59 protein-coding genes and 1 other RNA gene (2 of these 60 only partly in view) are annotated in these 54,653 nt (G+C 60.4%); 22 read left to right on the forward strand and 38 right to left on the reverse strand.

Annotated elements, in window-relative coordinates:
• The 6 genes from Tal182_RS00595 to Tal182_RS00620 all read right to left on the reverse strand — a co-directional run.
• Nucleotides 1–372 carry the 5' portion of a thermonuclease family protein gene (locus tag Tal182_RS00595; RefSeq protein WP_125461451.1) on the reverse strand. 6 nt of this gene lie to the left of the window's left edge, so the window shows 372 of its 378 coding nt (coding positions 1–372); the start codon lies at nucleotides 370–372; its stop codon lies off the left edge, out of view.
• Between the two features lie 572 nt (nucleotides 373–944).
• A complete protein-coding gene (locus Tal182_RS32600) occupies nucleotides 945–1,148 on the reverse strand; it encodes a hypothetical protein (protein WP_085857743.1) in 204 nt (67 codons plus the stop codon).
• Nucleotides 1,145–1,903: an SOS response-associated peptidase family protein gene (locus tag Tal182_RS00605; protein ID WP_085857744.1), complete on the reverse strand. Its 759-nt coding sequence runs from the start codon at nucleotides 1,901–1,903 to the stop codon at nucleotides 1,145–1,147. Before Tal182_RS00605 ends, Tal182_RS32600 begins: the two co-directional genes overlap by 4 nt.
• 321 nt (nucleotides 1,904–2,224) lie before the next feature.
• Nucleotides 2,225–2,545: a hypothetical protein gene (locus Tal182_RS00610; RefSeq protein ID WP_085857745.1), complete on the reverse strand. Its 321-nt coding sequence runs from the start codon at nucleotides 2,543–2,545 to the stop codon at nucleotides 2,225–2,227.
• 1 nt (nucleotide 2,546) lies between these two features.
• Nucleotides 2,547–2,744, reverse strand: a complete 198-nt coding sequence (locus Tal182_RS32605) for a hypothetical protein (RefSeq protein WP_085857746.1) — start codon at nucleotides 2,742–2,744, stop codon at nucleotides 2,547–2,549.
• Nucleotides 2,745–2,752: 8 nt separating this feature from the next.
• Nucleotides 2,753–3,154: a hypothetical protein gene (locus Tal182_RS00620; protein WP_085857747.1), complete on the reverse strand. Its 402-nt coding sequence runs from the start codon at nucleotides 3,152–3,154 to the stop codon at nucleotides 2,753–2,755.
• A 700-nt stretch (nucleotides 3,155–3,854) separates the two neighbouring features.
• On the opposite strand from Tal182_RS00620, the gene Tal182_RS00630 reads away from it, so the two are divergent.
• The gene (locus tag Tal182_RS00630) at nucleotides 3,855–5,891 is read left to right on the forward strand and encodes a hypothetical protein (RefSeq protein WP_085857749.1); all 2,037 of its coding nucleotides are present in this window, start codon (nucleotides 3,855–3,857) and stop codon (nucleotides 5,889–5,891) included.
• Between the two features lie 489 nt (nucleotides 5,892–6,380).
• On the forward strand, nucleotides 6,381–6,695 hold the full coding sequence (locus Tal182_RS00635) for a hypothetical protein (protein ID WP_085857750.1): 315 nt from the start codon (nucleotides 6,381–6,383) through the stop codon (nucleotides 6,693–6,695).
• 11 nt (nucleotides 6,696–6,706) lie between these two features.
• On the opposite strand, the gene Tal182_RS00640 is transcribed toward Tal182_RS00635, so the two are convergent.
• The 3 genes from Tal182_RS00640 to Tal182_RS00650 form a co-directional block, all read right to left on the reverse strand.
• On the reverse strand, nucleotides 6,707–7,531 hold the full coding sequence (locus Tal182_RS00640; RefSeq protein WP_085857751.1) for a hypothetical protein: 825 nt from the start codon (nucleotides 7,529–7,531) through the stop codon (nucleotides 6,707–6,709).
• A 60-nt stretch (nucleotides 7,532–7,591) separates the two neighbouring features.
• Nucleotides 7,592–7,942 (reverse strand): hypothetical protein, encoded by a 351-nt coding sequence (locus Tal182_RS00645; RefSeq protein WP_085857752.1) that lies wholly within the window; start codon nucleotides 7,940–7,942, stop codon nucleotides 7,592–7,594.
• A 582-nt stretch (nucleotides 7,943–8,524) separates the two neighbouring features.
• Nucleotides 8,525–9,931 carry a tyrosine-type recombinase/integrase gene (locus Tal182_RS00650; RefSeq protein ID WP_206426542.1) on the reverse strand — a complete coding sequence of 469 codons (1,407 nt, stop codon included), beginning with the start codon at nucleotides 9,929–9,931 and terminating at the stop codon, nucleotides 8,525–8,527.
• Between the two features lie 204 nt (nucleotides 9,932–10,135).
• On the opposite strand from Tal182_RS00650, the gene Tal182_RS00655 reads away from it, so the two are divergent.
• Nucleotides 10,136–10,411: a GIY-YIG nuclease family protein gene (locus tag Tal182_RS00655; protein WP_085857753.1), complete on the forward strand. Its 276-nt coding sequence runs from the start codon at nucleotides 10,136–10,138 to the stop codon at nucleotides 10,409–10,411.
• Nucleotides 10,412–10,500: 89 nt separating this feature from the next.
• Here Tal182_RS00655 and Tal182_RS00660 read toward each other — a convergent pair whose 3' ends face one another.
• On the reverse strand, nucleotides 10,501–10,737 hold the full coding sequence (locus tag Tal182_RS00660) for a DUF2798 domain-containing protein (protein WP_085857754.1): 237 nt from the start codon (nucleotides 10,735–10,737) through the stop codon (nucleotides 10,501–10,503).
• A gap of 235 nt (nucleotides 10,738–10,972) precedes the next feature.
• Here Tal182_RS00660 and Tal182_RS00665 point away from each other — a divergent pair, with 235 nt between their 5' ends.
• Both Tal182_RS00665 and Tal182_RS00670 read left to right on the forward strand, forming a co-directional pair.
• Nucleotides 10,973–11,695, forward strand: coding sequence for a YoaK family protein (locus Tal182_RS00665; RefSeq protein WP_064800207.1), 723 nt, complete (start codon nucleotides 10,973–10,975; stop codon nucleotides 11,693–11,695).
• A gap of 67 nt (nucleotides 11,696–11,762) precedes the next feature.
• The gene (locus tag Tal182_RS00670) at nucleotides 11,763–12,551 is read left to right on the forward strand and encodes a YdcF family protein (RefSeq protein ID WP_085857755.1); all 789 of its coding nucleotides are present in this window, start codon (nucleotides 11,763–11,765) and stop codon (nucleotides 12,549–12,551) included.
• A gap of 2 nt (nucleotides 12,552–12,553) precedes the next feature.
• On the opposite strand, the gene Tal182_RS00675 is transcribed toward Tal182_RS00670, so the two are convergent.
• Complete coding sequence (locus tag Tal182_RS00675) at nucleotides 12,554–13,027, reverse strand: hypothetical protein (protein WP_064800209.1); 474 nt, start codon at nucleotides 13,025–13,027, stop codon at nucleotides 12,554–12,556.
• Nucleotides 13,028–13,204: 177 nt separating this feature from the next.
• Here Tal182_RS00675 and Tal182_RS00680 point away from each other — a divergent pair, with 177 nt between their 5' ends.
• Nucleotides 13,205–13,840: a trimeric intracellular cation channel family protein gene (locus tag Tal182_RS00680; protein WP_064805816.1), complete on the forward strand. Its 636-nt coding sequence runs from the start codon at nucleotides 13,205–13,207 to the stop codon at nucleotides 13,838–13,840.
• A gap of 15 nt (nucleotides 13,841–13,855) precedes the next feature.
• Here the strand turns inward: Tal182_RS00680 and irrA are convergent, their stop codons facing one another.
• Nucleotides 13,856–14,275: an iron response transcriptional regulator IrrA gene (irrA, locus tag Tal182_RS00685; protein WP_064800210.1), complete on the reverse strand. Its 420-nt coding sequence runs from the start codon at nucleotides 14,273–14,275 to the stop codon at nucleotides 13,856–13,858.
• Between the two features lie 302 nt (nucleotides 14,276–14,577).
• Between irrA and fabA the strand changes: the two genes are divergently transcribed.
• The 4 genes from fabA to Tal182_RS00705 all read left to right on the forward strand — a co-directional run bounded on the left by fabA (nucleotide 14,578) and on the right by Tal182_RS00705 (nucleotide 18,381).
• A complete protein-coding gene (gene fabA, locus Tal182_RS00690) occupies nucleotides 14,578–15,093 on the forward strand; it encodes a 3-hydroxyacyl-[acyl-carrier-protein] dehydratase FabA (RefSeq protein ID WP_020920068.1) in 516 nt (171 codons plus the stop codon).
• A gap of 45 nt (nucleotides 15,094–15,138) precedes the next feature.
• Nucleotides 15,139–16,371 carry a beta-ketoacyl-ACP synthase I gene (gene fabB / locus Tal182_RS00695; RefSeq protein ID WP_085857756.1) on the forward strand — a complete coding sequence of 411 codons (1,233 nt, stop codon included), beginning with the start codon at nucleotides 15,139–15,141 and terminating at the stop codon, nucleotides 16,369–16,371.
• Nucleotides 16,372–16,375: 4 nt separating this feature from the next.
• The gene (gene fabI, locus Tal182_RS00700) at nucleotides 16,376–17,182 is read left to right on the forward strand and encodes an enoyl-ACP reductase FabI (protein WP_085857757.1); all 807 of its coding nucleotides are present in this window, start codon (nucleotides 16,376–16,378) and stop codon (nucleotides 17,180–17,182) included.
• A 250-nt stretch (nucleotides 17,183–17,432) separates the two neighbouring features.
• A protein-coding gene (locus Tal182_RS00705; protein ID WP_094299087.1) for an IS630 family transposase occupies nucleotides 17,433–18,381 on the forward strand; the annotation gives its coding sequence in 2 pieces (ribosomal slippage) (nucleotides 17,433–17,768 and nucleotides 17,770–18,381; 948 coding nt in all).
• A gap of 6 nt (nucleotides 18,382–18,387) precedes the next feature.
• On the opposite strand, the gene Tal182_RS00710 is transcribed toward Tal182_RS00705, so the two are convergent.
• From Tal182_RS00710 to rimP, 11 genes are all read right to left on the reverse strand, one after another.
• Complete coding sequence (locus Tal182_RS00710) at nucleotides 18,388–18,795, reverse strand: ester cyclase (protein WP_085857758.1); 408 nt, start codon at nucleotides 18,793–18,795, stop codon at nucleotides 18,388–18,390.
• A 70-nt stretch (nucleotides 18,796–18,865) separates the two neighbouring features.
• On the reverse strand, nucleotides 18,866–19,882 hold the full coding sequence (locus Tal182_RS00715; RefSeq protein ID WP_085857759.1) for a class I SAM-dependent methyltransferase: 1,017 nt from the start codon (nucleotides 19,880–19,882) through the stop codon (nucleotides 18,866–18,868).
• Nucleotides 19,883–19,957: 75 nt separating this feature from the next.
• A complete protein-coding gene (gene pnp, locus Tal182_RS00720) occupies nucleotides 19,958–22,096 on the reverse strand; it encodes a polyribonucleotide nucleotidyltransferase (protein ID WP_085857760.1) in 2,139 nt (712 codons plus the stop codon).
• A 366-nt stretch (nucleotides 22,097–22,462) separates the two neighbouring features.
• Entirely contained in the window at nucleotides 22,463–22,732 is a 270-nt protein-coding gene (rpsO, locus tag Tal182_RS00725) for a 30S ribosomal protein S15 (RefSeq protein ID WP_009997779.1), read from the reverse strand.
• Between the two features lie 149 nt (nucleotides 22,733–22,881).
• Nucleotides 22,882–23,730: an alpha/beta hydrolase gene (locus Tal182_RS00730; RefSeq protein WP_085857761.1), complete on the reverse strand. Its 849-nt coding sequence runs from the start codon at nucleotides 23,728–23,730 to the stop codon at nucleotides 22,882–22,884.
• A 79-nt stretch (nucleotides 23,731–23,809) separates the two neighbouring features.
• The gene (gene truB, locus Tal182_RS00735; RefSeq protein WP_085857762.1) at nucleotides 23,810–24,742 is read right to left on the reverse strand and encodes a tRNA pseudouridine(55) synthase TruB; all 933 of its coding nucleotides are present in this window, start codon (nucleotides 24,740–24,742) and stop codon (nucleotides 23,810–23,812) included.
• A 12-nt stretch (nucleotides 24,743–24,754) separates the two neighbouring features.
• A complete protein-coding gene (gene rbfA, locus Tal182_RS00740; RefSeq protein WP_009993666.1) occupies nucleotides 24,755–25,159 on the reverse strand; it encodes a 30S ribosome-binding factor RbfA in 405 nt (134 codons plus the stop codon).
• Between the two features lie 150 nt (nucleotides 25,160–25,309).
• Nucleotides 25,310–28,009: a translation initiation factor IF-2 gene (gene infB / locus Tal182_RS00745; RefSeq protein ID WP_085857763.1), complete on the reverse strand. Its 2,700-nt coding sequence runs from the start codon at nucleotides 28,007–28,009 to the stop codon at nucleotides 25,310–25,312.
• 102 nt (nucleotides 28,010–28,111) lie between these two features.
• On the reverse strand, nucleotides 28,112–28,804 hold the full coding sequence (locus Tal182_RS00750) for an RNA-binding protein (RefSeq protein ID WP_170965915.1): 693 nt from the start codon (nucleotides 28,802–28,804) through the stop codon (nucleotides 28,112–28,114).
• Complete coding sequence (gene nusA / locus Tal182_RS00755; RefSeq protein ID WP_064800221.1) at nucleotides 28,801–30,402, reverse strand: transcription termination factor NusA; 1,602 nt, start codon at nucleotides 30,400–30,402, stop codon at nucleotides 28,801–28,803. The genes Tal182_RS00750 and nusA overlap by 4 nt, the downstream gene beginning before the upstream one ends.
• A gap of 60 nt (nucleotides 30,403–30,462) precedes the next feature.
• Nucleotides 30,463–31,068 (reverse strand): ribosome maturation factor RimP, encoded by a 606-nt coding sequence (rimP, locus tag Tal182_RS00760; RefSeq protein WP_064800222.1) that lies wholly within the window; start codon nucleotides 31,066–31,068, stop codon nucleotides 30,463–30,465.
• A gap of 244 nt (nucleotides 31,069–31,312) precedes the next feature.
• Here rimP and Tal182_RS00765 point away from each other — a divergent pair, with 244 nt between their 5' ends.
• On the forward strand, nucleotides 31,313–32,944 hold the full coding sequence (locus tag Tal182_RS00765) for an MFS transporter (RefSeq protein ID WP_085857764.1): 1,632 nt from the start codon (nucleotides 31,313–31,315) through the stop codon (nucleotides 32,942–32,944).
• An 8-nt stretch (nucleotides 32,945–32,952) separates the two neighbouring features.
• Entirely contained in the window at nucleotides 32,953–33,408 is a 456-nt protein-coding gene (locus tag Tal182_RS00770; RefSeq protein WP_085857765.1) for a GNAT family N-acetyltransferase, read from the forward strand.
• A gap of 6 nt (nucleotides 33,409–33,414) precedes the next feature.
• On the opposite strand, the gene Tal182_RS00775 is transcribed toward Tal182_RS00770, so the two are convergent.
• The gene (locus Tal182_RS00775) at nucleotides 33,415–34,653 is read right to left on the reverse strand and encodes a lytic murein transglycosylase (RefSeq protein ID WP_085857766.1); all 1,239 of its coding nucleotides are present in this window, start codon (nucleotides 34,651–34,653) and stop codon (nucleotides 33,415–33,417) included.
• Nucleotides 34,654–34,664: 11 nt separating this feature from the next.
• Complete coding sequence (gene recR, locus Tal182_RS00780) at nucleotides 34,665–35,270, reverse strand: recombination mediator RecR (protein ID WP_085857767.1); 606 nt, start codon at nucleotides 35,268–35,270, stop codon at nucleotides 34,665–34,667.
• A 57-nt stretch (nucleotides 35,271–35,327) separates the two neighbouring features.
• On the opposite strand from recR, the gene Tal182_RS00785 reads away from it, so the two are divergent.
• On the forward strand, nucleotides 35,328–35,945 hold the full coding sequence (locus Tal182_RS00785) for an MOSC domain-containing protein (RefSeq protein WP_170965914.1): 618 nt from the start codon (nucleotides 35,328–35,330) through the stop codon (nucleotides 35,943–35,945).
• Nucleotides 35,946–35,989: 44 nt separating this feature from the next.
• Here Tal182_RS00785 and Tal182_RS00790 read toward each other — a convergent pair whose 3' ends face one another.
• The 3 genes from Tal182_RS00790 to ffs all read right to left on the reverse strand — a co-directional run bounded on the left by Tal182_RS00790 (nucleotide 35,990) and on the right by ffs (nucleotide 38,343).
• Nucleotides 35,990–36,313: a YbaB/EbfC family nucleoid-associated protein gene (locus Tal182_RS00790; protein ID WP_039617209.1), complete on the reverse strand. Its 324-nt coding sequence runs from the start codon at nucleotides 36,311–36,313 to the stop codon at nucleotides 35,990–35,992.
• Between the two features lie 22 nt (nucleotides 36,314–36,335).
• On the reverse strand, nucleotides 36,336–38,201 hold the full coding sequence (locus Tal182_RS00795) for a DNA polymerase III subunit gamma/tau (RefSeq protein WP_085857769.1): 1,866 nt from the start codon (nucleotides 38,199–38,201) through the stop codon (nucleotides 36,336–36,338).
• Between the two features lie 45 nt (nucleotides 38,202–38,246).
• An RNA gene (gene ffs, locus Tal182_RS00800) (signal recognition particle sRNA small type) lies at nucleotides 38,247–38,343 on the reverse strand.
• A gap of 89 nt (nucleotides 38,344–38,432) precedes the next feature.
• Here ffs and Tal182_RS00805 point away from each other — a divergent pair.
• The 5 genes from Tal182_RS00805 (at nucleotide 38,433) to Tal182_RS00825 (ending at nucleotide 41,398) form a co-directional block, all read left to right on the forward strand.
• Nucleotides 38,433–38,843 (forward strand): HIT family protein, encoded by a 411-nt coding sequence (locus tag Tal182_RS00805; RefSeq protein WP_064800229.1) that lies wholly within the window; start codon nucleotides 38,433–38,435, stop codon nucleotides 38,841–38,843.
• Complete coding sequence (nudC, locus tag Tal182_RS00810; protein ID WP_085857770.1) at nucleotides 38,840–39,799, forward strand: NAD(+) diphosphatase; 960 nt, start codon at nucleotides 38,840–38,842, stop codon at nucleotides 39,797–39,799. The genes Tal182_RS00805 and nudC overlap by 4 nt, the downstream gene beginning before the upstream one ends.
• A 4-nt stretch (nucleotides 39,800–39,803) precedes the next feature.
• The gene (locus Tal182_RS00815; RefSeq protein ID WP_085857771.1) at nucleotides 39,804–40,499 is read left to right on the forward strand and encodes a YafY family protein; all 696 of its coding nucleotides are present in this window, start codon (nucleotides 39,804–39,806) and stop codon (nucleotides 40,497–40,499) included.
• Nucleotides 40,500–40,642: 143 nt separating this feature from the next.
• Entirely contained in the window at nucleotides 40,643–40,903 is a 261-nt protein-coding gene (locus Tal182_RS00820) for a hypothetical protein (protein ID WP_085857772.1), read from the forward strand.
• Nucleotides 40,904–41,029: 126 nt separating this feature from the next.
• Nucleotides 41,030–41,398, forward strand: coding sequence for a VOC family protein (locus Tal182_RS00825; protein WP_064800233.1), 369 nt, complete (start codon nucleotides 41,030–41,032; stop codon nucleotides 41,396–41,398).
• 19 nt (nucleotides 41,399–41,417) lie between these two features.
• On the opposite strand, the gene Tal182_RS00830 is transcribed toward Tal182_RS00825, so the two are convergent.
• The gene (locus tag Tal182_RS00830; protein WP_064800234.1) at nucleotides 41,418–42,272 is read right to left on the reverse strand and encodes a prephenate dehydratase; all 855 of its coding nucleotides are present in this window, start codon (nucleotides 42,270–42,272) and stop codon (nucleotides 41,418–41,420) included.
• 10 nt (nucleotides 42,273–42,282) lie between these two features.
• A complete protein-coding gene (locus Tal182_RS00835) occupies nucleotides 42,283–43,038 on the reverse strand; it encodes a 3-deoxy-manno-octulosonate cytidylyltransferase (protein WP_085857773.1) in 756 nt (251 codons plus the stop codon).
• A 153-nt stretch (nucleotides 43,039–43,191) separates the two neighbouring features.
• Here Tal182_RS00835 and Tal182_RS00840 point away from each other — a divergent pair, with 153 nt between their 5' ends.
• The gene (locus tag Tal182_RS00840) at nucleotides 43,192–43,758 is read left to right on the forward strand and encodes a cytochrome c family protein (RefSeq protein ID WP_064800236.1); all 567 of its coding nucleotides are present in this window, start codon (nucleotides 43,192–43,194) and stop codon (nucleotides 43,756–43,758) included.
• Nucleotides 43,759–43,830: 72 nt separating this feature from the next.
• Here the strand turns inward: Tal182_RS00840 and Tal182_RS00845 are convergent, their stop codons facing one another.
• The gene (locus tag Tal182_RS00845) at nucleotides 43,831–44,778 is read right to left on the reverse strand and encodes an AEC family transporter (protein ID WP_064800237.1); all 948 of its coding nucleotides are present in this window, start codon (nucleotides 44,776–44,778) and stop codon (nucleotides 43,831–43,833) included.
• Between the two features lie 507 nt (nucleotides 44,779–45,285).
• On the opposite strand from Tal182_RS00845, the gene Tal182_RS00850 reads away from it, so the two are divergent.
• Entirely contained in the window at nucleotides 45,286–46,278 is a 993-nt protein-coding gene (locus Tal182_RS00850) for an adenosine kinase (protein ID WP_064800238.1), read from the forward strand.
• Here Tal182_RS00850 and Tal182_RS00855 read toward each other — a convergent pair.
• Nucleotides 46,271–46,810: an SH3 domain-containing protein gene (locus Tal182_RS00855; protein ID WP_011423530.1), complete on the reverse strand. Its 540-nt coding sequence runs from the start codon at nucleotides 46,808–46,810 to the stop codon at nucleotides 46,271–46,273. The genes Tal182_RS00850 and Tal182_RS00855 overlap by 8 nt on opposite strands.
• 185 nt (nucleotides 46,811–46,995) lie before the next feature.
• On the opposite strand from Tal182_RS00855, the gene Tal182_RS00860 reads away from it, so the two are divergent.
• Nucleotides 46,996–47,997, forward strand: coding sequence for a D-glycerate dehydrogenase (locus Tal182_RS00860; protein ID WP_064809239.1), 1,002 nt, complete (start codon nucleotides 46,996–46,998; stop codon nucleotides 47,995–47,997).
• Nucleotides 47,998–48,003: 6 nt separating this feature from the next.
• Here Tal182_RS00860 and Tal182_RS00865 read toward each other — a convergent pair whose 3' ends face one another.
• The 3 genes from Tal182_RS00865 to recF are packed head-to-tail and all read right to left on the reverse strand — an operon-like array spanning nucleotide 48,004 to nucleotide 50,413.
• Nucleotides 48,004–48,477, reverse strand: a complete 474-nt coding sequence (locus Tal182_RS00865; RefSeq protein WP_064800240.1) for a GNAT family N-acetyltransferase — start codon at nucleotides 48,475–48,477, stop codon at nucleotides 48,004–48,006.
• Nucleotides 48,474–49,292, reverse strand: a complete 819-nt coding sequence (locus Tal182_RS00870; protein ID WP_085857774.1) for a molybdopterin-synthase adenylyltransferase MoeB — start codon at nucleotides 49,290–49,292, stop codon at nucleotides 48,474–48,476. Before Tal182_RS00870 ends, Tal182_RS00865 begins: the two co-directional genes overlap by 4 nt.
• Entirely contained in the window at nucleotides 49,289–50,413 is a 1,125-nt protein-coding gene (gene recF / locus Tal182_RS00875; RefSeq protein WP_085857775.1) for a DNA replication/repair protein RecF, read from the reverse strand. Before recF ends, Tal182_RS00870 begins: the two co-directional genes overlap by 4 nt.
• A gap of 379 nt (nucleotides 50,414–50,792) precedes the next feature.
• Here recF and Tal182_RS00880 point away from each other — a divergent pair, with 379 nt between their 5' ends.
• Entirely contained in the window at nucleotides 50,793–51,158 is a 366-nt protein-coding gene (locus Tal182_RS00880) for a helix-turn-helix transcriptional regulator (RefSeq protein ID WP_064809241.1), read from the forward strand.
• A 122-nt stretch (nucleotides 51,159–51,280) separates the two neighbouring features.
• Here the strand turns inward: Tal182_RS00880 and Tal182_RS00885 are convergent, their stop codons facing one another.
• The 3 genes from Tal182_RS00885 to dnaK all read right to left on the reverse strand — a co-directional run.
• Nucleotides 51,281–51,481, reverse strand: a complete 201-nt coding sequence (locus tag Tal182_RS00885) for a hypothetical protein (RefSeq protein WP_064805820.1) — start codon at nucleotides 51,479–51,481, stop codon at nucleotides 51,281–51,283.
• 359 nt (nucleotides 51,482–51,840) lie between these two features.
• A complete protein-coding gene (dnaJ, locus tag Tal182_RS00890; RefSeq protein WP_085857776.1) occupies nucleotides 51,841–52,968 on the reverse strand; it encodes a molecular chaperone DnaJ in 1,128 nt (375 codons plus the stop codon).
• Between the two features lie 85 nt (nucleotides 52,969–53,053).
• On the reverse strand, nucleotides 53,054–54,653 hold the 3' portion of the coding sequence (dnaK, locus tag Tal182_RS00895; protein ID WP_064800244.1) for a molecular chaperone DnaK. Its footprint extends 317 nt past the window's final position; only the last 1,600 of its 1,917 coding nucleotides appear in the window; its start codon lies off the right edge, out of view; it ends in the stop codon at nucleotides 53,054–53,056.

Here is a 54,653-nt window from a genome sequence, read left to right on the forward strand (position 1 = left end):
TGCGCACCAATCGTTGCGCTGTTTCGGGCTCCAATGACGCGCGAACCCCTCCTTGAGCAACTTCTTACCGATCTCTTCGCCGTTCGCCCGATAGATGTTGATGAGCGGCCGGTGCGACTGCGTTTTGTCTACCGCGCCGCTCCATTCGATCCGCAAGCCCTTTTCAGCCAGAAGGTCTTTCAGCCTCCCCTTGGCGATCAGCGCCAGCTTCCGTTCCTTGATGCATTTCGCGTGCGATCCGATCTCCGGCGTGTCGATGCCCGAGATGAACGGGATACCTTCCCCAAGCAGCCGCATAAGCTGCCCATTACAACGCACCGTATCCCCATCGACTGCCGTTAACGAGGCGCAGAGGATCACTCCAGCAATCATTTTGTGTTGCTCGACCTCTTGATTTCGTCCCAGAGCGACAACGCTCGGTGAACCACCCGCGCGTCAGACGGTCTCTTGCTTGTCTGCGACGTTGCACACTTTTCTATATCCCGCTTGCATTTCATCAAGTATCTATCCATCGTCCCGTCTGCGTCTGTTTTTTTGGCGATCCGTAAGTTTTTTCTCTCGGCAGATAATCAAAATATGTGGCCATACAACACGTGTGAGATTAGAATTAATAAACTAGATATAGCTAGGACATCAATAACCATAATTTCTATTATATATTTTATTGTTTTTTACTTATTGTTGAGGCAGATAGGCTATTACAGAAGCCCCTATGACGAAATTTACGATGCTGCTCGATTCCAAGGCCCACTTCTTGGAATGCCGGTTATGTGTCCGCAAGTGTACTTGATGATGATATTGGCGACACGCATGCATTTTTTGAAAGCAAGTCGTGACGCAGTGAAGCCGCTAATGCGGATATGGGTAGCAATATTTCTGCTCGGTTCTGCATGGACTACGCTTTTCATCTATATGATTAACAACGGCTAATCCTGCGTCCCGATCTAATCGGCCTCAATCTTTCGTCTCAGCGCCTGTTCCTGCTCATAGCTTTTGTAAGGGAAATGCTCCCAACACCACCAGCGGACGGGGATCGCCTTGGATGGGCTGTGACCGAATCCACCCCACTTTTTGCAGTCGGCCTCCTCGCAATAATGCTCAAAGTGCACATTGGCACCGGGTGCGGTCGAGTGATTTGTGATGCTCATTGGGTCAACAACGCGGGTTGCGGGTCAGCTACGGTCAATGGCTCCGCTGCCGGCAGCAGGATGATCTTGTCATCTGCCAGCGGCCGCTGCAGCCGGCTTGCCTCTTCCCAGGGCGCAGTGAGCCACGTCTCGATTTCTTCTTGGCCGCAGAGGATGACAGGCATCGCCTTTTGATGGATCGGAGCTACGATTGCGTTGGGCTCTGTGGTGAGGAAGCCGAACAGGTCTGTCGTGATCAGCCCTTCCTTGATCTTCCGCACGCTCGTCCACTGCGGCACCCATAGGCCAGCGAAGAACATCAGAGGTTCGTCGGGCGCGCCAAACCAGGCATTCGGGGTCCTGCCGCCGTCCGGCTTGTTCGCCGGGTCGGGCTCGGCAAAGCGTGTGAACGGCACCACGCACCTGTTCTCGACGCCATGCCAGCGCTTCCAATGCTTACTGCTGACGTTGCGAACGTTGGTCGTCCCACCGTCCGGCTCCATCTTCAGCAACTCGTCGAAGTCGACCGGCTTCCCCTTCTTGCGCAGCCCGTCAGCACGTTTGGTCGCCGCGTCGAATAGAGCCTTCGAAGAGCTCGGCAGTCCCCATCGGACATTAGCCAACTCTCGGCCAGCGGGGGTGTTGCGGACGATTGGAGCCATTCTGTCGGGCCATATCTCTTGCAGCGGCTCCATATTGCCGGTGCTGTCGATCATCGCGCGCGTGATTGCGCGGATGGCCTCCTGGTTACTCATCATCCGGTATAGATTGCACACATCCCCCTCCTTTGGCGTCCACGCCCGTTTCGACTTACTTCGTCGATATCGATGAACTGACCATTCCAGCGGCCCCTAAATTGCCGCGCAGCTTCGCGGCTTGCGAAACAGAAAACAAGGTACCGGTCCCATTCGCCAGAAGCAGAATAGGACTTTGACGACGCGTCTATCGCCAGGGCAGAGTTTATGATTTCGCTTCGGCGGCGAAAGTCATGGGCATGTGTGCCAGACTCATAGTTGCCCCAAAAGATGATGACGTGATTAGGCAGGAGGGCGTTCAAGCGCCATCGGGCAAGGGGATTATCTCGTCTATCGGCCATCCTATAAGACACCATCTTTCCATATCGGCCTTTTGACTGTCGTGACATTGATTAAGCGCCGAACCGAGAGCTTGCCGTATTCCGACCCCCATATTTGTCGCACCGTCAGGCCCATGTAGTCTGAACGGTTGCAGCGTTCGCAGCGGAAGCGAGATGCCAGCCGGTCAAGGCTTACATTCGTCGTCAGTTTCAGCAGGTCGTGCGGAACGAAGCGGTAGGTCGTTCGGCAAAATTGGCAGGTGACTTCGAGCAATTGGCCAGCGTCGGCCGCATCGCGTAGGCTCCACCCGCGCAACTTCTTGGCATAGTTCATTTCAGGCATGTCAGTCTCGATCGTAGCTCGGCCGCCACCCACGCGTCATGCCCCGGCTCATAGCGCCTTCCGCCAGTACGAGCTGTTGGCGCAAATGCCGAATGTCCCCTAGCAGTGTGCCTATAGCAGCTTCCATATCGCCCCCGTGATAGGCGACAACCTCGGCTACATCGCCCGCAAGCGGCTTCGGGGAGCTTTGACGATTCATGGGTTTACTCAACGGATTATACCTGCGAGTCGCATGTTTTCGCAGAAGGTCGATATGGCCTCCTCGAAGTCGCCGCTGCATGGGAACTTGAAGGGTCTTGTGGCCTCGTCCACCAGGATAGGGTCTCCGGTTTCTGCATCCACGTCTGCAACGTGGGTGGTCAGATAAACGCCGCAAGCCTCTCTCGCTATATGATCGATTGCCATCTGGACAGCGCCTAGCGAGGCATCACTGGGGACATCAATGAGGCGGGTAGCGAAAAACTTTACGTCTCGGCTTCCGGCGACAGCCTTGGCCAAGCTCCCATGCACCTCAGCGGCGTCGATTTCCCTCTCAGGCGGCCACATCACCCCGCTAGGAATCCACTCATCATCGCCTTCCACGGCTTGGCTTATCGGCTGCTCACGCATATCCGTTCTCCACATCTTCAATTTTCAGATTGGCGGCCGCCTCGCCGATGTTCTTATTATGTTCTCATTGCGAGAGGAGTCAATAATCTATCTTGGCAGATTGCTTTTTTAAGCCTGCTGATGAAGTGGCCGCATGACGAAGCCACCTCGCAAGACTTCCAAGCCATTGCCCGGTGGAGCCGAAACGCTGCTCCGCCGCCGCGTGTTCGCGCACAGCCTCAAATCCCATGCCGCAGCGCGTGTAACCATCGGTCGCGCTGATAGAGCAAACGCCGCCGAACGGAAGCGACTGGCTCTGCCAATCAAGACGGATGTTATCGGTTGACGGTCCGAGGGTCTAATTGTCACGGCGAAATGCGCTTTGCCGCTCCAGCCGAGCGGGTGGCTGGCTCAAGGTCAAGACCTAGGGACGTCGTTTGGCTTCAGCCGGCGCTGTCCAGATCATGCATTGCCTGGACAATTGAGCAGAAGCTGCGTCACGCCGCTTACTATGACCTCCGTCAGGTGCGTCTATCAGCTCGAGGAGTGCTGCGGGTGGATTCTGGTCATGTCTACGAAAGCGCAGGTCATCACGAAAACCTGCAGACCCAAAGCGGCTGCTTGCCCGCCACAGCATGCTATGCTTGAGTACTTATTAGTTAGAATTATCAAAGCGCTTCCTCCCACCACCTCTATCTGCACCGCGACACTGAGACTTCCCATGGTAACTATTGAAACTCATTTCCGTAAAGCTGTGGCCGGCCTTAAACCCCCATCGTCGGCCCTATACATTCAGGCTGAATGGGATTCGGCATATGAAAGTGTAACGCCATCGCTTGAAGACACGCGACTCTATCAAGCGGCAAAATGGATTGCCGAGGAATTTGCTAGATCTAGGGAGGTGTTTGCCTCGCCGATATTCGGTCCTCTCAATCCGGAATGGGCTACAGTGCTGGCAATAGCATCCCTAAACCGCGAATATCGCACGGCGCTCCAGCTGCGGGACGATATGACGAAGGACATGAGGGATAAGCCGATCATTTCGTTGGATGCCTTTTCTGGAATCAGAATCAAGGGACCTGGCGGCCAGCATTTCACGGTCGAAGATATCGCAGAGAGTTCTACGGACCTTACGGAAAGCTGGTTATATGATGCTCGCGCCACATCAGGTGGCAGTCAGCCTCCTGATGAACTTTCTGGCCTCGCCATCCAGGCGGCGAGGGCGTACAGCTTTCGAAAGTGTATGAACAGGCTTTGGAACGACGCGTGGCACGAGGGATGGTATTACGAACAGACATCGGACGGGGGTGCGGCTTGGAAGCCCGGTGACCGGGCAGCCATGATCCTCAACCAGACTTGGCTTCAGCGGCAACAAACAAACTTAATGAAATACCCACACGTCGACTTGTCCGTTTGGCCCATGCTCTCTCCAAGCGGCCGCAAAAAGCGCTCAAGACCGCGCGCCGTGACAGCAGTTGAGCGAAAAAAAGACTCAGTCAGCTTACGGGTGTCATCGCCGTCGTACCTTTCACGAAGGCCACCGCGTTACACAATCGAAAAGGGCGCAATCGAGGGCTCTTATCTTTCCGATTTCTTTGAGACCGAAATGCCCAATGCGACGGGCGTGACTGCTGCAAAGCTTCTTTTGGCTTGGCATTTGATAATTGATATCGCGGAAGGTTTGAATAGACAGGTCAAATTGCCAACTTTCCTCTCCCCTGAACACGCCAGGGCACTAGCGCTTGCGATCCCAGCCGCACCTCTATGCACCGCAATTAGTGAGGGGCTGGGAGTCAATGGAGATACGGCGGCTACGGTCGTTGATTTCCTCACTTTTGAAATCAAGTTCGGGAAGAACAAAAAAGGAGACCGAGGTCTATGGTCAGCTCCCTTGGTGAAGGTGCCGAATCGCGAAGAGTATCTACTGCCGTTGCCTGCGCTGGAGACAAGCAATCCGTTAAGGAAGATTGAGGCATGGCTCGAAAAAGGCGGCATCGATGACTCGAATCCTATCACAGCTCGCGGTGAGAAATATGAGGCGATCTACCGCGCACGGCTGCGGGAGGAAATCCATTCCAACCGGAAGTTCACGAAGGCTTCATTAGCCGAGCACGGAGTAAAAAAGACAAAGGATTTCGATGAACAAGTCGACTTACTCGTTGTGTTCGGTGGATTGTGCTTGGTCGGCGAGATCAAACTGTTCCTTATGCCAGCAGACGCTAACGAGCGAGCGCGGTATGACAAAAAACTTGAATCTGCGGCCTCCCAGACCAAGCGGAAGCTGGATAAGTTGAGGGAGCGGCCGGACGTGGTTGCTGCGGCACTAGGGATTACGCCGGTCGAGGCAGAAAGCCTACGATATCTTCCCATAGTCGTGACAGCCCAAGACTACGGGTTCTCCACTAAAGTGAGTGAAGTTTTTATTATAGAAGCGGAATTCTTGAAAATGTATCTGAGTGGGAGCGCGATCATAATCGGGCGCGCCATACACAAGGGCAGCAGCAGAGCTGTTGATCAGACAATAGAATATTACAAGAACGAGGCTGAAGCTGCTCAGAAATTCGAGAAAGAAGCCACGTCACCTTATGTGCTGAAGCGAATTTCGGATCGATTTTCATGGGCTGCAACGCCATATCCAACTCTGGCCCATAAAAGCGCAAGTTTGGCCGTGCCCGTTTTCAATGATCTTGACGGTGTCGAAAAGCGCAGAGCGCAATCAATGATGGCATCTTTAAGTAATCGCGGGACAAATACGTGAGTGGATTGGGTGATTTGTCAGGACGACCGCACAAGCACTTCGTCATTTTGACCTTTGCCTCGCTCAGGCCTGAATGCTCGGTCGATGGCTCGGGCAAGCTGTACGCGCTTCACAGCCTCTGTCTAAATCCTCACTGTTTGTCCGATTGTCGAGTCACCCTACATCGCGGCTTCGTTCCCCAAATCCAAGGAAGCCTCTGAATACGATCTGCGGTAACCGCAAACAAAAGGGGCCGCAGCGTCGATCACTGCGACCCCCGTTCTCACCCTCTAGCGAAGGGGCGGTGGGGCGATCCTTACGGCTCACTAGGAATGAGCCGCAAAGGGACGCTAGGCTCGCCTAGACGAACCTGCAAGATTCCTGTTCGGCCTGCATCTGTGGGTTGCTGTGGAAGAGGCGAATTTGTTGAAGTTGATCTTGATGGCACCGAGACGTCCGTCGCGTATTTTGGGGAGTGTCTTATAACTTATGTGAAAAGGAGGACGCTGAATGAAGAGGCCCGCGCTACTTGCATTCGCATTACTGCTCCCATCGACAGCCTCTGCTTTGACTGGAGCCGAGTTGGTCCAAGCCGATAGGGCCTTCTCGACGGGCTACGTTTTCGGCGTCGTTGAATATCAAACGGGGGTGCTTGACCATGATGACCCCGATTTTATGAAGGTCCGAAATTGTGTGATCGGCGCCAGAATGACCGCACAAACGTTCTACGAGATTTCGATCCAGTACTTCAGAACACACCCCAAGACCCTGACTGAACCCGCTTTTGCCGGGATTATCAAGGCGATGAAAGATATGTGCCAATAAGGGGCCAGAGGCTAAACCGCCTCCTCCGATGCACACTTTTCCATGAGGTTCTTCTTATCCGCACGGTCTGTCGCCTTGCTCACCTTGTCATGTCCTCGCTGGATCATGGCTTCAATGACCTCGTAGTCTTCTTCCGTGGGCATTGGCGGGCGGCTGCCTGCATCCCCATATCGGGCATTTGGGCGTCGTTGCGTCAGCTTATTGAAGAGGGCGACGAATGCGGCATCGATGTTGCCAAGTTTAAACCACGCGTTGATCGCACTCGCCACAGTTCCGTGAGATTTGGCCGTCACAGCAGGGCTTCTGTGGAGTATCAGCTCGGCCTTCGAGATCAATTCTGCTGAGGTGAACAGGTTCTCTACTGCCGGCCCCGCGTGACCCTTCGCTTGGCTATGCTGCGATGCCTCCAGAAACTGGCGAGCCAATTCGAGCATGTCACGCGCCTTTGCGCGACCGCTCAGAAAGTTGAAGACCATCCGCCAGCCTTCTCCGACCGAGAAGATCGTGAAGTGGCCGCTATCGAGCAACTCGTCTGGAAGCTCGTAAATCTCGATGGAGTGCAGATCACTGACATATACCGGGTCGTCGCGCTCAACTGCATGGCTAGCCCGCGCCCACGCTTCCCCCTTAACCTCCTCATTCAGACGAACCTGAATTGGTCCGTCGACGGGAAACAGGACTTGGGCCATATAGACTGAAAAATCCGGGTCCACTATTCGGCCGTCCACCTTCCGTCTTTCGATTTCGGGGCCGAAGTAAAGCTCCCACATTTGATTGAAGGTCCGTTGCCACCCCTCTTGCGGCATGGTCTCCTTGGCATCGGAAGTCTCCGACATTTCCTCTCCCTCAATTCTGGCGGCACTTTCGCTGATTGCCGCGTAACTTTACACGAAGCGCTACAGCATGAGGAGATGAATGTCGGCCATCTGCTGGGCGAAAAGAGCTGTGACTTCGGTTGCCGTGGTCGGTTCGGGCTGAATGAGTTGGCCTTGACGATGGGCCATGAATACGTCGATTACTTGCTTGCGGACGAGCGCCGCCTTCTGGGTACGGGAGAACATGCAGACGAGCAGCGCCTGAGACTCGTTCAGGTAGAACACCTTTGCAGGACGACCCCCGGTGGACTTTGTTGCTGACGCCATCAAAGTTCCGTGGTCAGCCAGCTCAGAGGCATTGTCCTTGATCAAGGTACGAATAGTCCGAGTGACTTTCATGCCGAGATGTTTAGCCAGTTCAACATCAAGCACACGGGGCTCATCGTTGACGGTGGTGGATAGAGAGTTTGTTTCTCATTGAAGGGTCCTGCTAAGCGCCCTCTCAGGGTGCGCGTTCACCTGCACCCCGCGCGGACGGAGAAAAGACACTGTTGCCACGGAAAGGAGCTGACGAATGGGAAAGATTAAGCACACCAGAAAGCCACCCGAGCGCTTTTCGAAAGCGCAGCGCGAGTTGCTCACTGATAAAGAATGGCTTGAACTTGAGAAGCGGATGACAGCCCAGTCTCCAGTCTCTCCATTGAGTAATGCAGTCAGGGCGGTTGGTGTCGATGGGCCAGCGAGGCGTGGGGTCAGCTATAAGTCTTGATCGCTTCATCCATCCCACCGGCTTTCACCTTTTCCTCACCGAGGATGAAAACGCCATCTTGCGGGCCTCCGGTGTGTCGGGGCGCCATCGTCGTGTTTGTGAGCTGAAGTACGGCTGGACATAGTGAGCATGGAGGAGGCCGCAGCGTCGATCACTGCGACCCCCATTCTCACCCTCTAGCGAAGGGGCGGTGAGGCTCCTTACGGCTCACTGGGAATGAGCTGCAGAGGGACGCTAGTCGTGTCCTAGCAAAGCTGCAAGGTTCCTGTTCCGGCTGCGTCTGTGGATTGCTGTGGAAGAGGCGCGGGGTGGCAACCCAGTGGCAGCACCACGGCCCCGACACAGTCCCTCATCTGCTTCTCTGAGGCTCCTTGCGTATAGACGCCGAAGGTGATGTCCTTCTTCTTGTCCGAGACATGGCCGACGACATCCTTCACCGTCTCCACTGTCTGCCCTGCATGTCGGGCCTGAGTGATGAACCAGCGGCGCGCTGAATGGAAGTTGACAAGGCTTCTCCGCTTACCCGGCCGCACGTCATCGACCTTCAGGTGTTTCCGATAGCGATTGAAACGCTTTCCGAACGTGTCACCGGGGTCGCGCTCTTCGCTCAGTTCGTGAAACAGCCATTCCTTCGGCTGCTTATCTCTCGTGCGGCGGGCGATGATCTCTAACAGGTCAGGATGGATCGGCACCTTTCGGGCTGCTGAGCGGGTCTTTCCTTGCTGGATGTCGAAGATGTCATCGTGGACTTCCTCAACCCAAAGCGTCAGCACTTCTGCCATTCTCATCCCAGACAAGCAGGAGATACGCAGCGCGTCAGTAATCTGTTGTTGATGGTCATCGTCCATGCCATCGGGGTAATCCGAGTAAAGCAGGGTCTTCAACTCGGCATCAGTGAAGGGCCGCTCGCCTTCATTGTCCCCCCGCTCGACCCGTCGACGCCCGCTAGCTACTTCCTGCCCGAGCCACGGGTTATCTTCAGCGGTCCCCGCCACGTGGCCACGCTTGATCAGGTATTCCCAATAGCCGCGAAGAGCCGTCATGTGCTTCTTGGCGGTGCTTCTGTCCATTGGCTCGATGATCTCGGTCACATAGCGACCGGCAGCCTTGCGGGTGATATCGGGAAGCCGGTACTTCTCCCCCATGCACCAGCGAGCAAAGCGATTGATTAGGCCCCGACGCTCGTTGGTTGTCTTAGCGGCAAGCTTGATTGCTGACAGGTAGGCATCAAGGTAGTGGTCCACGGGGTGGTCGCCAGCAACGGCTCGTGTGAAGCGCTCACGGGCTTTTCCTCGCAAGCTGTCGGCTTCGGCCTCTGCGGCCCATACCGCATCCTCGGCTGCCTCTCCGCCCTCGGTTAGTGCCTCGGCGATAGCCGCCTTGGACAGCTCTCCTCTAAGCTCTGCCAGCTCCTCGCTGGTGCTGATGACCTCTCCCGCCTTGACGCGGGCAAACAGCGCCCGAACCTCTGGCTCAAGCTTATCTCGCCTCGCGATGGCTGCCTTGATGTCCCCCGTCTCTAAGCTCTGAAGATACATTGTCGTGCCGTTGAAATAGCTTCGACATGCCTCGGGGATAGCTATTCGAAACCACCAAGTCTGCCCCTTAAGATCAAGCAGCCGCTTTGACCCCTTATTGCTTTTCCCTGCCATTCTGACCAATCATTCTGACCAACGATGACTGGTCATTACCCTTGTATTACAGATGCTTCAATGGGTTGGTGGTTGAAATCTTCGATCCCGCTTAGCTCCACCACGCTTCGCCCTTACGGGCTTCGCGTGGCGCAGCCGCGAGAAACCGTTAGGCCGAAGCAGTGCCCGGCATAGCTCGAAGGGCGACGACGGGCTGAAACGCTGATGTGGTACGTCTATATTCTCCGCAGCATCGATTTTCCCGATCAGGAATACACCGGGTCTACTGCAGACCTGAAACAGCGCCTTACGGCTCACAATGCTGGAAAATCCGCCCACACCGCCAAATTCGCGCCTTGGAATTTGCTCTGGTATTGCGCCTTTCCCGAAAAGTACAAAGCGCTTGAATTCGAAACCTACCTGAAATCGCATTCCGGCAGGGCGTTTGCCAGCAAGAGATTGATCCAACCGAATCTGGTTCCAGTCGCCTCGATAACCTGAAGTGATTTGCGCGAGGCATTTGCAAAGAAACGACTCTAGCCGTCCCCTCAACACCGGTAGGCCGCCCCCACAGCCCACCGGCGCCTCGCTTAAGTCTCGACAATGGCCGCCGTCACCCGCCTCACCACTGGAAGCACCAACAGCAGCACGGGAAAGGCGATCGCCCAGGCGAGCGCCCATGCGGACGGCCACATGGCAAGGGCGGCTGCGGTCAGGCCTTGTGCTCTGAGGATGCTGATCGCCGAGACGACTGAGGTCATCAGCAGCGACAGGATGAGCGGCATGACGATGGCATTGTAGCGTTTCGGGAGTTTGCCTTTGGGCATTTTTTGTCTCCGTAAGATGCCGATCAGAACAACAGCGCAGCGCCGATCGGCGGGTTGCGCGTTGATTGACGTAAACGCTTACGGAGCTTCGGTCTGAAGCGACGCCGTTTTATGGCGGAAAATATCGCTCTGCTCAAGTCCCGCCCAACCACTTTCAATCCCTCTTTGCCAATTCCTCAATGAAGAGGATTTATCCTTCTTCCGGAAATTCAGCGATTCGGCTTCAGGACCCGCAATGACCAGAGCAAGACGCCGCCGCATCATTCGTACACGACGAACCGTCACCGGGATCGCCCTCGTCGCCTCGATTTCGTTTCTTGCCGGCATGACCGATGCGACCGGGCTGCTGCTGACCGGCGATTTCGTCTCCTTTATGACCGGCAATACGACGCGGGCGGCGCTCGCCTTGAGTGAGGGCAATCTCTTTCACGCGGCGGTGCTGATCTCCGCCATTGTCGTTTTTGTGCTCGGCAATGCGGCCGGCATCGTCATCGCCCATGTCTCCGAGCGCCGAATATTCGTCGTGCTCGGCTGCGTCGGCCTCGTCCTGGCGCTCGCATCGATGACGACATGGCAGAGCATGATGCTCGCGAGCTTCTACCTGATCGTCTTTTCCATGGGCATGGTGAACGCCGCTGTCGAGCATATCGAAGGCCTGCCGATCGGCCTGACCTATGTCACCGGCGCCCTGTCGCGCTTCGGCCGCGGCATCGGCCGCTGGATCATCGGCGATCGCCGTGTCGAATGGACGATCCAGATCGTGCCCTGGGGCGGCATGGTGCTCGGCGCGATCGCCGGTGCGGTCCTGACGCGGTTGACCGGTGCCCATGCCTTGTGGCTGGTCTCCATCTTTGCCATGGCGCTGGCGCTTGTCGCCATGTTCATTCCCCGGCCGCTTCAGCGGCGCTTCAACCAGAAGCTTGCTTCGCACCGCTCGGCCGCAGTGCGCGGCAAATAGAAGCGTCGCATTCCTGTTACCCTCGAATCGGATAGGAAGATCGCTGTCCGTCCTCAAGGAGTAGATCGTGTTCCTGATTTCGAAGCTCGTCTGGATTTTTGCCCAGCCGCTGTCGCTGGCATTCCTGCTCGTCTTCTTCGCCCTCATCGCCGGGCTGCTGCGCTGGCGTGCCTTGAGTATTCTTGCTGCAACGGCTAGCGCGCTCATCCTCTTCGTCACGCTCTACACCACCGCCGGCAACCTCATGATGCAGGGCCTCGAGCAGCGGTTTCCAAAACCCGTCGCCGATCCGCAGAGCCTGCAATGCATGATCGTGCTCGGCGGCGCCTTCGAAAACGAGGTGAACACGGCCCGCCACGGCATCGAATTCAACGCCGGCGCCGACCGCTTCGTCGAAGCCTTGCGGCTCGCGCAGAAATTTCCGCAGTCGCGCATTCTCGTGTCGGGCGGCGACGGCTCCATTTCGGGCATTTACGAAGGCGATGCGGCGGCATCCGAGCGTTTCTTTCCACTGTTCGGCATCGGCAGGGATCGCCTGATCGAGGAGCGGCAATCGCGCACGACCTTCGAAAATGCCGTCAACACCAGGGAATTCCTCGCAGGCCAGGGCCTTTCCCATTGCCTGCTGATCACCTCGGGCTTCCATATGCCGCGTTCCGTCGGCATCTTTCGCAAGCTCGGTATCGACATCGTGCCCTGGCCGACCGACTATCGTACCGATGGGCAGGTTCGGCTTACCTTGGATTTCACTCAGCCGAACCTCAATGCCCAGAATTTGGCGACGGCGATCCGCGAATGGTACGGCCTCATCGGCTACTATCTCGCCGGCCGGACGTCGGAGCTCTATCCGCGTTAAGCCTATTTCTTCGAGATGGTGACGAATTTCGCGCCGCGCACACGCGCAGTCACGATGCAGGGATCGCCTTCGGTGCGGTCGCAGAAACGCGGATGCATCTTCATCGCCAGCACCATGTTGCCGAAGCGCTGGACAAAGTCGTAGCCATAGATCTGCGCCGTCGCGATCATGAAATAACCGCCTTCGGCAACCTGCAGATAGAAATTATAGGTGCAGCCGTCGTCGTTGCATTGCGGCCCCTTCTGCCCGTCGCAGGTCAGTTGGCCCTCATTGACCACGGCGTCGATCAGCCCGTCATTGTTGATGTCCTGCCTGATAACGAAGCCGTCGGCAAATTCGGCCGCCTTGCACTGTTCCTGGAAATGCTTCTTCTCGTAGATCTCGGGGTCGGAGATCAGCGATTGCTGGGCAAGCGCGCCAACCGGCATGGCGAGCAGCAGGACGATATTGAGAACGGCGAGCACCAGCGTTTTCACGGACTTTCCTCTTTTGGACAAAGGCTCTGAAGCCTATGCATATTGCCCGAACCTGTGCGGCGGTTTGGGATAACAACATGCATCGAATAAAGACCGATGCTTTATGGCCGCGCCGCCTTGCGCCGCCCTTGCCGCCATGGTTCTTTCCGGAAACTGTTCGCCGGTTCCGGGGTCCGCATGTCCTTGCTCGTCTATCTCGATTATGCCGGCATTGCGCTGTTTGCCGCGACAGGCGCGCTCGCCGCCTCGCGCAAGCAGCTTGATCTGATCGGCTTTCTGTTTTTCGCCATGGTGACGGGAACCGGCGGCGGCACCGTGCGTGACATCGTGCTCGGCCGCGTGCCGGTCTTCTGGGTGCTGAACCCCGCCTATATCCTCGTCTGCTGCATCATGGGCGTCATCGTCTTCTTCACCGCGCATCTGCTGGAATCGCGCTATCGCCTGCTGATCTGGCTGGATGCGATCGGCCTTGCCGCCTATTGCGTTCTCGGTGCCGCCAAGGGACTTGCCGCCACCGGCTCCCCGACCATCGCGATCGTCACCGGCACATTGACGGCGACCTTCGGCGGCATCCTGCGCGATCTGATGGCAAACGAGCCTTCGGTGCTGTTGCGGCCGGAAATCTATGTGACGGCGGCGCTGATCGGCGCCGGCGTGTTTACGCTCGCCAATGCGCTGGGAATGCCGCTCTATCTCGCCTCGGGCTGCGGCGTTGTGGCGGCCTTTGCCGTTCGCGGCGGCGCGCTGTGGTTCGGCTGGACCTTCCCGATCTACAAGCACAAACCCGGGCGGCATCCCGACGATGTGATGTGAGCCTTTTGGGCGCCGTCAGCCCTGCTTGGCCCGCAGCCGGATCACCACGTCGACATGGGCGATCTCCATGCCTTCGGGCGGCTCCGGCAGATTGCCGATCGTCAGGTTGCTGACGGGAATGTCGAGCACCTTGTTGTGGCCTTCGATGAAGAAATGGTGGTGGTCGGAAACATTGGTGTCGAAATAGGTCTTGGCGCTCTCGACGGCGAGAACGCGGATGAGACCGGCTTCGGTGAACTGGTGCAGCGTGTTGTAGACGGTCGCCAGCGAAACCGGCACGCCGGCGGCAACCGCCTCCTCATGCAGTTCCTCGACGGTCAAATGCCGGTCGCCCTTGGCAAACAGGAGGTCGCCGAGCGCGACGCGCTGGCGTGTAGGGCGCAGGCCCGCGCCGCGCAGCCTTACCTCTATTGCGATCGGGAGTGCACCCGTCATCAACACGAACTCCGATTATTCCTGCATAAAGCAATCATGTTTCTTCAAGCGGTATAACTTTTGCATCGGAGCCTTTCAATAGTTCAGTGGGGACAAGAGCCTGATAAACGCGGCAAAAACGGGCTTTTGATGCAAATAGGTCTGGTCGCAGCTCTGGCCTTCCTGTATGCGACCACCAAATAATGGCGTAAGCCTGGTCCAAGCCGATGAATGAAGCTGCCTTGCTTGTGCTTCATTTTCTGAAGAACTTGGACTACACGTTCACATCCATCGGCTTCACGCGGGGGGGAAAAAGAAATTTTATGACCACCAGACAGTCCAGCTTCTCGTATGAAGAACTCATCGCTTGCGCCCATGGCGAGCTGTTCGGACCCGGCAATGCGCAGCTGCCGCTGCCGCCCATGCTGATGGTTCACCGCATCACCGACATTTCCGAAACGGGCGGCGCCTTCGACAAGGGCTATCTCAGGGCCGAATACGACGTGCGCCCCGACGACTGGTACTTTCCCTGCCATTTCGAAGGCAATCCGATCATGCCGGGCTGCCTCGGCCTCGACGGCATGTGGCAGCTGACCGGTTTCTTCCTGGGCTGGCTCGGCGAGGAAGGTCGGGGCATGGCGCTTTCAACCGGCGAAGTGAAATTCAAGGGCATGGTCCGGCCGCATACGAAGCTGATCGAATACGGCATCGACTTCAAGCGCGTCATGCGCGGTCGCCTTGTGCTCGGCACGGCCGACGGCTGGCTGAAGGCGGATGGCGAGACCATATACCAGGCGTCCGACCTTCGCGTCGGTCTATCGAAAGACAAGACCGCCTGAAACCGCATTTCGAGCGGCTGACGAAAACAACAAAGGTTTGATCAGATGAGACGGGTAGTTGTCACGGGTCTGGGTATCGTTTCCTCGATCGGAAGCGATGCGGCCGAAGTCACCGAATCCTTGCGCCAGGCAAAGTCGGGTATCTCCTTTTCCAATGATTTCGCCGAACACGGCTTCAAATGCCAGGTCTGGGGCAGCCCCAAGCTCGGCCAGACGGAGCTTGCGGAACTGGTCGATCGCCGCGCCATGCGCTTCCTGTCGCAGGGCGGCGCCTGGAACCATGTCGCCATGAAGCAGGCGATCGCCGATTCCGGTCTGGAAGAGAAGGACTACGCCCAGAACGAACGCGCCGGCATCATCATGGGATCCGGCGGACCGTCAACCCGCACGCTCATCGAGGCGGCCGAGATCACCGTCAAGAACAATAGCCCGAAGCGCATTGGTCCCTTCGCCGTGCCGAAGGCGATGTCCTCCACCGCGTCGGCCACACTCGCCACCTGGTTCAAGATCCACGGCGTCAATTATTCGATCTCGTCGGCCTGCTCGACCTCTGCCCATTGCATCGGCAACGCCGCTGAAATGATCCAGTGGGGCAAGCAGGACATGATGTTTGCCGGCGGCCACGAAGATCTCGACTGGACGATGTCCAATCTCTTCGACGCCATGGGCGCGATGTCCTCCAAGTACAACGACACGCCCGATACCGCCTCGCGCGCCTATGACGTCAACCGCGACGGTTTCGTCATCGCCGGCGGCGCCGGCGTGCTGGTGCTGGAGGAGCTGGAGCACGCCAAGGCTCGCGGCGCCAAAATCTACGCCGAAATCGTCGGCTACGGCGCCACCTCTGATGGTTACGACATGGTCGCTCCCTCGGGCGAGGGCGCTATCCGCTGCATGCGCCAGGCGCTTTCCACCGTCAAAGGCGATGTCGACTATATCAACACCCACGGCACGTCGACGCCGGTCGGCGACAGCAAGGAAATCGGCGCCATCCGCGAGGTGTTCGGCACCAAGATCCCGCATATCCAGTCGACCAAGTCGCTGACCGGCCATTCGCTCGGTGCGGCCGGCGTGCAGGAATCGATCTATTCCCTGCTGATGATGCAGCAAGGTTTCATCGGCGAAAGCGCCCATATAACCGAGCTCGATCCCGAATTCGAAGGCGTGCCGATCGTGCGCAAGCGTATCGACGATGCGAAGATCGATATCGCTCTCTCCAATTCCTTCGGCTTCGGCGGGACGAACGCCACGCTCGTCTTCCAGCGCTATAACGGATAACAACATGACTGGAATTATGCAGGGTAAGCGCGGCCTCATCATGGGCGTCGCAAACAACCATTCGATTGCCTGGGGGATTTCAAAAGCGCTCGCCGCACAGGGTGCGGAACTCGCCTTCACCTATCAGGGCGATGCGCTCGGCAAGCGCGTCAGGCCGCTGGCCGCCGAAGTCGGCTCGGATTTCGTGCTGCCTTGCGACGTCGAGGACATTGCGTCCGTCGACGCTGTAGTCGACTCGCTCGGCGAGCGCTGGGGCAAGCTCGATTTTATCGTCCATGCCATCGGCTTCTCCGACAAGAACGAGCTGAAGGGCCTCTACGCCGATACGACGCGGGAGAATTTCAGCCGCACCATGGTCATCTCCTGCTTCTCCTTCACCGAGATCGCCAGGCGCTGCGCACCGCTGATGGAAGGCAGTGGCGCGATGCTGACACTGACCTATAACGGCTCGACGCGCGTTATTCCGAATTACAACGTCATGGGCGTCGCCAAGGCGGCGCTCGAGGCTTCGGTTCGTTATCTCGCCGCCGACTACGGCCCGCGGGGCATCCGCGTCAATGCGATTTCCGCCGGCCCGATCCGCACGCTTGCCGGCGCCGGCATTTCGGACGCACGCGCGATCCTCTCCTGGAACCAGCGGAACGCGCCGCTGCGCAGGACAGTAACCATCGATCAGGTCGGCAGTTCGGCGCTTTACCTGCTCTCCGACCTCTCCGCCGGGGTCACCGGCGAGATCCATTTCGTCGATGCCGGCTTCAACATCACCTCCATGCCGACGCTCGAAGCGCTGCGCAGGGCAGACGTGGAATAAAGACAGAAAGCCGGGCTTGAGGCGAGCCCGGCTTTTCTTCAAGACTCATCCTCTAGAGCACTTCCGTTTTTCTTCGAATCACGGAAGTGCTCTATCTCTTTGTTTTCACGCAGTCCCGAACGCAAAACCCACTACACACTTTTGCTGGAATTGCTCTAGAGCGTTTCCGTTTTTTATTGAATCCCGTGGGATTCCCAAGGCTTCGGATTTGTGATTCAAGATGCTGGCTGGAAAAGGAGGCCAGCATCGGATGACAGCACCTCTTTCGAATGATCTGCGCGAGCGCGTTGTGATGGCAATTGTCGCCGGTGAGAGCTGCCGATCCGTCGCTGCGCGGTTCGGGATTGCCGTGTCTTCGGCTGTGAAATGGTCGCAACGCTATCGGTCGAGCGGCTCGGTTGCGCCCTCAAAGATGGGCGGTCATCGCAAGTTCGTTCTTGCGCCACATCGCGCTTTCATCCTCGAGCGGCTCCACCAGACCCCGAATCTGTCGCTGCATGGACTGAAGGCGGAGTTGGCATCGAAGGGTGTAAAGGTCTCCCACGACACGATCTGGAAGTATCTACGCCGCGAAGGACTGCGCTTCAAAAAAAACGCTGTTTGCCCTTGAGCAGGCCCGCGCTGACATCGCTCGCCGCAGGCAACGCTGGCGCGGCTTGCAAGATCGTCTCGATCCCAAACGATTGGTCTTCATCGATGAAACCTGGATCAAGACCAATATGGCGCCACTCTATGGCTGGGGAGAGAAAGGAAAGCGCTTGCGTGGCTTTGCCCCTCACGGCCATTGGCGCACTCTAACCTTCCTCGGGGCTCTCAGGTACGATCGTTTGACCGCCCCTTGCGTCTTCGACGGGCCGATCAACGGGCAATGCTTCCGCGCCTATGTCGAACAACTGCTTGTGCCGGTCCTCAAGCCTGGCGATATCGTCATCATGGACAACCTTGGCTCCCACAAGTCCGACGCTATCCGACAGATGATCCGAGCCGCCGGTGCGCGCCTCTGGTATCTGCCGCCATATTCTCCGGACCTCAATCCGATCGAGCAGGCCTTCTCAAAGGTAAAGCACTGGATGCGCCACGCCCAAAAGCGAACAATCGAGGACACCTGGAGGCACATCGGATTCCTCACCAGAGCCATTGCACCAGACGAATGCTCAAACTACTTCCGAAACGCAGGCTATGCTTCCGTTAAAAGCTGAAATGCTCTAGGGATGAATGACCTGCCGCAAGATAGCCGCCGAATCCCTGGCGCCCCAGCGGGTCGCAATCTTTCCGTTTTCGACAACGAACCATTCCATTGCTGTGACTTCGTAGCTTTTGCCGGTCGGGTCATGCCCCACGAGACCGCGAAAGAAACCGGAGTAGCGCCCGGTTTCCCGGTAGCGGACCACGACATTCGTTCCCTCCGCGGCAATATCGAGGATCTCGAGGTTTATATTCATGCCCTCGTGAAGCTCGCGCCAGATGGGTTCGACGTCGTCCAGACCACCATACCCCAGAACACCGTAAATCCGCGCATCGGCGGCAAACAGTTCGCGCAGTGCGACCATGTCGAAGCGATTGAATGCCTCGACATACGCCATGACGAGCGCCTTGTTGGCTTCAGTCTCCATCCCTCTCCCCTGTAATTTCTCCATCTGCAGCAAGTCTAGCAGATCACTCGAGGCTGCCAATGCGGACAGCTTACTTCTTCGCCCACAGCACCTTGAAGCGCGCATTGCGGCAGGTTTCGCCGCTTTCCTTGAAATTGGCCGCCAGAACCGGCTCGTAAGGCAGGCCGCGATTGGCGACGAGCATCAGCCGGCCGTTACCGCGAAGGGCGGATGCTGCGGCCTTGATCATCGCCTGGCCGAGCGAAGGCTCGGCGGCGTGGCCCTCATGGAAGGGCGGGTTCATGATGACGAGGTCGTATTTGTCCTTGACCGGCTCGCTCGCCAGATCGTGCCATAAGAAGCGCACAGGCGCGTTTGGGCAGTTCTCCGCCAGATTGTCTTTGGCGGCCTCCAAAGCGGCGTGGTTGGCCTCGTAGAGGTCAAGGCGGGCAATTCCAGGCGATCTTTGCGCCATCTCGACGGAGAGATAGCCCCACCCCGCGCCGAAATCCGCGACGTCGCCGGCAAAATCCTGCGGCAGGCGCGAGGCGAGCAGTTCCGAGCCGGCATCGATCCGGTCGTGCGAGAACATGCCGGCAGCCGCATGGAAGCGATCGTCGACGCGCACCGGCGCCTTCGCCAGCTTGGAGACGATTTCGCCGGTTTCTGCCGGCCGGCCGAACCAGAAGGCCACGCCGTGATATTTCGGCATATGGTCGATGGCGAGGCCGAATCCTTCCATGCGCTTGCGCAGCGGCTGGATGCCGTCTTCCTTGGCGCCGGCAACGACGATCAGGCCGCCGGCCCGCGTGCGGGTGATCGCGGCGGCGAGATTGGCCTCGTTCTCGCCCTTGTGCTTGGTGCAGAGCACGAGTGCTGCGTCATAGCCCTCACCGCCGATCTCAGGTGTGGCTTCGATCCGCTGCGCCAGCAGCTGGCGGTAGAGCGGCCGGAAGCCCTGGACGGCGCTGAGCGCGGCGGCAAAACCTTCCGGCAGCGCAAAACCGGCCTCGGCGCCGAGAAAGAGCACACGCTCGGCCTCGCCGGGCGGCTGGATCGTGCCGCTCGCAAAGGGATGGAACAGGGTCTTCAGCGTTTCGCGGCTCATCGATCTCGTCTCATTTGCAATAGAAAAAGGGCGCGGAAGATTCCCGCGCCCGGAATTAAAACGGACAGATGCGGTTTATTCGGCCGCTTCTTCCTTCTTCTTCTCGTTCGGGATCTCCTGGCCGGTGGCTTGGTCGACGACCTTCATCGACAGGCGAACCTTGCCGCGTTCGTCGAAGCCGAGCAGCTTGACCCAAACCTTGTCGCCTTCCTTGACGACGTCGGTCGTCTTGGCGACGCGCTCGGAAGCGAGCTGCGAGATGTGGACGAGGCCGTCGCGGGCGCCGAAGAAATTGACGAAGGCGCCGAAGTCGGCGGTCTTGACGACAGTGCCTTCGTAGATCTGGCCGATTTCAGGCTCGGCGACGATCGAATGGATCCACTTGCGGGCCGCTTCGATTTCCTTGCCGGAAGAGGAGGCGATCTTAACGGTGCCGTCGTCCTCGATGTTGATCTTCGCGCCGGTCTTCTCGACGATTTCGCGGATGACCTTGCCGCCGGAGCCGATGACTTCGCGGATCTTGTCGACCGGGATGTTCATCACTTCGATGCGCGGAGCGAATTCGCCGAGCTGGCCGCGGCTTTCGGTGATGGCCTTGGCCATTTCACCGAGGATATGGGCGCGACCGCCCTTGGCCTGGCCGAGAGCAACCTTCATGATCTCTTCGGTGATGCCGGCGATCTTGATGTCCATCTGCAGCGAAGTGATGCCATCGGCCGTACCGGCAACCTTGAAGTCCATGTCGCCGAGGTGGTCTTCGTCACCGAGAATGTCGGAGAGGACGGCGAAGCGATCGCCTTCGAGGATCAGGCCCATGGCGATGCCGGCAACCGGCTTTGCGAGCGGGACACCTGCATCCATCAGCGCCAGCGACGTGCCGCAGACGGTTGCCATCGAGGACGAGCCGTTGGATTCGGTGATCTCGGAAACGACGCGCAGCGTGTAGGGGAACTGCTCAGCCGACGGCAGCATCGGACGGATCGCACGCCAAGCGAGCTTGCCGTGGCCGATCTCGCGGCGACCCGGGGAACCCATGCGGCCGGTCTCACCAACCGAGAAGGGAGGGAAGTTGTAATGGAGCAGGAAGCGTTCCTTGTACATGCCGGTCAGGCTGTCGACATACTGCTCGTCTTCGCCGGTGCCGAGCGTGGCAACCACGATTGCCTGCGTTTCGCCGCGCGTGAAGAGCGCCGAACCGTGCGTGCGCGGCAGAAGGCCGACTTCCGAAACGATCGGACGAACGGTTTCAAGGTCGCGGCCGTCGATGCGGCTCTTGGTGTCGAGGATGTTCCAGCGGACGATCTTGGCCTGCAGGTGCTTGAAGATCGCGCCGACTTCTTCGGCCGTATACTTGGCTTCGCCTTCCTCGGGGAGGAAATGCGCCTTGACCTTTGCCTTGACGGCGTCGACGGCGGCGTAGCGGTCGGCCTTCTGGGTGATCTTGTAAGCTTCGCGGAGTTCGCCCTCGAAATGCTTCAGCATCTCGCCTTCGAGCTCGGAATAGTCTTCCGGCTGGAAGTCGCGTGGCTCCTTGGCGGCGACTTCGGCGAGCTTGATGATCGCGTCGAGAACCGGCTGGAAGCCCTTGTGGCCGAACATGACGGCGCCGAGCATGACGTCTTCGGGCAGTTCCTTGGCTTCGGACTCGACCATCAGCACGGCGTCGTAGGTGCCGGCGACGACGAGGTCGAGGCTCGACTCATCCATCTCGTCGAGATGCGGGTTGAGAACATATTCGCCATTGATGTAGCCGACGCGTGCGCCGCCGACCGGGCCCATGAAGGGAACGCCGGAAAGCGTCAGCGCCGCCGAAGAGGCGATCATGGACAGGATGTCGGGATTGTTTTCAAGGTCGTGCTGGACGACGGTGACGACGACCTGCGTGTCGTTCTTGTAGCCTTCCGGGAAGAGCGGGCGGATCGGACGGTCGATCAGGCGGGAAACGAGGGTCTCGTTTTCGCTCGGGCGTCCTTCGCGCTTGAAATAGCCGCCGGGGATCTTGCCGGCTGCGTAGGTCTTTTCCTGGTAGTTGACGGTCAGCGGAAAGAAGTCCTGGCCGGGCTTCGGCGCCTTGGCCGAAACGACGGTGGCGAGAACGACGGTTTCGCCGTAGGTGGCGAGAACCGCGCCGTCGGCCTGACGGGCGATCTTGCCGGTTTCGAGCTTCAGCGGGCGGCCGGCCCACTCGATTTCCACGGTGTGTGTATCAAACATATCTTGTCCTTCAATGCGGGAGCACGCGCCATCGCCGATATCAGGGCGCAGCGCACAGTCGACCGCAATCAATGTGACGTATCACGGGCAAGACAACGGGAGGCTTCATTCCAGGTCCTCGGTGGAAACCTCAGTTTCCCGAAAACATAAGTTTTCTGAGAAACTGGGCCAAAGCCTCGAAAAGCTCTGGCCGAAAGCATCCGGCAATCCTGCCCCATGACAGGTCAGCGGTTGGTTTGGCAGAACCGGCCCATCCGGGTCTGCCGGTCGTTCCACCGCTTGAGATAGGGCGCGGCTGGAACATTTCATCGGAACATCGTCCCGAAACAGATCCGGCGGACGCTTAAAAGCGCCCGCCGGACAATTTTAGCGGCGGATACCCAGGCTGTTGATCAGCTTGGAATAGCGGCCTTCATCCTTCTTCTTGAGATAATCAAGAAGCGAGCGGCGGCTCGAAACCATCGTCAGCAGGCCACGGCGGGAATGGTTATCCTTCTTGTGGTCCTTGAAGTGTTCGGTCAGGTTGTTGATGCGTTCTGTCAGGATCGCAACCTGAACTTCCGGAGAACCGGTATCGCCTTCGGCGGTTGCATATTCCTTGATCAGCGCAGCCTTGCGCTCAGCAGTGATCGACATCGGATGTTCCTTTCTATGAGAGGAGGAGAGGTCGCCAAAAGCCGGGATGCCGTCCAGCTTTGGCCGTGAATGCGAGCAGGCGGACCTGACGCTGGCGCTGCCTATAAACCAAATATGCAGCGATGGAAAGAGGGAGTATTCTGGCGGCCTTAATGGCTCGCCATCGCATCCCGGATCATCCCGTTATAACCCTCAGCATCCTGCAGCATGGCGAAATGGCTCACATCCCTAAGAATCACGAGTTTGGCGTCCGGAATCTCCTTTGCCATCATCTCCGTATGATCGAGCTTGACCGCTTCATCGTGATCGCCGATCGCAAGCGTGATCGGAACCGAGATCTTCGCAAGATCGGCGGCTGTCCAGGTCGGCTGGGTCGCCCACATCTTGGAGATCTGCGTGTAGACGGTATCGTAGTCGTTCGGCGTCGGCGAAAGCTTCCTGTACTGGTCGCCGGCGACGTTGATGTATTCTTTGAAGGTCTTGTTGGTCAGAGCGTCGTCCTTGACGCCATCAGTCGTCACGTTGGCCGCCTGGGCAATGACGCGGATCAGCTTTTCCGGATGGTTCATCGCCATGTCGATGCCGATGATGCCGCCGTCCGACCACCCCACGAGCGTCACCTTGTCGATCTTCAGATAGTGGAGAAGGGCAACGTAGTCCGAGGTCATCAGATCGTAGCCGAAAGGCTGCCCGCTGCGTGTCGACCGGCCGTGACCGCGGCTGTCGGCGACGATGACCAGATGATCCCTGGCAAACTCCGCCACCTGATGCCCCCAGACGTTGGCATTTCCAAGACCGCCATGGATGAAGAGGATCGGATCGCCTTCACCATATTCGGCGTAATACATCTTGATGTCGTTCACATCGGCCATGCCGCTGGTCTTCGGCGTCGGCATTGAAGGAAATGCGGGAAGCTCGGCCCATCGTTCGGTGGCTTTGGCGCCGGCAATGATCAGGAATAACGAAAAGAACGTCAGGACTTTCGCAATTCTACGCATGGTTTTCCCCTCGGGCCGCCATGGCCCAAGGGCAAGGATATCGCATCGCTACCGCTTGACAATCGTCAGTGGTACGGACTCAGGCGAAAACCCGCTTCGGTCGAAACTCGCCCTGGCCGATTTCGCCGATCGCGATCAGCCTGCCGCGTGCCGTCGCATAGGCTTCGCTTTCGGCAATCGGCGCATCGCGGCCGCGCACCAGGATCGGATTGCCCATCTTCAGCCGGTGCGCCTGGTCGTCGTTGATGACGAGATGGGGCAGGGCCGACAATGCTTCGCAGGTGTCGATCAGCAGCGCATCAAGGGCGGCGAGCCGCTCATCAATATCCTCGATCGATTCCAGCGCCACGAGGTTTGCGAGCGGCACCATGGCCTCTTCCGAAAAGGGCGCGACGAAGGTGCGCCGCAGCCCGGATATATGGCCATAGCAGCCGAGCTCACGGCCGAAATCGCGGGCAAGCGCTCTGACATAGGTGCCCTTGCCGCATTCCACTTCGAAATGTGCGGTATTGGCGTCCGGGCAGGCAAGCAGGGTCAGCCGGAAGATCTCCACTTCGCGCGAGGGGATCTCCACGGCTTCGCCATCGCGCGCCAGGTCATAGGCGCGTTCTCCCGCTATCTTGATGGCGGAAAACTGCGGCGGCACCTGGCTGATGGTGCCGATATATTTGGGCAGGATGTCGCGGATGTGCTGTTCGCTCGGGCGCTCGTCCGAACTCTCAGTGACCTCGCCTTCGAGATCGTCGGTGGCGCGCTCCTCGCCCCAGCTCACCGTGAATTCATAGATCTTGCGGCCGTCCATCACATAGGGAACGGTCTTGGTCGCATCGCCGAGCGCGATCGGCAGCATGCCGGAGGCCAGTGGATCGAGCGTGCCGGCATGGCCGGCCTTCTGCGCCTTGTAGAGCCACTTGATCTTCGAAACGGCTTCCGTCGAGCCGAAATCCACCGGCTTGTCGAGAATCAGCCAGCCGGAAATCGGCCGGCCCTTGGGTTTGCGTGGTTTGGACATCAGTCTCTTCTGTTATTGTTCGTCGTTGTCGCCGTCGAGATCTCGGCTCACCTCGGGCGAACGCAGCAGCTCGTCGATCTTCTTGTAATTGTCGAAGCTGGTATCGTCGCGGAAGCGTACCTCCGGCATGTATTTCATCTGCCGAAGCTGCGGCCCGAGCCGGCCGCGGATGAACTTCGCGTGGCGGTTCAAAGCCTCGATGACGATGCTGTGGTCGGAAACACCGAGCGGCGTCACATAAGCCGTGGCGATCTTGAGATCGGGCGACATGCGCACTTCGGAGATCGAAATCACGGTTGCCTCGATGATGTCATCACGCACTTCGCCGCGCTGCAGCACCTGGGTGATCGCGGCGCGAACCTGTTCGCCAACGCGCAGCATGCGCTGCGAAGGCGCGGAGGATGTTGGTCTGGTCATTGTTATCTCTGTTTGCCGATGCGGCTGGGAATCGAACCCGTCAAAGGAGAGCGTCCATGACTCTTTTGGCTGAAAAGGTCAAGCCGGCAGGTAGAAAAGCCACCCGCCGGAGAGCGGATGGCTTTTGTCAAGCTGCTGTAACGGCGAGGATTAGAGCGTGCGCGTAATATGTTCGACGCGGAAGCACTCGATGACGTCGCCGACGCGCATGTCTTCGTAGTTTTCGAAGGCCATGCCGCACTCCTGGCCCATCGGCACTTCCGAGACTTCGTCCTTGAAGCGCTTGAGGGTCTTGAGCTTGCCTTCGTGAACGACGACGTCGTTGCGGATGAGGCGCACACCCGCCCCGCGCTCGACCTTGCCTTCGACGACGCGGCAACCGGCGACCTTGCCGACCTTGGTGATGTTGAACACCTCCAGGATTTCGGCATTGCCGATAAAGGTCTCGCGCCGTTCCGGCGACAGGAGGCCCGACATCGCTGCCTTCACGTCATCCACGAGATCGTAGATGATGTTGTAGTAGCGGATTTCGATGCCCTGGCGTTCGGCGAACTGGCGCGCCTGCGCATTGGCGCGAACGTTGAAGCCGATGATGGCCGCGTTCGAGGCTTCGGCAAGCGAAATATCCGACTCGGTGATGCCGCCTGCGCCCGAATGGACGATGCGGGCACGGACCTCGTCGGTGCCGAGCTTTTCCAGCGCGCCGGCAATCGCTTCGATCGAGCCCTGCACGTCGCCCTTGATGACGAGCGGGAACTCCTTGATGCCGGTGCTCTGCATCTGCGTCATCATCTGTTCCAGCGAACCGCGCTGGCCCGACTGGCGGGCAGCCGCCTTGTCGCGGGCAAGACGCTGGCGGTATTCCGAGATTTCGCGGGCGCGGCTCTCGCTGTCGACCACCGCGAACTTGTCACCCGCCTGCGGCGTGCCGGAAAGGCCAAGCACTTCGACGGGCATCGCCGGCGGCGCGTCCTTCATATGCTCGCCCTTGTCGTTGACGAGGGCGCGCACACGGCCCCAGACGTCGCCTGCGACGATGATCTGGCCCGGCTTCAGCGTACCGTTCTGAACGAGAACCGTGGCAACCGAGCCGCGGCCGCGGTCGAGCTGGGCTTCGATGACGGTACCTTCCGCGGTGCGGTTCGGATTGGCCTTGAGGTCAAGGATTTCCGCCTGCAGCAGAACGGCTTCGAGCAGCTTGTCGAGGTTCTTGCCTGTTTTGGCCGAGACTTCGACGTCAAGCGTTTCACCGCCCATCGATTCCACGAAGACTTCGTGCTGCAGAAGCTGGTTGCGCACCTTCTGCGGATCGGCTTCGTGCTTGTCGATCTTGTTGATCGCCACGATGATCGGAACACCGGCTGCCTTGGCGTGATTGATCGATTCGATCGTCTGCGGCATGACGCTGTCGTCGGCTGCCACGACCAGGATCGCGATGTCGGTCGCCTGCGCGCCGCGGGCACGCATCGCCGTGAAGGCGGCGTGGCCGGGGGTGTCGATGAAGGTGATCTTCTGGCCGTTCTGCTCCACCTGATAGGCGCCGATATGCTGGGTGATGCCGCCGGCTTCGCCGGCAACAACGTTGGCATGGCGAATGGCGTCGAGCAGCGAGGTCTTGCCGTGGTCGACGTGGCCCATGATGGTGACGACGGGCGGACGCGAAACGCGGTCGCCTTCGACGTCGGCGATGTCGAAGATGCCGAGTTCGACGTCGGATTCAGAGACACGCTTGACGGTATGGCCGAATTCGCCGGCGATGAGCTCGGCAAGGTCGGCGTCGATGACGTCGCCCGGCTTCATCATCTGGCCTTCCTTCATCAGGTACTTGATGACGTCGACGGCGCGTTCGGACATGCGCTGCGACAGTTCCTGAATGGTGATGGTCTCCGGCAGGACGACTTCGCGGGAAATCTTCTCCCGAGTCTCCTGCATTTGGCTGCGGCGGAACTTCTCCTGCCGGCGGCGCATCGCCGAAAGCGAACGGCTGCGGCCGGCGTCCTCGCCGTCCACATCGGCAGTGGTGATCGTCAGCTTGCCGCGGCGGCGCTCCTCATCCGTTTTCGGACGGGTCGTCACCGGCTTTGCGGGTTCGGGGCGAACGACGCGGCCGCGCGCCGGACCGCTGCGCGAAGCGCCACGATCGTCCTCGTCGCCGTCATTGCGACGGCCCCGAATGCCAGCCGGCGCGCCGGGCGCCGGGCGAGCGGCTGCTCCGTCGGCATCAGGCCGGCGTGCTGCCGGCGCGGGTGCTGCCGCAGTGGCAGCCGGCTCGGCGGCAGCAGCGGCGGCGGCTTCGGCCTGCCGGGCTGCCTCTTCGACGGCTCGGCGTGCGGCTTCCTCCGCCTCGGCTGCCTTGCGGACAGCCTCTTCGGCGGCACGGCGCTTTTCTTCCTCGGCGCGGCGGATCGCATCCTGGGCGTCACGCGCCTGGGATTCGGCGAGCGCACGGCGGCGCGCATCCATTTCCTCAGGCGACAGATGGTTCAGCACGACAGGACGCGGGCGATCGTTCGGACGCGGCTGCTGATAGGACTGCTGCGGACGCTGGTTGCCTTGGCCGCCGCCGGGCTGGTGAATCCGCGGAGCCGGCGTCGACTGCTGCGGACGCGCCTGAGCAGGTGCCGGCGCCGGTTCGGCTGCGCGAACCGGGGCTGCGGGGGCCGCAGGCGTGATCGGCTTTTCGTCTTCCGGGCGCATCGGGCGCCGCTTGCGGGTCTCGACCACGACCGCCTTGGTGCGACCCCGACCCATATCCTGGCGAACGGTACCCTGGCTCATCCCCGATGGTTTCAGGGTGAGCGTCTTCTTGCCCGTTACGCTGAGTGTCTTGTCGTCGTTACTATCGGTCATTCGTTCCCGTTCCTTCGGACAGGGAGCGATGACTAGATCAGACCCTGTCGTTCAAATACTGTCGATCAATGAGAATGAGACCGGCCGATGCCGGTGACCGCCTCATTGTTTTTGCCGGCCAGCGCCGCCCGCTGCCCGGGACTGACCGCCAATACGGTACTGTTCGAGCATCTTTGCGCGCTTCACTACACCCTCACCCGCCTGCCCTGCAAGCACTGCGGCATGGATAAAAGCATTCTGGCCCATCAGGCCTTCCATTTCGCTCTCCGAGAAGAAGCGGTAGGAAGGTATCTCCTCCTCGGTCTCCATTCCGAGGTGCCAGGCCTTGCGGGCCTGGTCGATTTTCCTCACGCCGTCGTCCGCCGCGTCAGTCGCGTGGAACACCGCAAGGGCTGCTCCGCTTCTGACCGCGGCATCCACTTTCGAGGCGCCGCTGACGAACTGGCCGGCCTTGCGCGCCATGTTCATCATCTGCATCACTTGCGCCGCCAGCAGCCGGTCGACGCTTGCGCCGAGATCGTCCGCCGCCTTCACGTCCGCTTTCAGCGCTCGGGCGAACAGCTTTTTCGCCACCGCCCTGTCGACCAGCGACCGGTCGGCCTTCACCCAGCAGCCGCGTCCCGGAAGCTCGCGCTTCAGGTCGGCGACGACGGTTCCGTCGGGAGCCGCGACGAAGCGGATCAGCTCTTCCGGCGATCCGCTTTCGCGCGTCACGATGCACATGCGTCCGTTCACGTCATACCCTGCAAGATCGTCGTCCTCGGGATGAACGTTCGGCTCATGCGCGGTCATCATGCTTCCTGTTCGGCTTCGGTGACCTCTTCTTCGGTCCCCTTCGCCAGGTCCTCTTCGGTGATCCAGCCGGCCGCGAGGCGGGCCTGCACGATCATCTGCTCGGCCTCGACACGCGAGACGTCGAACTTCGAGAACAGGCCTTCGAATTTCTTCGTTTCGCCGTTCTTGCGTTCGCTCCAGCCGACGAGATCGTCGGCCGCACAACCGGCGAAATCCTCGATCGTCTTGATGCCGTCCTCGCCGAGCGCCACCATCATCTGGGCGGTCATGCCGTCGATCTGGCGCAGCTCGTCCTCAACGCCGAGCGCCTTGCGCTTCTCGTCCATCTCGGCTTCGAGACGCTCGAGGAATTCGCGGGCGCGCTGCTGGATTTCCTGCGCCGTCTCTTCGTCGAAACCGTCGATCGAGGAGATTTCGTCGAGATCGACATAGGCAAGTTCTTCGACGGCGGCAAAGCCTTCCGACGCCAGAACCTGGCCGACCATCTCGTCGACGTCGAGCGAATCCATGAACAGGTTGGTGCGCTCGTTGAATTCCTTCTGACGGCGTTCCGATTCCTCGGCCTCCGTCATGATGTCGATGTCCCAGCCGGTCAGCTGCGAAGCGAGGCGGACGTTCTGGCCGCGGCGGCCGATCGCAAGCGACAGCTGCTCGTCGGGAACGACGACTTCGATGCGCTCGGCGTCCTCGTCGAGAACGACCTTGGCCACTTCCGCCGGCTGCAGGGCGTTGACGACGAAGGTCGCCGGGTCCTGGCTCCAGGGAATGATGTCGATCTTCTCACCCTGGAGTTCGCCGACGACGGCCTGGACGCGCGAACCGCGCATACCGACGCAGGCGCCGACCGGATCGATCGAACTGTCGTTCGAGATGACCGCGATCTTGGCGCGCGAGCCCGGATCACGGGCGACCGACTTCACCTGGATGATGCCGTCGTAGATCTCGGGCACTTCCATGGTGAAGAGCTTCACCATGAACTGCGGATGCGTGCGCGACAGGAAGATCTGCGGACCGCGCTGCTCGCGACGGACATCATATACGTATGCACGGACGCGATCGCCATAGCGCACGTTCTCGCGCGGGATCATTTCGTCGCGGCGGATGATGCCTTCACCGCGGCCGAGGTCGACGATGACGTTGCCGTATTCGACACGCTTGACGGTGCCGTTGACGATTTCGCCGACGCGATCCTTGAATTCGTCGAACTGGCGGTCGCGCTCGGCTTCACGCACCTTCTGTACGATCACCTGCTTGGCGGACTGTGCGGCGATGCGGCCGAAATCCATCGGCGGCAGCGGATCGGCGATGAAATCACCAAGGGCTGCGTCCGGATTGCGGTCGCGGGCAAGTTCCAGCGGGATCTGCGTCGAATAATCCTCGGCCTTGTCGACCACTTCGAGCAGGCGCTGCAGACGGATTTCACCGGTCTTCGGATTGATGTCGGCCCGGATGTTGGATTCGGTGCCGTAACGGGAGCGCGCCGCCTTCTGGATGGCATCGGCCATTGCGGCAAGCACGATCTCCCGGTCGATGACTTTTTCGCGCGCCACTGCATCTGCGATCTGCAGAAGTTCGAGCCGGTTCGCACTGACTGCCATTGTTTTGTTTCTCCGTCTTTACTCCAGGGTTCCCGTCCCTGGGAGCGGTCTGTTGATCGGTTATTCCTGGTCGTCTGCTTCGTTCTGGTTCGCGGCCTGCGCTTTCGCCAGCTTGTCGGCGCGCAGCGCATCGCGGATCAGATCGTCGGTCAGAATGAGCTTCGCATCGCTAAGCGCCGTGAAGGGAATGATGACCTTCTGCTCTTCCCCATAGGCGACCTGGTCACGCTCGAGCGTGAATCCATCGGCGTCTGCTTCGACGATCTTGCCGCGGAAGCGTTTGCGGTTGCCGATCATGATCGACGTTTCGCACTTTACAAGGTGGCCTTGCCAGCGGACGAAATCGGATTTCCGCACCATCGGACGGTCGATGCCGGGCGAAGACACCTCGAGATGATACTCTTTATCGATCGGATCTTCCACATCGAGGACCGGAGAAATCGCCATCGAGACTTCTTCGCAGTCCTGAACCGTCATCGTGCCGTCATTGCGCTCGGCCATCACCTGCATCGTCGCGCCGTTCTGGTTCAGCATGCGCACGCGGATCAGCCGGAAACCCATGCCGACGAGAACGGGTTCGATGATATCGGCCAGACGCTGGTCGAGCCCGGTTTCGGTAATCAGCCGCGGCTCAAGTTCGTTGTTTGCGTTTGTCATGTCCGACAAGCGGCGCTCCTCGCAATTTCAAGCTGTTCAGGCGATCGAGCTAATAAAAAAGAGCGGGTCCTTGCGGCCCACTCTTCATCAAGCGATCAAGAATTTGAGAGCCATATAGTCGGGTTTTTCCGAAATTGCAAGGTCTGCGACCGATTCCGCCAATTCATGCCGGGCGAGGGGAACGGACCTATGGCCAGCGATCATCTTCCGCATATATTGCCGTTGGCGCACAATAACAAAAGCGGGAGACATCGTGGGCTATACCTCGTCGACACTGGCGCCCTTGCGGCACGATACCTACCGCGCCGTCTGGTTCGCCAGCCTTTCCTCGAATTTCGGCGGCCTGATCCAGGCGGTGGGTGCCGCCTGGATGATGACGACGATCACCGCCTCGGAGGACATGGTCGCGCTGGTGCAGACCTCGACTGCGCTGCCGATTATGCTGTTTTCGCTGATATCGGGGGCGCTGGCGGATAATTTCGATCGCCGCCGGGTCATGCTGACGGCGCAGTGCATGATGCTGACGGTTTCGGCGTTGCTGACGGCGTCAACCCTTCTCGGCTGGGTCACGCCCTGGCTGTTGCTCTTCTTCACCTTCCTGATCGGCTGCGGCACGGCGCTCAACAACCCCTCCTGGCAGGCCTCCGTCGGCGATATGGTGCCGCGCGCCGATCTGCCGGGCGCCGTCACGCTGAACAGCATGGGTTTCAACATCACCCGCAGCGTCGGCCCGGCGATCGGCGGCGTCATCGTGGCGGCAGCGGGTGCCGCCGCGGCCTTTGCGGTGAACACCGCAAGTTACCTCGCCCTGATCTACGCCCTGTTGCGCTGGCGGCCGAGCACGCCCGTCTCCACCCTGCCGCGCGAAGCGCTCGGCAGCGCCATCTTCGCCGGCCTGCGTTATGTCTCGATGTCGCCCAATCTCGAAAAGGTCCTCGTGCGAGGGCTGGTTTTCGGCATCGGCGCGAGCTCGATCCTGGCGCTGCTGCCGGTCGTCGCGCTCGACCTCGTTGCCGGCGGTCCGCTGACCTATGGCTTCATGCTCGGCGCCTTCGGCATCGGCGCGATCGGTGGTGCGGTGCTGAGTGCGAGAATTCGCCAGGCGCTGTCCAGCGAGACGATCATCCGCCTGGCTTTCGCCGGCTTTGCGCTGAGCGCCGTCATCGCCGCCTATAGTCCAAGCGCCGTGCTGACCTCCGCCGGCTTGCTCGTCGCCGGCGCCTGCTGGGTTTCGGCGCTGTCGCTTTTCAACACCATCGTCCAGCTGTTGACGCCGCGCTGGGTGGTCGGACGCGCGCTGTCGCTCTACCAGACCGTCACCTTCGGCGGCATCGCCGGCGGCAGCTGGCTCTGGGGTGTCGCCGCCGATCGCTATGGGGTCGCCGATGCGCTGCTGATGTCATCAGCCGTCATGCTGCTCGGCATTGCGATCGGTCTGCGCTTTTCCATGCCCGCCTTCGCCTCGCTTAATCTCGATCCCTTGAACCGCTTCACCGCCCCGGCCTTGAGCCTCGACATCACCCCGCGCAGCGGTCCGATCGTCATCCAGGTCGATTACGAGATCGCCGGCGACGACCTGGAGGAATTCATGGTGCTGATGGGCGAGCGCCGCCGCATCCGCATCCGCGACGGCGCCCGCAACTGGGCGCTGATGCGCGATCTCGAAAATCCCGGGCTGTGGACGGAGACTTACCATACGCCGACCTGGGTCGAATATATAAGACACAACCAGCGGCGCACGCAGGCCGATGCCGAAAACATCGACCGGCTGCGCGCGCTCCATCGCGGCGAAGGCCCGCCGCATGTCCACCGGATGATCGAGCGCCAGGCCATCCCGCCAGGCGACGATGTCTTCCACAAGGCGCCGATCGATCTGCATCATTGAGAACAGCCATGCACAGTTTCAGGCTCGCCCGCCTATCCGATCTCGCCGCCATCGTCCGGCTTCTCGCCGATGACGATCTCGGCGCCGCCAGGGAAATCGTCTCCGATCCCGTCGATGCGCGTTATCTCTCGGCCTTCGCGGCGATCGAGGCGGACGCCAATCAGTTGCTGGCAGTCGCAACCGACGCCTCCGACCAGGTCCTCGGCTGCCTGCAACTGAGCTTTCTTCCCGGCCTCTCCCGGACCGGCATGTGGCGCGGGCAGATTGAAAGCGTGCGTATCGCAAGAGAGTGTCGCGGAGGGGGCCTCGGCGCGCAATTCATCGAATGGGCGGTCGCCCAATGCGTCGAGCGCGGCTGCGGCCTTGTGCAGTTGACATCGGACAAGACACGAAAAGACTCGATCCGCTTCTACGAAAAGCTCGGTTTCGTCGTCAGCCATGAAGGGCTGAAACGCAACCTGTGAATCGGGCTACTTCAGTCTGTCCTTCATACTGGCTTCGGGAAAGCATGTCGGCTTCATGCCGTTCTTTGCCTGCCACTGACCGATCGAGCGCCGCGTCTTGTAGCCAGGCAATCCGTCGGAGCCGCCGACGTCATAACCCTGACGCTCCAGCGCCTTCTGCATGGCGGCGACATCCGAACGCAGCATCTTGCCGACATCGCCCCATTCGCCTTCGAATACGCCGCCGTTCGAGTCGATCCGGTCGGCGAGATTACCGATATAAAGCGCGTAGAGGTCGGAGTTGTTATACTCCTTGATGATGTAGAAATTCGGCGTGACGATGAATTCCGGGCCGTCGCGGCCGGCCGGCACCAGCATCATCCCCTGAGCCTTCATCTCACCTGCGGGAAAGGCCTTGCCGGAGATGCGCTCGATGCCGAGCGAGGCCCAGTGCGAAAGCGGCTTTGCCAGATCAGGTCCCTCCTGCGCGCAGGAGACCGCTTCAGGTATCGACACCTCGAAGCCCCAGTCGCGATCGCGCTGCCAGCCCTTCTTGACCAGATAGTTGGCGATCGAGGCGAGCGTATCGGGCACCGAGGTCCAGATGTCGCGGTGGCCGTCGCCGTCGAAATCCACCGCATATTTCAGATAACTCGTCGGCATGAATTGCGGCTGGCCGAGCGCTCCGGCCCATGAGCTCTTGAAATCGGCGGGCGTGACGTCGCCGCCGTCGAGAATATGCAGTGCCGCCACCAGCTCGGTGCGGAACATCTCCTTGCGCGTCGACATGAAGGCCTTGGTCGCCAGCACTTCGATCGCCGATTCCGGGATCTTCGCGGCTCCGAACCCCGTCTCGCGGCCCCAGATGGCAAGCACGATCGAGCCCGGCACGCCATAGGTCTTCTCGATCCGCTTCAGCGTCGAGCTATATTGCGCGGCAAAGCCGCGCCCTGTCGCGGCGAGCTTCTTCAGCCGGTCCTCGTTGAAATAGGGGCCGGGCGAGGAAAATTCCGCCTGCGTCTGCTTCTGCTCCTTCGGCGGCGGGAAACCGGGCGGCGCGAGATCGGGCAGGTTCCAGTTCAGCGTGATGCCGGAGAAAGCGGCCTTGAATGTCTTCTCGGAGACACCGCCCGCCTTTGCTTCGGGCCAGAGGTCCTTCTGCACCCAGCTTTCGAACTGCGCCTCGACATCGGTTTTCGATGGGGCTGCGGATGAGGGGAGGGGGAGGAGCGCCGCCGTTATGGCGAGCGCGAATATTCGCCGCATACACAATCCCCTCATATCACCGTCCGCGCCCGCAGGGCCGCCGCGAGCGTGCCCTCATCGAGATAATCGAGTTCACCACCGACAGGCACGCCGTGCGCCAGCCGCGTGATCTTCACCTCGAGCCCCTGCAACTGGTCGGTGATGTAATGCGCCGTCGTCTGTCCCTCGACGGTGGCGTTGACCGCGATGATCAGCTCGCGGATGCCGCCTTCGCCGATCCGGTCGACCAGCCCGCGAATGTTGAGGTCGTCGGGCCCGATCCCGTCGAGCGGCGACAGCGTGCCGCCGAGCACATGGTAGGCGGCGTTCATCGCGCCCGCCCGCTCCAGCGCCCAGAGGTCCGAAACGTCCTCGACGACGATGATGACGGATTGATCGCGCTGCGTGTCGGTGCAGACGGTGCAGGGGTCGACCGTATCGACATTGCCGCAACGCGAACAGATCTTCACCTTGTCATAGGCCTCGCCCATCGCATTCGACAGTGGCCCCAGCAGCTGGTCCTTCTTCTTGATCAGATGCAGTGCCGCCCGGCGCGCCGAGCGCGGCCCGAGGCCCGGCACCTTCGCCAGAAGCTGGATGAGTTTTTCGATTTCGGGGCCGGTGACTCGTTTTGCCATGCGCCGTTCTTAACTGATATGGAACGAAAACGGAATCGCGGAAGGATCGGCTACCCCATGAAAATCCTGGCCCTCTGCATGAGCAATCCTGAAAAGCTGCCTGGGAAGAGCTACAAGACCGGAATCTTCAAGCGGTCCGTCAACGGCGCGGTGATGATCGACGCTGAAGGGCTGGTCGGCGATGCCATCTGCAACCGCAAGCACCATGGCGGCGTCGATCAGGCGGTTTATATCGAGGGATCACTGACGCTCGACTGGTGGGCCGGCGAACTCGGCCGGCCCTGCGAGCCCGGCACCTTCGGTGAAAACATGGTGATCTCAAGCCTCGACAATCGCGACGTTTCAGTCGGCGACCGATTCATAGCAGGCGATCTCATTCTCGAGGCCACCGCTTGCCGCATTCCCTGCGCCACCTTTGCGGTCAAGATGGCCGATCCGAAATTCGTCAAGCGCTATACGGTGGCCGCCCGCCCCGGCATTTACTGCCGCGTCGTCAGAGGCGGCGTGGCCGAGGCCGGAGTGCCGGTGGAGCATCAATCCTTTTCCGGAGAGAAGGTGACGATGCCGGAGCTTATGAAAACATTAGGCCGACAGCTTTCGGAGGCGGACCGGTCGCGATATCTCGCCGCTCCCATTCACTACAAGCTGCGGGCGATGCTGGAAGCGCAGCGTTAAGAGCGGCGTTCTGTAGGTCGCCGGCCCGATAGCAGCATCAGCTATCAAAACGGCAGCTTGAAGCCGGGCGGGATCGGCAGCCCGGCGGTGAGCGCCTTGGTCTTTTCGGCGGCGAGCGCCTCGGCCTTGTCCTTGGCGTCCTTGTGGGCGGCGACGATCAGGTCCTCGAGGATCTCGACATCGTCCTCCTTGAACAGCGACGGGTCGACCTTCAGGCTTTTGAGCTCGCCCTTGCCCGAGATGACGACGGTGACGAGGCCGCCGCCGGCCTTGCCTTCGGCCGTGAGCTCGGCGATCTCCGCCTGCATCTGCTCCATCTTGGCCTGCATTTCCTTGACTTTGCCCATCATGCCCATGATGTCGCGCATCGTCTCGCTCCTTGTTGAACGTTCAGAATTCTATGTCGTCGCCGGGCAGAATGTCGCCTTCTTCGGATTCGGCGGCGGCCGGCGCTTTGGCCTCGCCTTCCTCTTCCGGTTCCGGCGCCCGCACGCGCACATCGATGATTTTTGCGCCGGGAAAATGCGCCAGGATCGCCGCCACATCAGGATCCTGCCTCGCATCGCTGACGCGCTGCTCCTGCGCCTTGGCTTCCGCTTCCACCATCGTCGGCCCGCCTTCTTCGCGGCTGGTGCTGACGATCCAGTGAATTCCGGTCCATTCCTTGAGCTTGACGGCGAGCTCGTTGAGCAGTGTATTCGGAGAGCCTTCGGTCAGGTTCACATCAAGCCGGCCGGGCTCGAGACGCACCGGCCGCACGAAGTTGCGCACCAGTGCCTTCAGCTTGACGTCGCGCTTCTCGGTCGCAAGGTCGACGATATCGGCGATGGAATTGACACGCACGAGCGGCTTCGGCGCCTCTGCGGGCCTGGTCTCGGTGCGGCCGATATTCTGTGGCTCCGGATTGGGCACGGCGCGCAACATGGCGGTCGGCCCAGAGGGCTGCGGCCGTGGTGTTGGCTCCGTCGCACGTGCCGTGACACTGCTTTGATAGGGAACCCGCGTTCCGTTGCCGCCGCCATTGCCCGAGGGCGAGGAGGGCCGCTGGCCGGCATTGTCGCCGGAAAACTCCGCAAGCCTCCGCGCCGCATCCTCGGGCGCCGGCAGATGCGCCGCATGCGCAAGCCGGATCAGCACCATTTCGGCTGCACCCGCCGTGCGCGACGAGCCTTCCGTTTCGGGAATGCCCTTCAGCAGCATCTGCCAGATGCGCGACAGCGTCGTCACCGCAACGCCCTTGGCGAATTCCGCCGCCTTGGTGCGCTCGACTTCGCTGAGCGAGGGGTCGTTTGCCGCATCCGGCACATATTTCAGCCGCGTCACCAGATGGGTGAAATCGGCAAGATCGGTCAGCACCACCACCGGATTGGCGCCGGCCTCGTACTGGTTCTGGAATTCGCCGAGGGCAGCTGCGACATCGCCTTTGACGACATGCTGAAAGAGATCGACGATCCGGGCGCGGTCGGCAAGGCCGAGCATGCCCCGCACGGCTTCCGCCTGCACGGCGCCGGCGCCATGGGCGATCGCCTGGTCGAGCAGCGACAAGCCGTCGCGCGCTGAGCCTTCGGCGGCGCGCGCGATCATTGCCAGTGCGTCGCCTTCCGCCTCGATGCCCTCCTTGGCCGCGATTGTCGTGAACAGCCCGACGAGATCCGACGCGCTGATGCGGCGCAGGTCGAAGCGCTGGCAGCGCGACAGCACGGTGATCGGCACCTTGCGGATTTCAGTGGTGGCGAAGATGAACTTCACATGTTCCGGCGGCTCTTCCAGCGTCTTCAACAGGCCGTTGAAGGCCTGTGTCGAGAGCATGTGCACTTCGTCGATGATATAGACCTTGTAGCGCGCCGAAACCGGCCGATAGCGCACCTGCTCGATGATCTCTCTTATATCGTCGATACCCGTATGCGAGGCGGCATCCATTTCGATCACATCGACATGCCGGCCTTCCATGATCGCCTGGCAATGTTCGCCGGGCACGCGCAGATCAATCGTCGGCTTGTCGATTTCTGCCGTCTTGTAATTCAGCGCTCGCGCCAGGATGCGCGCCGTCGTCGTCTTGCCGACGCCGCGCACGCCGGTCAGCATATAGGCCTGCGCGATGCGGCCGGTCTCGAAGGCGTTGGTAAGCGTGCGGACCATCGGCTCCTGGCCGACCATCAGGTCCGTGAAATCCTTGGGGCGGTATTTGCGAGCCAGCACCCGGTATCCGGTGCCCGTCGAGGCGGCATCTTTTGATTGTCGCTCGGTATCGCTCATCGCCCTGCTTGTCGCCCGGACTATCGGGCATTTCGTGGAGAGAAGGTGGGAGGCTGGCACGATGACCCGTGCCGGGCTCGTTAGGGCTGCTTCCTTCCGGACCTGACCCGGTTGGCGAGTGGCTCGTCCACCACCAACCTCCCGAATGCACATATCGGCAATATCGTCATCAAAAGCAAGCCAACATGCAAAAAAACTGCTAGTCGTTGGAAAACATGAGGAGAATGCCCTTTGAAAGGTTTCGCGCTCGACCCCCGGCTGGAAAACGACAGCACCAGCATCATGATCACCGGTCTCTGCGATCTCAGATTGTCGAGGGATGCCCGCTGGCCCTGGCTCATTCTGGTTCCGCGCCGGGCCGATATTACCGAAATCTTCGAGTTGACGCCGCTCGATCAGGTGTTGCTCGCCTTCGAGACGGAGCTCGTCGCCAAAGCCTTGAAGAACATTACCGGCGCGACAAAAATCAATATCGGGGCTCTTGGCAATATCGTCCGCCAGCTTCATGTTCATGTCATTGCCCGCTTCGAAGGCGATGCCAACTGGCCGGGTCCCGTCTGGGGTTTCGGGCGCGCGGAGCCTTACGAGGACGCAAGGAGAGAAGAATTCACAGCAAAGCTGCGGGAAGCCCTTTCATCATGAACCATTCGCTTTTCGATTCGGATGTGCCCCATCCGGAACCCAGCAATCTCACTGCCTTTGCCGCCAACGACCTCAATCGCGATTCCGAACACCGCGACGAACATTCCGTCGAAAGGGCGCTGGCAAAGGACGGTACCCACATCTTCGCCTTCGCCCGGGACAAGTTGGTGCTGAAACATGACGGCCAGGTGCTCGATCCGCTGTTTGCCCGTTACGAACTGCAGGAACTGCAGCCGCATTGGGACGAGACGGTGCTGCTCGGCTACCGCAAATCAGGCGAGCCGCGCCTTGCCGTTCCCGTCGGCATCGACGTCGACGATCTCACCAGCCAATACAAGCCCGCCGACGGTCGCACGCTGTTTCGCGAGATGCTGATCGACGAAGTCTTGCTCGGCGAATTCGCCCAGGCCGCAAGCCTCATCCGCTGGAATGGCGACAACCGATTCTGCGGCCGCTGCGGATCGGCGATGGAGATTCATATCGGCGGCTACAAGCGCGTCTGCACAGCCTGCGAACACATGATCTTCCCCCGAACCGACCCCGTTGTCATCATGCTGACGATCGATGAGCAGCGCGGCCTCTGCCTGCTCGGCCGCAGCCCGCATTTCACGCCCGGCATGTATTCCTGTCTTGCCGGCTTCGTCGAACCCGGCGAGACCATCGAGAATGCCGTGCGCCGCGAAACGCTGGAGGAATCGGGCATCCGGACCGGCCGCATCCGCTATCACGCCTCGCAGCCTTGGCCGATGCCGCATTCGCTGATGATCGGCTGTTACGCCGAGGCCAAATCCACCGAAATTACGCGCGACGAGACGGAACTCGAGGATTGCCGCTGGTTCACCCGCGAGGAAACAATCGAGATGCTGGAACGCCCGAGTGCGACCGGCAAGGCCTCTCCACCGAAAGGGGCGATCGCCCACCGCCTGATGCGCGACTGGGCGGAGTGGAAGCGGTAACGCCATGCCGGTCGCCCGCTCGGAACGGCTGCTGACGCTGCTCCAGACGCTTCGGCGTTATCGGCGGCCGGTGACCGGAACTGTTCTTGCCAGGGAAACCGGCGTCAGCCTGCGCACGCTCTATCGCGACATTGCCAGCCTGCAGGCCCAGGGCGCGATGATCGAAGGCGAGGCGGGCATCGGCTATGTGCTGAAGCCCGGCTTCATGCTGCCGCCGATGATGTTTTCCGAAGAAGAGCTGGAAGCCTTGGTGCTCGGTTCGCGCTGGGTGGCCCGCGCCGCCGAGCCGCGCCTTGCCGGCGCCGGCGCCGATGCACTCGCAAAGATCGCCGCCGTGCTGCCGGCCGACATGCGTGAAATGGTCGATTCGGCGACACTCTTCGTTGGCCGCAAGCGCCAGGACGAGGACAGGGCTGATGTTTCGGCTATCCGCAAGGCGATCCGTCTGGAGCGCGTGCTCGAACTGCATTACGGCGACGAACAGGGCCGGATCTCCCGCCGCCGTGTCTGGCCCTTCGCGCTCGGTTATTTCGAGCATGTGCGCATCATCATGGCCTGGTGCGAACTGCGCCAGGATTTCCGCCATTTCCGCACCGATCGCATCATCGATATGGCGGTCCATGAGACGCGTTATCCCCGTCGCCGTACGGTGCTCCTAAAGGAATGGCGCGAGACGCAGGACGTGCCGCTCGAGAGCTGAACACTGCTGCCAGAAACTGTCAGCAGGGAGCGTTATTATCAGTGCCAATCCACGACAGCGCCGCGCGTCTTCGGACGTGCAAGGACGCTGTGACATCCAGGTTTTGCGCATCGTGCCGATGCGCCAGGGAAGGAGTACTGATCATGGTAACGCCTCCAGTCATTCAACAGGCCGGCGATCGCTTCGCTTCCGATAGTTTTGCCGACATCATTTCGGCCGAAACTTTTGCCGACGTTCGGCAGTCGGCACGCTCCGGGCTGCTGCGCCTGGCTATGAGCCTTTTTCGGATCCCCGGGGCAAGCCGCTCAAAACTCGATGTCGAAGCCATACCGGATTCCCGCAAGCGCGACCTCGGTTTCATGGATGGGCGCAACCCGCGCCTCCAGGACCGGTTCCCGCTCTAAACCTGATTTCCAGCTCATCCACTTGACGAGAACGGGCGTTGCTTTCGCAACGCCTTTTGTTTCCTGCTGCCATAAATTGGCAGCAGGAGATCTCGCAGACAAACTTACAGCAACGGGAGAACCGAAATGACCAGCCCCAATCTGATAATCCTCTATGTCAAGGATCCGGCCGAAAGCGCCAACTTCTACCGGAACCTCCTGAACCGCGAGCCGGCCGTGGAGGCGCCGAATTTCGTCGCCTTCCCGCTCGATGGCGGCTTCACCCTTGGTCTCTGGCGGCGCAGCAAGGTCGAGCCGCAGCCATCGGCGATTGGCAATCGAGGCGAAGTGGCCTTCATGCTGGCGGGAGAAAATGCCGTGGCTAGGCAATATGATGACTGGCGTCAGCGCGGTCTGCCGATTGCCCAGGACCTGACCGAACTCGATTTCGGCCCGACCTTCGTCGTACTCGACCCGGACGGGCATCGGCTGCGCGTCTGCGAGCCGGATAAATAATGAGAGAGCGCGAGGCCTATTAAAGCAGGCCTCGCATCACATGCCCCTTGTAGACGCCGAGGATTCGCACCTTTTCGGAGAAGAAACGCAGCTCCTCCAATGCCCGGCGAACGTTCGGATCGTTCGGATGGCCCTCGATATCGGCGTAAAATTGCGTTGCCACGAATTTTCCGCCGAGCTGATAGCTTTCGAGCTTGGTCATGTTGATGTTGTTCGTCGCAAACCCGCCGAGCGCCTTGTAGAGCGCGGCCGGAATGTTGCGAACGTTGAAGACGAAGGTGGTGACGACCTTTTCCTCAGCCGAATTGCGTTGCGCCCATTCCTCATCGCGGGACAGGATCACGAAACGGGTGACGTTGTTTTCCGTATCTTCGACATTCTCGGCAACGATCTCCAGCCCGTAGAGATCGGCGGCAAGGCGCGGAGCAAGTGCGGCCATCGAGCGATCGCCGGTTTCCTTCACGAGTTTTGCAGCGCCTGCCGTATCGCCGGCGATGACAGGCTTCCAGCCGTGAGCGCGCACGATCTTGCGGCACTGGCCGAGCGCATGGATATGGCTGTGCACCGTGCGGATCTCATCCTTGGTGACTCCGGGCAGCACCATCAGCTGAAAGCGGATCGGCATGAAATATTCGCCGATGATATGCAGCCGCGATTCCGGCAGCAGATGATGGATATCGGCGACGCGGCCGGCAATCGTGTTCTCGATCGGGATCATCGCAATATCGGCGTCGCCATTGTCGACCGCCGTGAAGGCATCCTCGAAAGTCTGGCAGGGCAGCGGCTCCATCGTCGGAAACATGTCGCGGCAGGCCATGTCGGAATTGGCGCCGAATTCGCCCTGGAAGGCGATCCTGTTGGTCTTGATGTTCATCATAGTCCCGTCAGTTCTGCCGTGCAGAGAGAATGCGTCGCGCTTTTTCGAGGTCGGCCGGAGTATCGACACCGAGCGGAACCGTGTCAACGATCTCGGCATCGATGCGCATGCCGGCCTCCAGTGCCCGCAGCTGCTCCAGCGATTCGCGCTTTTCAAGCGCCGACGGGCCGAGCGACACGAACCGTTCGAGCGCAGCGCGCCGATAGGCATAGAGGCCGATATGATGGTACAGCGGCCCCTTGCCGTAAGGCGCCGTCGCGCGAGTGAAGTAGAGGCCGCGCAGGCGGGTGTCGGAAATCGGCGAACCGATGACCTTGACGATGTGCGGCGCGGTCTTGTCCTCCTCATTATCGATTTCGATGGTCAGCGTGCCGATATCGACCGCTTCGTTCTCGAGGGGGCGCAAGGCCGCCCGCACCGTTTCCGGCTCGATTGTCGGCAGGTCGCCCTGGACGTTGACGATGAACTTCGCCTTGCCGTCCGGATCGACTTTCTTCAACGCCTCGAAGATGCGGTCCGAGCCGGATTGATGATCCTTGCTGGTCATGACGACTTCGAAACCGGCGGCGGCCACGGTATCGAACACTTGCGGGTCGTCGACGGCGACGACGACCCGGCCGATTTCGGCTTCTTTTGCGCGCATCGCTACCTGCACGATCATCGGCAGTCCGCAAATATCGGCGAGCGGCTTGCCCGGAAGCCGAGTGGAGGCCATTCGTGCCGGGATCAATACGAGCACGTCGTCGAAATTTGAATCACGCATTGTTCGGGCCTTCTATTCCGGGCTGAAAAGTGTCAAAAAGTCTCACGCATAAGACCATTTAGACAGTTGCAACGAACAGTCAAAAGACATAGGTTCCGCGCGATTTCAAGATGGTCCGGTTCTGGTCTGCCGGCTGCAAGGGGAGCATTGCAGATGAATTCATACGTCAATACGGCCGTGGGGGCGCTGCTCGGAACGATTTTCGTTCTGATGTCGGTCTCCATCGCGTCCGAGGGGATCTTCCATTCCGAAGCGCCGGAGAAGGAAGGTTTCGCGATCGTTGCCGAAGAGGCGCCTGCCGCCGGTGGCGAAGCTGCGCCGGCCGCTGCTGCCGTTCCGATCGCGCAGTTGCTCGCGTCTGCAGATGCCAAGGCCGGTGAAGCGGTCTTCAAGAAGTGTCAGGCCTGTCATGACGGCACCAAAGGCGGACCGAACAAGGTCGGTCCGAACCTCTTTGGTGTCGTAGATCGTCCGATCGCCTCGCATGAAGGCTTCGCCTATTCCTCCGCGATGAAGGATTTCTCCAAGGGCAGCAGCGAGAAGTGGACTTTTGAGAACCTCAACAAGTTCCTGACGGCGCCGAAGAAGGACGTTCCCGGCACCGCAATGGGCTTCGCCGGTCTTCCGAAGGATCAGGACCGCGCCAACGTCATCCTCTACCTGCACACGCTTGCCGATTCGCCGGTGCCGCTGCCGGATCCGAAGACGGCCACGCAGTGAACGGCAGGATGATCGCATTCATGGAAAAGCCCGGCTCGCAAGCCGGGCTTTTCTTATTATGCCGAGACCCGCTCAGGCCCCCAGGAAATAAGCCCAGAGCGAGACCGTGATGGCGCCGAGCGCCGTTGTCACCGTGATCGTCGAGGCGGCGAGGCTGTGACCGACGCCGAACCGGTTGGCGATCAGCCAGGCGTTGACGCCTGTCGGCACCGAGGAGGTCAGCACGATCGCTGCCGTCCATTCAGGGCTGAGGCCGAGGAGATGGCTCGCCGCCCAGACGCAACCGGGCAGCAGCAGCAGCTTTAAGCTCGAGGTGACGCTGGCAATGCCGAAATTGCCGGAGACGCCGTATCTCTCCAGCGCCATGCCGAGCGAGATCAGCGCCGCCGGACCGGCAATGCCGGCGATCTGATTGACGACCGTCGCCAGCGTCGCCGTCATGGTAAGGCCGGAAAGATGCATGGCCATGCCGGCCGCAAGCCCGATCACCAGCGGATTGCGTATGAGATTGATGACGATCTGGCGAAGCACGAACACCATGCTGCGGTCGCTTTTGCCCGCGATCTTGCGCTCCGCATGCTCCATCAGCACTGTGCCGGCGACCATCATGACAGGCAGATGCACGGCAAGCAGGATCGACAACGCTACCAGCCCTTCGTCGCCGATGGTCCGCTGAACGAGCGGCAGCCCGATGAAGACGTTGTTGGCGAAGGCTGAGGAAACGCCGGCGAGAACGCCGATCCGTTCGTCGCGGCCGAAAAGCCGCGTGGCGGCGATATGCCCGGCCGTCCAGGTGATGGCGACGCCGGAGAAATAGACGATCCAGAGCCGGAAAGGCGAGGCGCCGTGGAAATCCGCCTCGGCGATGGTGCGGAAGAGCAGAAGCGGCACGGCGATCTTGAAGACGAATTCGCTGAGCGCGTCGCCGACATTCGACGTCATCAGGCCGCTGCGAACGATCACCCAGCCGATGAGGATCAGGATGAAGATGGGAAGGACGTCGAGAATGATGGCTGACATGAGGCGGGATGCTCTGCGGGGGAGGGGAGTATCCGACCTCTACAGCATCGGCCCGAAAATCGGAATCGATTTTCGGTAAGCCCGATGCGCAGATTTAAAGAGTGAGAGCGTCCTTTGTGCGCCCCCACGGACGCACCGCGCTCGAGCAGCAGGCAAACGCCGCCCGCTCCGGCCGCGGAGTTCTCCGCAGAGCAAAAAAAGCGGGCACTGCCCGCTTTTCCGCTCCGGCCTTGCCGGATACCCGAATCGCGAAGCTGCCAGTTCATCCGTGGTCAGCATCGCGCCGGTAAGTCGAAGGGATCATCCCTCGGGCGCCCGGCTGCAACTGAAAGCTGCTCATGCCGGTGTTCCTGCGAGTATTTCTAGATTTCGAAGATGACAGCGGCATGACGAATAAGCGGCACTTTTGCGAAGAATAGATGCGCCATTCACCATTTGTCCTTCCAAACCGCGGAAATTTCGCTAAGACCGAACCCCGGCTATCACAAATCCGGGACCCCCCATTTCATGACAAGATTCGATGTTCTGACGGTCGGCAACGCAATCGTGGATATCATCGCCCGTTGCAACGACCAGTTCCTCATTGACAACCAGATCACCAAGGCCGCGATGAACCTCATCGATGCCGAACGCGCCGAACTCTTGTATTCGCGCATGGGACCGGCACTGGAAGCCTCCGGCGGCAGCGCCGGCAACACGGCGGCGGGCGTTGCCAACCTCGGCGGCAAAGCCGCCTATTTCGGCAATGTCGCCGCAGATCAGCTCGGAGACATCTTCACCCACGATATCCGCGCCCAGGGCGTCCACTATCAAACGAAGCCGAAGGGCACCTTCCCGCCGACGGCGCGTTCGATGATCTTCGTCACCGAAGATGGCGAGCGTTCGATGAATACCTATCTCGGCGCCTGCGTCGAACTCGGTCCTGAGGATGTCGAGGCCGATGTCGTTGCCGATGCCAAGGTCACCTATTTCGAAGGTTATCTGTGGGATCCGCCGCGCGCCAAGGAGGCGATTCTCGATTGCGCCCGCATCGCCCATCAACACGGCCGGGAAATGTCGATGACGCTGTCCGACAGTTTCTGCGTCGACCGGTATCGCGGCGAGTTCCTCGATCTGATGCGCTCCGGCAAGGTCGATATCGTCTTTGCCAATCGCCAGGAGGCGCTGTCGCTTTATCAGACCGACGATTTCGAAGAGGCGCTGAACAGGATTGCCGCGGACTGCAAGATCGCCGCCGTGACGATGAGCGAGAACGGCGCCGTCATCCTGAAGGGCCGGGAGCGTTATTACGTCAATGCGATCAGGATCCGGGAAGTCGTGGATACAACGGGCGCCGGCGACCTGTTTGCCTCCGGCTTCCTCTATGGCTACACGCAGGGACGGTCGCTCGAGGATTGCGGCAAGCTCGGTTGTCTCGCCGCCGGCATAGTCATTCAGCAGATCGGTCCACGCCCGATGACCTCGCTTTCCGAGGCCGCCAAACAGGCGGGGCTTATTTGAAGGCTTCGCCGGGATAGGCGCCCCAGATTTCCGACTGCGCCACCCAGCCCGCGGCGCCGTCGGTCTCTGCGTGGCACCAATCGCCGTTGCATTCGCCGATCGTCAGCATCACGCCGGGTTCGAGCTTGGCGACGATCGAGGCGGAGGGCTGCGCCTCGCGGCGCAGATTGACATAGACCCCCTTGCCCTTCGTCTTCATCCAGGGTGCGGCGATCGCCGCGCGCTGGCCTGATAGAAGCGACTGATTGACCCAGCCTTCAGTGCCGTCGGCATCGCGGATGCGGCGCCAATTGTCGTATTCCTGGATGATTTCCACCGGCAGTCCGGACTTCAGATACATCCACGATACGGCGAAGTCCGTTCCGGGGCCGATGCGCAGGTTGACGCGCTTCGATTTCAATGTGACGAAGCGCGGCAATGGCAGGCCGCTCGGCCCCTTGGCCGCCTGCGCATGAGCAAATTCTAAGGTTCCCATGGATGCGGCCAGAGCGATCGCGAGGGCGAGGCAGGACTTCAGGACTTTGCTGCGCATGGAGGCTTCCGTTTGCTCGAATTCGCGGGCAAGCTCGGCCTGCACGCGGTCCGGGCTTTGACATTCCCCGGCTGCACCACGAGTTTTGTTTGTCTTCGCGTGCGGGTCTGGTAGAAATTGCCCGGAATGGGAAAATTATCACCCCTCTTGGTTAAAGACCTCTGAACAAGGCATCGCAGGCGGCCATGACAGCGAAGAAAAAACCGAAGGTCTACATCACCCGCAAGCTGCCGGATGCCGTCGAAACCCGAATGCGGGAGCTCTTCGATGCCGAGCTGAACATCGATGACGCGCCGCGCTCCGTTCCCGAGCTTATCGCCGCTGTGCGGACCGCCGACGTGCTGGTGCCGACGGTCACCGATCGCATCGATGCGGCGCTGATCGATGAGGCGGGACCGCAGATGAAGCTGATTGCCAGCTTCTCCAACGGCACCGACCACATCGACGTCGAGGCGGCGGCGCGCAAGGGCATCACCGTCACCAACACGCCGAACGTCCTGACCGAGGACACTGCCGACATGACGATGGCGCTGATTCTCGCGGTTCCGAGGCGGCTCGGCGAAGGGGCGCGGATACTGACCGACAAGCCGGGCGAGTGGGCCGGCTGGTCTCCCACCTGGATGCTCGGCCGGCGCATTCACGGCAAGCGGATCGGCATCGTCGGCATGGGGCGAATCGGCACAGCGGTGGCCCGCCGCGCCAAGGCTTTTGGTCTTGCGATTCACTATCACAACCGCAAGCGCGTCAATCCGGCCGTCGAGGACGAGTTGGAGGCAACCTATTGGGAAAGCCTCGACCAGATGCTGGCCCGCGTCGACATCGTCTCGATCAACTGCCCCTCGACGCCGGCGACCTTTCACCTGATTTCGGCGCGCCGCCTGGCGCTGCTGCAGCCGACGGCCTATCTCGTCAATACGGCGCGCGGTGACGTCGTCGATGAAACCGCGCTGATCAAGTGCCTGAGGGAGGGCAAGATCGCCGGCGCCGGCCTCGACGTCTTCGAGAACGAGCCTGCCGTCAATCCGAAGCTCGTCAAGCTCGCCAACGAGGGCAAGGTCGTGCTGCTGCCGCATATGAGCTCGGCGACAATCGAAGGCCGGATCGACATGGGCGACAAGGTCATCATCAATATCCGCACCTTCATCGACGGCCACAGGCCGCCGAATCGGGTGCTGCCTGGCCGCTGACGCGCGTCAGCGTCCAAGGCTCTTCCGCATCTCGATGAAGGTCGTCCTGGCAAAACCGGGATGCGCCTTCTCGGCGGTTTTGGAAAATCCCCAGGCGGCAAAGACGGCGTGATTGTCGGTAAGCTCGATGCGTGTCTCCAGCCGCAAGGCGGCAAGGCCGAATTCTGCGGCCGTCTCCTCGGCAACTGCCAGCAAACGCCTGCCGAGGCCTTTGCCTTGCGCTGCCGGCAGAACGGCGAGCTTGCCGACATAGAGACAATCGGCCTCCGGCCGCAGAAACAGGCAGCCGGTCAGTTTGCCATCTTCGATGACGACATGGCCGATCTCAGCCTCAGCCTTTGCCGCCAGCACCTCCGCTGTCAGACTGAGCGCCGAGGACGGCGGATCGATCCTGCCGTTCATCGAAGCGAAGGCCGCAAGGATGAGGGCGAGCAGCTCGTCCCAGCGCGTGAAACTCGGATCGAGGCGGATAATCGTCATCCGGCCTGCCTGGTGCGGCGGCGCTTGTAGCGCACGGTTTCGAACCGGGCCGAGAGTGCGTCGTAAAGCAGCAGTCGCCCGATCAGCGGCTCGCCGGCGCCGGTGATGAGCTTGATCGCCTCCATCGCCATCATCGTGCCGATGACGCCGGTGAGCGCGCCGATAATGCCGGCTTCGGCGCAGCTGGGAATCAGCCCCGCCGGGGGTGGCTCGGGAAACAGGTCGCGATAGCCTGGGTTGGGCGCTCCGTCCTCGGCCGTCTCATAAGGTTTTAGCACCGTCAGTGAACCGTCGAAACGGCCGACGGCGCCGGTGACGAGCGGAATAAGTGCTTCCTCCGCCGCATCGGCCGCGGCATAACGCGTATCGAAATTGTCGGAGCCGTCGATCAGGAAATCGAAACCGGATAATTGACGCCGGGCAGTCTCGCGAGAAAAGCGTTCCTCGAAGCGGATGAGCCGCACATGCGGGTTGAGCCTGGCAATGGCCAAGGCGGCGCTTTCGGTTTTCAGCTCGCCGATCGTGCCGGAATTATGGATCACCTGGCGCTGCAGATTGGATAGCGACACCCGGTCGTCGTCGACGATGCCGAGCGTGCCGATACCGGCGGCGGCGAGATATTGCAGGATCGGCGCACCGAGCCCGCCGGCGCCGATCACCAGCACGCGGGCGGCTTTGAGTTTCTGCTGGCCTGCGCCGCCGATTTCGGGTAGCAGGATATGGCGTTGATACCGGGCGATTTCATCGGGGCTGAGAGGTTCCATGGCGGCGATGGTAGCATGGTCCTCGACATCGGGAAAAGCTGTCTCCCTCATCCGAACACCTTTCCGTCCGCAACCGTAAAGAACTGCGCCCTGTCGCCAAGGGCCGAGAACATTCCCCGATCCGTTCCGGTCATGAAGGCCTGACCGCCGAGTCCGTCGATGAGGTCGAACAGCGCGGCGCGCCTGTTCTCATCGAGATGCGCGGCGATCTCGTCGAGCAGCAGGATCGGCGTATGACCGGTAAGATTGCCGACGAGCCGCGCATGGGCAAGCACCAGCCCGACAAGCAGCGCTTTCTGCTCGCCGGTGGAACACCGCTCCGCCTCCATCGCCTTTTCGCGGTGGTGGACGATGAGATCGGTCCGGTGCGGTCCCTCCAGCGTGCGCCCCGCACCGGCATCGCGGTAGCGGCTTTCGGCGAGCATCGCCGCGTAGTCGTCCTCGAGGTCGACCGATGGGCGCGAGAACTGGCCGTCCATGAAACCCGAGAGCTGCAGTGAGGCAGACGGGAAAGGCGAGCTCTCCAGTGTTTCCTCGGTCAGCCGGGTCAATAGGCCGAGCATCTCCTGGCGGGCGAGCGCCATGGCGATGCCGAGACTTGCCATCTGTTCTTCGATTCCCGCAAGCCACGAAGGGTCGAAACGGCCTTCGTCCAGCAGCTTGTTGCGGCTGCGCATGGCGCGCTCGAAATCGCTGGCGCGGCGGCCGTGGGCAGGATCGAGCGACAGCACCAGCCGGTCGAGAAAGCGCCGGCGGTCGGAGGAGGCGCCGGTAAAGAGCCCGTCCATCGCCGGTGTCAGCCAGAGAAGACGCAGGTGATCGGTCAATTCGTCGGCGGTTTTTGCCGGGGTGCCGTTGATGCGAAGCCGGCGGGCTGTGGTCTCCTCGCCCGCTTCTATGCCGGTTCCTATCTCGACTTCGCCCTCCATGCCGTCGAGCGCTGCGAAGATCGAAAAGCCACCGGCCGCGCCGACACGGGTAATGTCGCCATAGGCGGCTCGGCGCAGGCCGCGGCCAGGCGAAAGCAGCGAGACCGCCTCCATGAGATTGGTCTTGCCGGCGCCATTGTCTCCGGTCAGCACGGCATGCCGACCGTCGAGACTAAGGCTCGCGGCCGCATAATTGCGGAAGTCTGTCAGCTTCAGGCGGGAAAGAGAAACCTTATGCGGCATTGCGTATCCGGATTCGTGAAGCGTGACAGCTAAGCCGAAGCGGCGCGGATGGCAAGCTCGCTGCTTCGGGCCGCGATCGCGCGCTTCACCGGAAGCATAGCAAATACGATCGATTCCGGAACGTTCCGGTACTGTTTTCCCAAAATCCGCAAAAATTACAACCGCATCAGAGGCGTCCGACATTAGCGTGCTCACCGACGACGGTCATCGTCGGCGCTCTCGGATTGCTTGCATGACAGGGCTTCTGCGACATTCTTCGGTGGCTGCTGACGTAACGTGATGTCCAGAAAAAGTCGGTTGAATTTTGCAACTAATGGGTTGCGTTATCTCGGGAAAACGATATGGTGAACAAAAGGTTCATGTATAAGAGAGTGGTGAAGTGCCAGATCCGGTCGATATCATTGTTGGTCGCAACATCAGACAGCTTCGCGCCATTCGTCGCGTTTCCCAGCTCGAGCTCGGTGAAGCACTCGGGCTGACTTTCCAGCAGATCCAGAAATATGAAAAGGGGACGAACCGCGTTTCAGCCAGCAAGCTGCATCAGATCGCGGTTTTTCTCGGTGTCGAGATCTCCGCCCTCTTCGAGGGGACGGATATATCTGAATTCGGCGGCCGTATCGAACTCAGTCCTGATGCCTATGCCCTTGCACTGAGCTACGACAAGCTGAACTCGGCGGCAGGCAAGGAAGCGGTCAAGACCATCCTGACACTCATGAGCGGCGAAGCGGTCGATAACGCCGCTTGACTCCGCTGAAGCGGTCAGCTGACCTCGAGAAAGGCAAGACTATCTTCAGATAGGGATGACCTTCGAACCTGTCAGGGCTGCCTGTCCCCAGCGGTAGGAGCATTTCGCGACGCGCTGGTGAATCAGTGAATCTCGCACCCATGCAACGCCGTCAGCAGCTCGTCCTGCGTCTGGTGGCCGGCGTGGTAAAGGTCGATCGCGATACTGGCGATGGAAAGGCCCTGCTGGCTGCGAAGCTTGATATTGCGCTCGGCACACCATGTGTAGATGGCGCCGGCGAGAACGTCGACATCGTCGGACTGAGAGGAAAAGGCTGGCGCCATGATGGATACTCTTGCTTCGGTGGTCCCAGTCAGAGCGCCTGCGTCCAATGGGACGCGCTGGAACGCTCTGTCGCTTTAAACTGTGCATCACCTTGCTGATATCGATTCCGATCTCCTCGGTCATGCACTGACGGCAAAGATTGAAGTCATTTGAAAAACTTGCAAGCGGCATCATCGGGCTGCGTTAACGCAAGTTCCTTTTCCGATCGGGCACCGTATCGATCTGGAACAGATTGCGCGGCGGATCTGAACAGATCGCCTGGCATGAACTGCCTCTGTCCCAAATCAGGATTTGCGCGAGCAAAAAAGCCGGAGACGTTTCCGTCCCCGGCTTTCGCGATTGCCTATCGACCGACAGATCAGCCTTCGAAGAATTCCTTCATCCGGGCAAAGAAACCCGTCGACTCCGGATTGTTCTCCTTGGAAGAAATCTGCTCGAATTCCTGCAGCAGCTCGCGCTGGCGCTTGGTGAGCTTTTGCGGTGTCTCGATCTGGATCTGGATATAGAGATCGCCCGTCTGCGCCGAACGCAGCACCGGCATGCCCTTGCCCTTGAGGCGGAACTGTTTGCCGGCCTGCGTGCCCTCCGGCACGCTCACCCGCGATTTGGTACTGTCGAGCGTCGCCACGTCGAAGGTTCCGCCGAGAGCCGCCGTCGTCATCGAGATCGGCACGGCGCAATAGAGGTCAGCTCCGTCGCGCTGATAGAATTCATGCGGCTTCACCGACAGGAAGATATAAAGATCGCCGGCCGGTCCGCCGCGGGTCCCGGCTTCGCCCTCGCCCTGCAGGCGGATGCGCGTGCCGTCCTCGATGCCGGCGGGAATATTGACGGAGAGCGACCGCTCTTCCGTCACCCGGCCCTGGCCGTGGCATTTCGGACACGGATCGGGAATGATCTGGCCGCGGCCGTGGCAGGTCGGGCAGGTCCGCTCGATCGAGAAGAAGCCCTGCGCCGCGCGCACGCGGCCCGAGCCCTGGCAGGTACCGCAGTTCTTAGGCTGTGTGCCGGGCTTGGCGCCCGAACCCGAACAGACGTCGCAGGTGATCGAGGTGGGCACCCGGATCTGCGCCGTCTTGCCGGAGAAAGCCTCTTCCAGCGTTATTTCCATATTATAGCGAAGATCGGCGCCGCGCTCGCGGCCTCCCGCAGAGCGCTGGCGCGCCCGTCCGCCGCCCATCATCTCGCCGAAAATATCCTCGAAGATGTCGGAGAAGCCGCCGCCGGCAAATCCGCCGCCACCGCCGCCCATGCCGCCGTGCTCAAAGGCTGCGTGGCCATAGCGATCATAGGCTGCCCGCTTCTGCGGGTCCTTGAGCATTTCATAGGCTTCGTTGATTTCCTTGAACTTCCGTTCGGCTTCCTTGTCATCCGGGTTCTTGTCCGGGTGATATTTCATCGCCAGCTTTCGGAAGGCGCTCTTCAGCTCTTTCTCGTCCGCCGATTTGGCTACACCCAGAGTTTCGTAAAAGTCCGCTTTTGCCATTAAGGATTAAACCCCGGAAATGGATTTCCGGCTGCCATGGTGAGCAGCCGGATCAGGTGTTGAAGCATAACCACGCCGCCGCGGATTACGCGGACTTCTTGCGGTCGTCGTCCTTGATTTCCTCGTAGTCGGCGTCGACGACATTGTCGCCGCCTTCCGCGGAGGCATCGGCAGCAGCGCCACCTTCGGCCTGCTGTGCTTCATAGATCGCCTGGCCGAGCTTCATGGAAACTTCCATGAGCGTCTGGGTCTTGGCCTTGATGTCTTCGGCGTCGGCTTCGGTTGCCTCGGTCGAGGACTTCAGCGCGGCGATCGCATCCGAGATGGCGGTGCGGTCAGCTTCGGAGACCTTGTCGCCGTAATCCTTCAGCGACTTTTCCGTCGAATGGATCAGGCTTTCGGCCTGGTTCTTGGCTTCTACGGTCTCGCGGCGCTTCTTGTCTTCGGCAGCATGGGATTCGGCATCCTTGACCATCTTTTCGATGTCGGCGTCGGAAAGGCCGCCGGAAGCCTGGATGCGGATCTGCTGTTCCTTGCCGGTGCCCTTGTCCTTGGCCGAAACCTGCACGATGCCGTTGGCATCGATGTCGAAGGTGACTTCGATCTGCGGCACGCCGCGCGGCGACGGCGGCAGGCCGACGAGGTCGAACTGGCCGAGCAGCTTGTTGTCGGCAGCCATTTCGCGCTCGCCCTGCGAAACGCGGATGGTGACGGCCTGCTGGTTGTCTTCCGCGGTCGAGAAGGTCTGGCTCTTCTTCGTCGGGATCGTCGTGTTGCGTTCGATCAGACGGGTGAAGACACCGCCGAGCGTTTCGATGCCGAGCGACAGTGGAGTGACGTCGAGCAGCAGAACGTCCTTGACGTCGCCCTGCAGAACGCCGGCCTGGATGGCGGCGCCGAGCGCAACCACTTCATCCGGGTTGACGCCCTTGTGCGGCTCCTTGCCGAACAGCTGTTTGACGACTTCCTGCACCTTCGGCATGCGGCTCATGCCGCCGACCAGAACCACTTCGTCGATTTCGGCAGCGGTGACGCCGGCGTCCTTGAGGGCTGCCTTGCAGGGCGCGATCGTACGCTGGACCAGATCGTCGACCAGGCTCTCGAGCTTGGCACGGGTCAGCTTCAGCGTCAGGTGCTTCGGGCCGGATGCGTCGGCCGTGATGAACGGCAGGTTGATTTCGGTCTGCTGCGAGGACGACAGCTCGATCTTGGCCTTTTCCGCGGCTTCCTTGAGGCGCTGCAGGGCAAGCTTGTCGTTCTTCAGGTCGATGCCGTTGTCCTTCTTGAATTCGGCAACGAGATATTCGACGAGACGCATGTCGAAGTCTTCACCGCCGAGGAAGGTATCGCCGTTGGTGGACTTCACTTCGAAGACGCCGTCGCCGATCTCAAGGATCGAAATATCGAAGGTGCCGCCGCCAAGGTCGTAGACGGCGATCGTCTTGCCGTCCTTCTTGTCGAGGCCGTAGGCGAGAGCGGCAGCGGTCGGCTCGTTGATGATGCGGAGCACTTCAAGACCGGCGATCTTGCCGGCATCCTTGGTTGCTTGGCGCTGTGCGTCGTTGAAGTAGGCGGGAACGGTGATGACGGCCTTCTCGACCTTTTCGCCGAGATAGGATTCGGCGGTTTCCTTCATCTTCTGAAGGATCATCGCGGAAATCTGTGCGGGCGAGTAGCCCTTGCCA

The organism is Rhizobium sp. TAL182 (genome assembly GCF_002117725.1).
Classification (GTDB): Bacteria; Pseudomonadota; Alphaproteobacteria; order Rhizobiales; family Rhizobiaceae; genus Rhizobium; species Rhizobium esperanzae.

Excerpts from the sequence above, each read along its gene's own strand:
- Tal182_RS00865 (WP_064800240.1), bottom strand. The coding sequence starts at position 48,477 with ATGACGATTATCCGCCTCGATCCGAGTTTCACGCGCTGGGACGAGCTG.
- Tal182_RS00640 (WP_085857751.1), bottom strand. The coding sequence starts at position 7,531 with ATGTCGGAGACTTCCGATGCCAAGGAGACCATGCCGCAAGAGGGGTGG.
- rpsO (WP_009997779.1), bottom strand. The coding sequence starts at position 22,732 with ATGTCGATCACTGCTGAGCGCAAGGCTGCGCTGATCAAGGAATATGCA.
- Tal182_RS00610 (WP_085857745.1), bottom strand. The coding sequence starts at position 2,545 with ATGCCTGAAATGAACTATGCCAAGAAGTTGCGCGGGTGGAGCCTACGC.
- Tal182_RS00775 (WP_085857766.1), bottom strand. The coding sequence starts at position 34,653 with ATGCGGCGAATATTCGCGCTCGCCATAACGGCGGCGCTCCTCCCCCTC.
- Tal182_RS00860 (WP_064809239.1), top strand. The coding sequence starts at position 46,996 with ATGACAGCGAAGAAAAAACCGAAGGTCTACATCACCCGCAAGCTGCCG.
- Tal182_RS00815 (WP_085857771.1), top strand. The coding sequence starts at position 39,804 with ATGCCGGTCGCCCGCTCGGAACGGCTGCTGACGCTGCTCCAGACGCTT.
- fabA (WP_020920068.1), top strand. The coding sequence starts at position 14,578 with ATGACCACCAGACAGTCCAGCTTCTCGTATGAAGAACTCATCGCTTGC.
- pnp (WP_085857760.1), bottom strand. The coding sequence starts at position 22,096 with ATGTTTGATACACACACCGTGGAAATCGAGTGGGCCGGCCGCCCGCTG.
- Tal182_RS00710 (WP_085857758.1), bottom strand. The coding sequence starts at position 18,795 with ATGGAGACTGAAGCCAACAAGGCGCTCGTCATGGCGTATGTCGAGGCA.
- Tal182_RS00655 (WP_085857753.1), top strand. The coding sequence starts at position 10,136 with ATGTGGTACGTCTATATTCTCCGCAGCATCGATTTTCCCGATCAGGAA.
- Tal182_RS00845 (WP_064800237.1), bottom strand. The coding sequence starts at position 44,778 with ATGTCAGCCATCATTCTCGACGTCCTTCCCATCTTCATCCTGATCCTC.
- Tal182_RS00660 (WP_085857754.1), bottom strand. The coding sequence starts at position 10,737 with ATGCCCAAAGGCAAACTCCCGAAACGCTACAATGCCATCGTCATGCCG.
- Tal182_RS00795 (WP_085857769.1), bottom strand. The coding sequence starts at position 38,201 with ATGAGCGATACCGAGCGACAATCAAAAGATGCCGCCTCGACGGGCACC.
- Tal182_RS32600 (WP_085857743.1), bottom strand. The coding sequence starts at position 1,148 with ATGAGCATCACAAATCACTCGACCGCACCCGGTGCCAATGTGCACTTT.
- Tal182_RS00850 (WP_064800238.1), top strand. The coding sequence starts at position 45,286 with ATGACAAGATTCGATGTTCTGACGGTCGGCAACGCAATCGTGGATATC.
- irrA (WP_064800210.1), bottom strand. The coding sequence starts at position 14,275 with ATGACGGGTGCACTCCCGATCGCAATAGAGGTAAGGCTGCGCGGCGCG.
- Tal182_RS00825 (WP_064800233.1), top strand. The coding sequence starts at position 41,030 with ATGACCAGCCCCAATCTGATAATCCTCTATGTCAAGGATCCGGCCGAA.
- fabI (WP_085857757.1), top strand. The coding sequence starts at position 16,376 with ATGACTGGAATTATGCAGGGTAAGCGCGGCCTCATCATGGGCGTCGCA.
- Tal182_RS00620 (WP_085857747.1), bottom strand. The coding sequence starts at position 3,154 with ATGCGTGAGCAGCCGATAAGCCAAGCCGTGGAAGGCGATGATGAGTGG.
- fabB (WP_085857756.1), top strand. The coding sequence starts at position 15,139 with ATGAGACGGGTAGTTGTCACGGGTCTGGGTATCGTTTCCTCGATCGGA.
- Tal182_RS00635 (WP_085857750.1), top strand. The coding sequence starts at position 6,381 with ATGAAGAGGCCCGCGCTACTTGCATTCGCATTACTGCTCCCATCGACA.
- Tal182_RS00785 (WP_170965914.1), top strand. The coding sequence starts at position 35,328 with ATGAAAATCCTGGCCCTCTGCATGAGCAATCCTGAAAAGCTGCCTGGG.
- recF (WP_085857775.1), bottom strand. The coding sequence starts at position 50,413 with ATGCCGCATAAGGTTTCTCTTTCCCGCCTGAAGCTGACAGACTTCCGC.
- Tal182_RS00885 (WP_064805820.1), bottom strand. The coding sequence starts at position 51,481 with ATGGCGCCAGCCTTTTCCTCTCAGTCCGACGATGTCGACGTTCTCGCC.
- Tal182_RS00820 (WP_085857772.1), top strand. The coding sequence starts at position 40,643 with ATGGTAACGCCTCCAGTCATTCAACAGGCCGGCGATCGCTTCGCTTCC.
- nusA (WP_064800221.1), bottom strand. The coding sequence starts at position 30,402 with ATGGCAGTCAGTGCGAACCGGCTCGAACTTCTGCAGATCGCAGATGCA.
- Tal182_RS32605 (WP_085857746.1), bottom strand. The coding sequence starts at position 2,744 with ATGAATCGTCAAAGCTCCCCGAAGCCGCTTGCGGGCGATGTAGCCGAG.
- Tal182_RS00750 (WP_170965915.1), bottom strand. The coding sequence starts at position 28,804 with ATGATGACCGCGCATGAGCCGAACGTTCATCCCGAGGACGACGATCTT.
- Tal182_RS00630 (WP_085857749.1), top strand. The coding sequence starts at position 3,855 with ATGGTAACTATTGAAACTCATTTCCGTAAAGCTGTGGCCGGCCTTAAA.
- Tal182_RS00790 (WP_039617209.1), bottom strand. The coding sequence starts at position 36,313 with ATGCGCGACATCATGGGCATGATGGGCAAAGTCAAGGAAATGCAGGCC.
- Tal182_RS00855 (WP_011423530.1), bottom strand. The coding sequence starts at position 46,810 with ATGCGCAGCAAAGTCCTGAAGTCCTGCCTCGCCCTCGCGATCGCTCTG.
- truB (WP_085857762.1), bottom strand. The coding sequence starts at position 24,742 with ATGTCCAAACCACGCAAACCCAAGGGCCGGCCGATTTCCGGCTGGCTG.
- Tal182_RS00715 (WP_085857759.1), bottom strand. The coding sequence starts at position 19,882 with ATGAGCCGCGAAACGCTGAAGACCCTGTTCCATCCCTTTGCGAGCGGC.
- Tal182_RS00840 (WP_064800236.1), top strand. The coding sequence starts at position 43,192 with ATGAATTCATACGTCAATACGGCCGTGGGGGCGCTGCTCGGAACGATT.
- nudC (WP_085857770.1), top strand. The coding sequence starts at position 38,840 with ATGAACCATTCGCTTTTCGATTCGGATGTGCCCCATCCGGAACCCAGC.
- rbfA (WP_009993666.1), bottom strand. The coding sequence starts at position 25,159 with ATGACCAGACCAACATCCTCCGCGCCTTCGCAGCGCATGCTGCGCGTT.
- Tal182_RS00650 (WP_206426542.1), bottom strand. The coding sequence starts at position 9,931 with ATGGCAGGGAAAAGCAATAAGGGGTCAAAGCGGCTGCTTGATCTTAAG.
- Tal182_RS00830 (WP_064800234.1), bottom strand. The coding sequence starts at position 42,272 with ATGAACATCAAGACCAACAGGATCGCCTTCCAGGGCGAATTCGGCGCC.
- Tal182_RS00770 (WP_085857765.1), top strand. The coding sequence starts at position 32,953 with ATGCACAGTTTCAGGCTCGCCCGCCTATCCGATCTCGCCGCCATCGTC.
- infB (WP_085857763.1), bottom strand. The coding sequence starts at position 28,009 with ATGACCGATAGTAACGACGACAAGACACTCAGCGTAACGGGCAAGAAG.
- Tal182_RS00730 (WP_085857761.1), bottom strand. The coding sequence starts at position 23,730 with ATGCGTAGAATTGCGAAAGTCCTGACGTTCTTTTCGTTATTCCTGATC.
- dnaJ (WP_085857776.1), bottom strand. The coding sequence starts at position 52,968 with ATGGCAAAAGCGGACTTTTACGAAACTCTGGGTGTAGCCAAATCGGCG.
- Tal182_RS00680 (WP_064805816.1), top strand. The coding sequence starts at position 13,205 with ATGTCCTTGCTCGTCTATCTCGATTATGCCGGCATTGCGCTGTTTGCC.
- Tal182_RS00870 (WP_085857774.1), bottom strand. The coding sequence starts at position 49,292 with ATGAGGGAGACAGCTTTTCCCGATGTCGAGGACCATGCTACCATCGCC.
- recR (WP_085857767.1), bottom strand. The coding sequence starts at position 35,270 with ATGGCAAAACGAGTCACCGGCCCCGAAATCGAAAAACTCATCCAGCTT.
- Tal182_RS00835 (WP_085857773.1), bottom strand. The coding sequence starts at position 43,038 with ATGCGTGATTCAAATTTCGACGACGTGCTCGTATTGATCCCGGCACGA.
- Tal182_RS00665 (WP_064800207.1), top strand. The coding sequence starts at position 10,973 with ATGACCAGAGCAAGACGCCGCCGCATCATTCGTACACGACGAACCGTC.